40 protein-coding genes and 3 pseudogenes (1 of these 43 running past the window's edge) are annotated in these 45,049 nt (G+C 63.3%); 31 read left to right on the top strand and 12 right to left on the bottom strand.

What is annotated here, in order from left to right; translation table 11 throughout:
• Together CHB88_RS17255 and CHB88_RS17260 are read left to right on the top strand one after the other, a co-directional pair.
• A protein-coding gene (locus CHB88_RS17255) for a LysR family transcriptional regulator (protein ID WP_089400582.1) crosses the window boundary here: on the top strand, positions 1–175 show its final stretch. 737 nt of this gene lie to the left of the window's left edge; only the last 175 of its 912 coding nucleotides appear in the window; the start codon falls outside the window, past its left edge; it ends in the stop codon at positions 173–175.
• A 152-nt stretch (positions 176–327) separates the two neighbouring features.
• Positions 328–1,386, top strand: coding sequence for an isocitrate/isopropylmalate dehydrogenase family protein (locus CHB88_RS17260; RefSeq protein WP_089400583.1), 1,059 nt, complete (start codon positions 328–330; stop codon positions 1,384–1,386).
• Between the two features lie 3 nt (positions 1,387–1,389).
• Here the strand turns inward: CHB88_RS17260 and CHB88_RS17265 are convergent, their stop codons facing one another.
• On the bottom strand, positions 1,390–2,271 hold the full coding sequence (locus CHB88_RS17265; protein ID WP_089400584.1) for a LysR family transcriptional regulator: 882 nt from the start codon (positions 2,269–2,271) through the stop codon (positions 1,390–1,392).
• Between the two features lie 150 nt (positions 2,272–2,421).
• Between CHB88_RS17265 and CHB88_RS17270 the strand changes: the two genes are divergently transcribed.
• From CHB88_RS17270 to CHB88_RS17285, 4 genes and pseudogenes are all read left to right on the top strand, one after another.
• Complete coding sequence (locus CHB88_RS17270) at positions 2,422–3,144, top strand: ribonuclease activity regulator RraA (RefSeq protein WP_089400585.1); 723 nt, start codon at positions 2,422–2,424, stop codon at positions 3,142–3,144.
• Between the two features lie 52 nt (positions 3,145–3,196).
• Positions 3,197–4,408 (top strand): annotated as a pseudogene (locus CHB88_RS17275) (alpha-hydroxy acid oxidase); the annotation flags it as partial.
• A gap of 404 nt (positions 4,409–4,812) precedes the next feature.
• Positions 4,813–5,772 carry a TAXI family TRAP transporter solute-binding subunit gene (locus CHB88_RS17280; RefSeq protein ID WP_089400586.1) on the top strand — a complete coding sequence of 320 codons (960 nt, stop codon included), beginning with the start codon at positions 4,813–4,815 and terminating at the stop codon, positions 5,770–5,772.
• 92 nt (positions 5,773–5,864) lie between these two features.
• Entirely contained in the window at positions 5,865–7,925 is a 2,061-nt protein-coding gene (locus tag CHB88_RS17285) for a TRAP transporter permease (protein WP_089400587.1), read from the top strand.
• Positions 7,926–8,206: 281 nt separating this feature from the next.
• Here the strand turns inward: CHB88_RS17285 and CHB88_RS17290 are convergent, their stop codons facing one another.
• Entirely contained in the window at positions 8,207–8,407 is a 201-nt protein-coding gene (locus CHB88_RS17290) for a hypothetical protein (RefSeq protein ID WP_089400588.1), read from the bottom strand.
• Here CHB88_RS17290 and CHB88_RS26045 point away from each other — a divergent pair.
• Positions 8,393–8,488 (top strand): annotated as a pseudogene (locus CHB88_RS26045) (cation diffusion facilitator family transporter); the annotation flags it as partial. The gene CHB88_RS17290 and the pseudogene CHB88_RS26045 overlap by 15 nt on opposite strands.
• Positions 8,489–8,625: 137 nt before the next feature.
• On the opposite strand, the gene CHB88_RS17295 reads toward CHB88_RS26045, so the two are convergent.
• The gene (locus CHB88_RS17295) at positions 8,626–8,961 is read right to left on the bottom strand and encodes a four-helix bundle copper-binding protein (protein ID WP_089400589.1); all 336 of its coding nucleotides are present in this window, start codon (positions 8,959–8,961) and stop codon (positions 8,626–8,628) included.
• A gap of 353 nt (positions 8,962–9,314) precedes the next feature.
• Positions 9,315–10,862, bottom strand: a complete 1,548-nt coding sequence (locus CHB88_RS17300; RefSeq protein WP_089400590.1) for a UxaA family hydrolase — start codon at positions 10,860–10,862, stop codon at positions 9,315–9,317.
• Positions 10,863–11,023: 161 nt separating this feature from the next.
• Between CHB88_RS17300 and CHB88_RS17305 the strand changes: the two genes are divergently transcribed.
• Positions 11,024–11,941 carry a LysR family transcriptional regulator gene (locus tag CHB88_RS17305; RefSeq protein WP_245845035.1) on the top strand — a complete coding sequence of 306 codons (918 nt, stop codon included), beginning with the start codon at positions 11,024–11,026 and terminating at the stop codon, positions 11,939–11,941.
• A 238-nt stretch (positions 11,942–12,179) separates the two neighbouring features.
• Here CHB88_RS17305 and CHB88_RS17310 read toward each other — a convergent pair whose 3' ends face one another.
• Positions 12,180–14,066, bottom strand: coding sequence for an MORN repeat-containing protein (locus CHB88_RS17310; RefSeq protein WP_089400591.1), 1,887 nt, complete (start codon positions 14,064–14,066; stop codon positions 12,180–12,182).
• Positions 14,067–14,508: 442 nt separating this feature from the next.
• Positions 14,509–15,201 carry a GntR family transcriptional regulator gene (locus CHB88_RS17315; RefSeq protein WP_245845042.1) on the bottom strand — a complete coding sequence of 231 codons (693 nt, stop codon included), beginning with the start codon at positions 15,199–15,201 and terminating at the stop codon, positions 14,509–14,511.
• 172 nt (positions 15,202–15,373) lie between these two features.
• Here CHB88_RS17315 and CHB88_RS17320 point away from each other — a divergent pair, with 172 nt between their 5' ends.
• The 4 genes from CHB88_RS17320 (at position 15,374) to CHB88_RS17335 (ending at position 20,008) form a co-directional block, all read left to right on the top strand.
• Positions 15,374–17,128, top strand: a complete 1,755-nt coding sequence (locus CHB88_RS17320; protein ID WP_089400593.1) for an IlvD/Edd family dehydratase — start codon at positions 15,374–15,376, stop codon at positions 17,126–17,128.
• Between the two features lie 71 nt (positions 17,129–17,199).
• Entirely contained in the window at positions 17,200–18,150 is a 951-nt protein-coding gene (locus CHB88_RS17325; protein WP_089400594.1) for a dihydrodipicolinate synthase family protein, read from the top strand.
• The gene (locus tag CHB88_RS17330; protein WP_143131333.1) at positions 18,150–18,947 is read left to right on the top strand and encodes a 2-keto-4-pentenoate hydratase; all 798 of its coding nucleotides are present in this window, start codon (positions 18,150–18,152) and stop codon (positions 18,945–18,947) included. Before CHB88_RS17325 ends, CHB88_RS17330 begins: the two co-directional genes overlap by 1 nt.
• A 104-nt stretch (positions 18,948–19,051) precedes the next feature.
• Positions 19,052–20,008, top strand: a complete 957-nt coding sequence (locus tag CHB88_RS17335; RefSeq protein ID WP_245845036.1) for a Bug family tripartite tricarboxylate transporter substrate binding protein — start codon at positions 19,052–19,054, stop codon at positions 20,006–20,008.
• Between the two features lie 117 nt (positions 20,009–20,125).
• Here the strand turns inward: CHB88_RS17335 and CHB88_RS17340 are convergent, their stop codons facing one another.
• Positions 20,126–20,527 (bottom strand): VanZ family protein, encoded by a 402-nt coding sequence (locus CHB88_RS17340; protein WP_089400597.1) that lies wholly within the window; start codon positions 20,525–20,527, stop codon positions 20,126–20,128.
• Between the two features lie 94 nt (positions 20,528–20,621).
• On the bottom strand, positions 20,622–21,266 hold the full coding sequence (locus CHB88_RS17345) for a TetR/AcrR family transcriptional regulator (protein ID WP_089400598.1): 645 nt from the start codon (positions 21,264–21,266) through the stop codon (positions 20,622–20,624).
• Between the two features lie 149 nt (positions 21,267–21,415).
• Between CHB88_RS17345 and CHB88_RS17350 the strand changes: the two genes are divergently transcribed.
• The 5 genes from CHB88_RS17350 (at position 21,416) to CHB88_RS17370 (ending at position 24,272) form a co-directional block, all read left to right on the top strand.
• The gene (locus CHB88_RS17350) at positions 21,416–21,856 is read left to right on the top strand and encodes a VOC family protein (protein ID WP_089400599.1); all 441 of its coding nucleotides are present in this window, start codon (positions 21,416–21,418) and stop codon (positions 21,854–21,856) included.
• A gap of 31 nt (positions 21,857–21,887) precedes the next feature.
• Positions 21,888–22,442, top strand: a complete 555-nt coding sequence (locus tag CHB88_RS17355; RefSeq protein WP_089400600.1) for a dihydrofolate reductase family protein — start codon at positions 21,888–21,890, stop codon at positions 22,440–22,442.
• Positions 22,443–22,518: 76 nt separating this feature from the next.
• The gene (locus tag CHB88_RS17360) at positions 22,519–23,148 is read left to right on the top strand and encodes a dihydrofolate reductase family protein (RefSeq protein WP_089400601.1); all 630 of its coding nucleotides are present in this window, start codon (positions 22,519–22,521) and stop codon (positions 23,146–23,148) included.
• A 118-nt stretch (positions 23,149–23,266) separates the two neighbouring features.
• A complete protein-coding gene (locus CHB88_RS17365) occupies positions 23,267–23,668 on the top strand; it encodes a VOC family protein (protein ID WP_089400602.1) in 402 nt (133 codons plus the stop codon).
• 25 nt (positions 23,669–23,693) lie between these two features.
• On the top strand, positions 23,694–24,272 hold the full coding sequence (locus CHB88_RS17370) for a dihydrofolate reductase family protein (RefSeq protein WP_089400603.1): 579 nt from the start codon (positions 23,694–23,696) through the stop codon (positions 24,270–24,272).
• A 15-nt stretch (positions 24,273–24,287) separates the two neighbouring features.
• Here the strand turns inward: CHB88_RS17370 and CHB88_RS17375 are convergent, their stop codons facing one another.
• A complete protein-coding gene (locus tag CHB88_RS17375) occupies positions 24,288–24,752 on the bottom strand; it encodes a nuclear transport factor 2 family protein (RefSeq protein WP_176442529.1) in 465 nt (154 codons plus the stop codon).
• Between the two features lie 1,146 nt (positions 24,753–25,898).
• On the opposite strand from CHB88_RS17375, the gene CHB88_RS17380 reads away from it, so the two are divergent.
• The 3 genes from CHB88_RS17380 to CHB88_RS17390 all read left to right on the top strand — a co-directional run bounded on the left by CHB88_RS17380 (position 25,899) and on the right by CHB88_RS17390 (position 29,026).
• On the top strand, positions 25,899–27,422 hold the full coding sequence (locus CHB88_RS17380; protein ID WP_089400605.1) for a hypothetical protein: 1,524 nt from the start codon (positions 25,899–25,901) through the stop codon (positions 27,420–27,422).
• A gap of 30 nt (positions 27,423–27,452) precedes the next feature.
• Entirely contained in the window at positions 27,453–27,671 is a 219-nt protein-coding gene (locus CHB88_RS17385) for a hypothetical protein (RefSeq protein WP_089400606.1), read from the top strand.
• Positions 27,672–27,853: 182 nt separating this feature from the next.
• A complete protein-coding gene (locus CHB88_RS17390) occupies positions 27,854–29,026 on the top strand; it encodes a c-type cytochrome (protein ID WP_089400607.1) in 1,173 nt (390 codons plus the stop codon).
• An 88-nt stretch (positions 29,027–29,114) separates the two neighbouring features.
• On the opposite strand, the gene CHB88_RS17395 is transcribed toward CHB88_RS17390, so the two are convergent.
• Positions 29,115–29,477 carry a polysaccharide deacetylase family protein gene (locus CHB88_RS17395; protein ID WP_089400608.1) on the bottom strand — a complete coding sequence of 121 codons (363 nt, stop codon included), beginning with the start codon at positions 29,475–29,477 and terminating at the stop codon, positions 29,115–29,117.
• Positions 29,478–29,523: 46 nt separating this feature from the next.
• Between CHB88_RS17395 and CHB88_RS17400 the strand changes: the two genes are divergently transcribed.
• Together CHB88_RS17400 and CHB88_RS17405 are read left to right on the top strand one after the other, a co-directional pair.
• The gene (locus CHB88_RS17400) at positions 29,524–30,483 is read left to right on the top strand and encodes a Bug family tripartite tricarboxylate transporter substrate binding protein (protein WP_089400609.1); all 960 of its coding nucleotides are present in this window, start codon (positions 29,524–29,526) and stop codon (positions 30,481–30,483) included.
• Between the two features lie 5 nt (positions 30,484–30,488).
• Positions 30,489–31,577 (top strand): Ldh family oxidoreductase, encoded by a 1,089-nt coding sequence (locus tag CHB88_RS17405; protein ID WP_245845037.1) that lies wholly within the window; start codon positions 30,489–30,491, stop codon positions 31,575–31,577.
• A gap of 432 nt (positions 31,578–32,009) precedes the next feature.
• Here the strand turns inward: CHB88_RS17405 and CHB88_RS17410 are convergent, their stop codons facing one another.
• Positions 32,010–33,203 (bottom strand): GGDEF domain-containing protein, encoded by a 1,194-nt coding sequence (locus CHB88_RS17410; RefSeq protein ID WP_089400611.1) that lies wholly within the window; start codon positions 33,201–33,203, stop codon positions 32,010–32,012.
• Positions 33,204–33,629: 426 nt separating this feature from the next.
• On the opposite strand from CHB88_RS17410, the gene CHB88_RS17415 reads away from it, so the two are divergent.
• A complete protein-coding gene (locus tag CHB88_RS17415) occupies positions 33,630–35,708 on the top strand; it encodes a PAS domain-containing sensor histidine kinase (protein ID WP_176442530.1) in 2,079 nt (692 codons plus the stop codon).
• Between the two features lie 158 nt (positions 35,709–35,866).
• Here the strand turns inward: CHB88_RS17415 and CHB88_RS17420 are convergent, their stop codons facing one another.
• Positions 35,867–36,553, bottom strand: coding sequence for a TetR/AcrR family transcriptional regulator (locus tag CHB88_RS17420; protein ID WP_089400613.1), 687 nt, complete (start codon positions 36,551–36,553; stop codon positions 35,867–35,869).
• A 359-nt stretch (positions 36,554–36,912) separates the two neighbouring features.
• Between CHB88_RS17420 and CHB88_RS17425 the strand changes: the two genes are divergently transcribed.
• From CHB88_RS17425 to CHB88_RS25695, 8 genes and pseudogenes are all read left to right on the top strand, one after another.
• Positions 36,913–37,806: a VOC family protein gene (locus CHB88_RS17425; RefSeq protein WP_089400614.1), complete on the top strand. Its 894-nt coding sequence runs from the start codon at positions 36,913–36,915 to the stop codon at positions 37,804–37,806.
• 85 nt (positions 37,807–37,891) lie between these two features.
• Positions 37,892–38,353 (top strand): acyl-CoA thioesterase, encoded by a 462-nt coding sequence (locus CHB88_RS17430; protein ID WP_089400615.1) that lies wholly within the window; start codon positions 37,892–37,894, stop codon positions 38,351–38,353.
• 31 nt (positions 38,354–38,384) lie between these two features.
• A complete protein-coding gene (locus tag CHB88_RS17435) occupies positions 38,385–39,158 on the top strand; it encodes a maleate cis-trans isomerase family protein (protein WP_089400616.1) in 774 nt (257 codons plus the stop codon).
• Positions 39,159–39,342: 184 nt separating this feature from the next.
• A complete protein-coding gene (locus CHB88_RS17440; protein WP_245845040.1) occupies positions 39,343–40,593 on the top strand; it encodes an alpha/beta fold hydrolase in 1,251 nt (416 codons plus the stop codon).
• Positions 40,594–40,629: 36 nt separating this feature from the next.
• Complete coding sequence (locus tag CHB88_RS17445) at positions 40,630–42,315, top strand: AMP-binding protein (RefSeq protein ID WP_089400617.1); 1,686 nt, start codon at positions 40,630–40,632, stop codon at positions 42,313–42,315.
• 35 nt (positions 42,316–42,350) lie between these two features.
• On the top strand, positions 42,351–43,529 hold the full coding sequence (locus CHB88_RS17450) for an ABC transporter substrate-binding protein (protein ID WP_089400618.1): 1,179 nt from the start codon (positions 42,351–42,353) through the stop codon (positions 43,527–43,529).
• Between the two features lie 111 nt (positions 43,530–43,640).
• The gene (locus CHB88_RS17455) at positions 43,641–44,795 is read left to right on the top strand and encodes an FAD-dependent monooxygenase (protein WP_089400619.1); all 1,155 of its coding nucleotides are present in this window, start codon (positions 43,641–43,643) and stop codon (positions 44,793–44,795) included.
• A 140-nt stretch (positions 44,796–44,935) separates the two neighbouring features.
• Positions 44,936–45,049: pseudogene (locus CHB88_RS25695) on the top strand (branched-chain amino acid ABC transporter permease); the annotation flags it as partial.

A 45,049-nucleotide genomic window follows, 5' to 3' on the forward strand; every position in this document is an offset into this window, starting at 1 on the left:
GATGCCGATTGGCGAGCATCCCGCCTTGGCCAGCGTGCCGATCGCCGAGCCGGAGCTGACGCGCACGCTCGGTCTCATCCGCCGCCGGGCGCGGCCGCTGGCGCCCGCCGCACAGCATTTCTACGATCTGCTGCTGGAGTCGCTGCGCAATAATTCGCCGCTGGCCGCAGCGTAGCGGGTGGCGCGCGGCGCGCCGATCTATGCGTGCAGCGGATTAATCAGAAGATTCTTTGCATTTGTCTTGGCCTCGCCGCGCCCCGATAATCGGCTCCCGGATGGCGGTCCTCGTGCGGCCGCCGAACAGGCAAATCGGAGAATGGAACCCTCATGAAAATCGTCATTCTGCCGGGCGACGGCATCGGCCCGGAAACCATGGACGTCACCGTCGGCGTGCTGGCCGCCGTCGACAGGCGTTTCGGCCTCGGGCTGGAACTGCAGCATGACATCGCCGGCCTGGACAGCCTGAAGCGGCACGGCGCCACCGTCACCCCGGCCCTGCTGGAAAAGGTCAAGGCGGCCGACGGCCTGGTGCTCGGCCCGATGTCGACCTTCGAGATGAAGGACGAGTCCAGGGGCGAGATCAATCCGTCGAAGTTCTTCCGCAAGAGCCTGGACCTGTTCGCCAACATCCGTCCGTCGCGTACCTATGACGGCCTGCCCACCAAGGTCAATCCCTTCGACCTGATCGTGGTGCGCGAAAACACGGAAGGCTTCTACGCCGATCGGAACATGGAGCAGGGCAACGGCGAGCTGCTGGTGACGAAGGACGTGGTCATCTCCATGCGCCGCATCACCCGCGAATGCTGCCTGCGCATCGCCGAATCGGCCTTCGCGCTGGCGGCTACCCGCAAGAAGCATGTCTCCATCGTGCACAAGGCGAACGTGCTGAAGATCGGCGACGGCATGTTCATGGCATGCTGCCGCGAAATCGCCAGCCGTTATCCGGATGTCGTCGTGGACGACTACATCGTCGACGCGATGATGGCGCATGCGGTGCGCGCGCCGCAGAAATTCGATGTCATCGTCACCACCAACATGTTCGGCGACATCCTGTCCGACCTGACGGCGGAGCTGTCGGGCAGCCTCGGCATGGGCGCTTCGCTCAATGCCGGCACCGAGCATGCCATGGCGCAGGCATCGCACGGCAGCGCGCCCGACATCGCCGGCCGCAACGTCGCCAATCCCTTCTCGCTGGTGCTGTCGGCGGGCATGCTGCTGAACTGGTTCGGCCAGCGGCGGGGCGGCCGGAAGTTTGTCGACGCCTACGAGGCCATCGAACGCGGCGTGGCGGAGGCCATCGCTGCCGGGGAAGCCACGCGCGACGTCGGCGGCAGGCTCGGCACCCGGGAAACCGGCGCGGCGCTGATCGAGCGCCTTGCTCGATAGCAGTCAGGCGCTGCGCCGGTCGCCGCCGTTGCCGGTGGCGGCAAGCAAATCCTCGAACGCCCGGCCATAGGGCGATTGCGTCGGCCACAGCATTCCGATGCGCCGCTTCGGCGACTCCCCGCCGACGGCGATGCCGACCACGCCCGGCGGCAGCGGCGCTGCCCGTGACCAGTCGGGCACCAGCGACACCCCCAGTCCGCAGCCGACCAGGGCCACGATGCCGTCCAGCGCATCCAGCTCGAAGCGCTGCTTGGGCTGTATCCCGTGCTGCTGCAGGAACTGGTCCGCCGGCGAGCCGCCCCAGTTGCGGCGGTCGTAGCGGATCAGCGGCATCTCCGCCAGCAGCTGCAAGGGATCGCGGCCGGCAAGGCTGCGCGGCGCCAGCACGATCAGCGGTTCCTCCCGCAGGGTGCGCCAGGTCAGGGATTTCGGAATGGCGAAGGGCGGCGCCACCATCACCGCCGCATCCAGCTTGTCATGCAGTACCTGATGGTAGAGGTCGCGCGAGACGCCGACCTCGATATAGGCGTCGACGCCGGGATGGCGCTCCACCAGGGCCGACAGCATGGGCGGCAGCAAGCCGGTGGCCGCGGTGGAGATGGCGCCCAGCCGCAGGCCGCCCACCATCCCTTCACCCAGCGTGGCGGCATGCAGCTCGCGCACTTCCTGCTGGAACTGGCGGGCCCGGGCGAGCAGCCGGGCGCCGCTCTCGGTGAGGCGCACCGTGCGCCCCGAGCGCACGATCAGCCGGGTGGAAAAGTCCCGTTCCAGCACATGGATGCGCTGGGCCAGCGCGGTCGGCGTCAGGTTCAGGCGGCGCGACGCTTCCGCCATCGAGCCGCATTCGGCGATGGCGACGAAACTGTCGATGTAGCTGGTTTCCATGGCGGTCTCCGGGAATGAACTTTTTGTTCTGTTTGAAGCTACAAAAATAAAATTGTGCGGGTATTGCTTCAGCTTGACAATGAGACTTGTCCAATAATCAAGGCGGCTTTCCGATTCCGCTGAAGCCGTCCACTCCAGAGGAGACATGCGATGGGCGTCGAACCGATTCCAATGCAAGCCGAGGTCATCCAGGCGCTGGCCAACGTGACCACCGCCACCCTCACCACCGTGCTGCTCAAGAAAGGGCTGCGCAATGTCTGGATGCGCGGCGCCATGCCGCTCAAGCCGGGCCAGCCGCGCATCATCGGCCGCGCCTTCACCCTGCGCTTCGTGCCGGCGCGGGAAGACCTGGCGACGCCGGCCTCCTGGGGCGCGCCGATCTCCACCCGGGCGGCAATCGAAGCCATGCCCGAGGGCTGCATTGCGGTGGTCGATGCCATGGGCGTGGCCGATGCCGGCATCTTCGGCGACATCCTGTGCGCGCGCATGGAGAAGCGCGGCGTGGCGGCCCTGGTGACGGACGGCGTGGTGCGCGACGTGGCCGGCGTGCTCGGCACCGGCTTGCCGGTCTGGTGCCAGGGCGTGGCGGCGCCGCCCTCGGTGGCAGGCCTGACCTTCGTCGGCTGGCAGGAACCGATCGGCTGCGGCGGCGTGGCGGTGTTCCCGAATGATGTGGTGGTGATCGATACCGACGGCGCAGTGCTGATTCCCGCCGCCATGCTGGACGAGGTGGTCGCCATGGCGGTGGAGCAGGAAAGGCTGGAGGCCTGGATCATGGAACAGGTCAACGCCGGCCAGAAATTGCCGGGCCTGTATCCGCCGGACGCGGAGAACAAGGCGCGCTACGAAGCATGGGCACGCGATCGGCGCTGATGCCTGCGGGATACATGCGGAAAACCGGAAAGCGCAGGCGCAAGCCATGACGATGGACCCCGCCGAGACCCGCATCGACACCGCCGCCGGCGCGGCGGCGGCGAGCCCGCTTGCCGCGCCGCGCCGCCTGCGTCGCCTGCTGTCGCTGGACGACTTCGAACCTGCCGCCAGGCGCCACCTGCCGCGGCCGGTGTTCGGCTACATGGTGGCCGCCGCCGAAACTCGCCGCTCGCTGCATGCCAACCGCAGCGCCTTCGCCGATTACGAATTCCTGCCCCGGGTGCTGGTGGACGTCTCGGGCCGCACCCAGGAAACCAATCTGTTCGGCCAGCGCTACGCCTCGCCGTTCGGTCTGGCGCCGCTGGGGCTGAGTGCGCTGTCGACCTATCGCGGCGATCTCGTCATGGCGGCCGCGGCGGCGCGGGCGGGCGTGCCGATGATCATGAGCGGCTCCTCGCTGATCCCGATGGAGCAGGTGGCCGCCCAGGCGCCGGATGCGTGGTTTCAAGCCTATCTTCCGGGCGACGAGGCGGGCATCGAGGCCTTGATCGATCGGGTGATCCGGGCCGGCTTCCGCACCCTGGTGCTGACGGTGGATACGCAGGTGCCGCCGAATCCCGAGAACACCGCCCGCATGGGCTTCTCGGCGCCGCTGCGGCCGAGCGCGCGCCTGGCCTGGGATGGATTGATTCGTCCGCGCTGGTTGTTCGGCACCTTCCTGCGCACGCTGCTGCTGCACGGCCTGCCGCATTTCGAGAACAACTACGCCACCCGCGGCGCGCCCATCCTCTCCGGCTCGGTGCTGCGCGACTTTTCCGAGCGCGGCCATCTAAGCTGGCGGCATTTCGCGCAGGTAAGAAAGCAATGGCCGGGCAAGCTGGTGCTCAAGGGCGTCCTGCGCGTCGAGGATGCCTGCATTGCGCGGGACGCCGGCGCCGACGGCATCATCGTCTCCAACCATGGCGGCCGCCAGCTCGACGGCGCGATCGCGCCGCTGCGGATGCTGCCGGACATCGCCAATGCCTGTGCCGACCTGCCGGTGATGCTGGACGGCGGCGTCAGGCGCGGCACCGATGTGCTGAAGGCTTTGGCGCTGGGCGCGCGCATGGTGTTCGTCGGCCGGCCGTTCGGCTATGCCGCCGCGATCGGCGGCGAGGCGGGAGTGCGCCATGCGATCGGCCTGCTGGCGAAGGAGGTGTCGCGCGACATGGCGATGCTGGGCTTGCGCTCGCTGGAGGAAATCCGCGCGGCGGACATCCTGCGCCCGTGCCGGCCGGCAGGGCGGCGCGAAGGGATGACGGAGCATGAAGCGCATGATCCGGCATTGACGCAAGCCGCCGGCGCGGATTGATCGATGTCCTGTTTCATGCTTTCGTTCAATGTTGGGGTTGGATAGCGTATTATCATCCCACGCACAAAAAAGAAGTTGGAAGGAGACAAGTCAGACATGGTTACCACGACCGACCCTCGCCCCGGCTCGCGCGCGCATCCGCGCCGCGGCACGACGCGTCCCCCGGCTGCATCGACCGGACACGGCCCGGCCTGAACGCCGGCGCCGCCGCGCCTTCTTCCCGGCTTCACATCCCTCACGCTTCATTGGTTCGCAGCTTGGTTTGCCACGCATATGCAGCAAAGCAGTTCATCCGATTCATCACGAGAGGAGCAGACATGAAACGCCACTTAATACGCGCCTGGATCGCCATCATGGCGCTGGGCCTGTGCGCTGTCGCGGCAGCGCAGAACATTTCCATCGCCACCGGCGGCACCGGCGGGGTCTACTACCCGCTGGGCGGCGGCCTGGCGCAGGTGCTGTCGAAATACGTGCCCGGCATGCAGGCCACCGCCGAGGTCACCGGCGGCTCGGTGGACAACCTGAAGCTGGTCGGCACCGGCAAGCCCTATGTCGGCTTCTCCATGGCCGACGCGGCGCAGGATGCGATACGGGGCGAGGACAAGTTCAAGTCGGGCAAGGTGCCGGTACGCACCCTGGCGGTGCTGTATCCGAACCGCATGCATCTGGTGACGGTGGAAGGGCGCGGCATCAACAAGCTGGCCGATCTCAAGGGCAAGCACATTTCCACCGGATCGCCGGGCAGCGCCACCGAGGTGATGGCCTTCCGCATCCTGGAAGCGGCCGGCATGGACAAAGACAAGGACGTGAAGCGCGAGCGCCTGTCGGTGGCCGAGTCGGTGAACGCGATCAAGGACAACAAGATCGATGCCTTCTTCTGGGTCGGCGGCCTGCCGACGGCGGCGGTGACTGACCTGGCCAATACCCCGGGCACCAAGATCAAGATGATCGACCATGCCGAGACCGTGCCCGCCATGAACAAGAAGTACGGCAACCTGTATGTCGAGGACACCATCCCGAAGTCAGCCTACAAGGGCATGGACAGCGACAACAAGCAGGCGACGGTGATGAACATCCTGGTCGCCAACGCCAACATGGATGACAAGACCGCCTACAACATCGTCAAGGTCCTGTTCGAGAAGCGCGACGAGATCATCGCGGTGCACAAGGAAGCGGAAAACTTCAAGCTCGAGAACCAGAAGGCGGCCGCCACGCCGGTGCCCTTCCATCCGGGCGCGGCGAAGTATTTCGCCGAAAAAGGCGTGAAGATGAACTGATGTGCAGCCTCGCCGTTCCTGGTTGGGAGCGGCGGACTTGCAGCAGCCGGCGTGCGCCACCGCACGCCGTGGACAGGCTTGGAGAAAGCATCATGAGCGCAGCAAGCGGAGCGGGAACAGGAACGGGATCACCATCGGAAGCGCAGCCGGTCATCAGCGATGAGGCGATGCGCAAGGTGGAGCAGTACATCGAGGAAGAGGAGGGCGCGGCCAACCGCATGCGCGGATGGCTGGGCGGCTTCCTGACCCTGGTGGCGGTGGTGATGTCGCTGTTCCATCTCTACGCCGCCTACGCCATCGTGCCGACCCAGGTGCTGCGGGAGGTCCACGTCGCCTTCGTGCTGTTCCTTTCCTTCCTCATGTTCCCGATAGCGAAGCGCTTCCGCCACCGCATCATGTGGTGGGACTGGCTCGCGGCGGCCCTGTCGGTGGCCATCGTGGTGTACGCCGTCATGGGCGGCGACGACTTCACCGACCGTAACACCGTGCCCGAAACCTGGGACATCGTCTTCGGCACGGCGCTCGTGCTGCTGGTGCTAGAAGCCATGCGCCGCACCACCGGCTGGATCATGCCGGTGGTGACCCTCTGCTTCCTGCTCTATGCGCTGTTCGGCGCCTACCTGCCGCAGCCCTGGACCCACAAGGGTTACGAGATCGGCCGGCTGGTGGGGCAGATGTACATGACGCTGGAAGGCATCTTCGGCGTGGCGGTGGACGTGTCGTCGTCGCTGATCATCCTGTTCACCATCTTCGGCGCCTTCCTGCAGTTCTCCAACGCCGGCAAGTTCTACATCGATTTCTCGTTCTCCGCCATGGGCGGCAAGCCCACCGGCGCCGGGCGCACCGTGGTGCTGGCTTCCTTCCTGCTCGGCGGCCCGTCCGGTTCCGGCGTCGCCACCACCGTCACCCTCGGCTCGGTCGCCTGGCCGATGCTGGCCAAGGTCGGCTACGAGCGCAATGCCGCCGGCGGCCTGCTCGCCGCCGGCGGGCTCGGTGCCATCATCTCGCCGCCGGTGCTGGGCGCGGCCGCCTTCCTGATCGCCGAGTTCCTGAAGATTTCCTACCTCGACGTGCTGCTGATGGCCGCCATTCCGACGGTGCTGTTCTACCTGGCGCTGTTCCTGATGGTGGAAATCGACGCCCGCAAGTACGGCATGAAGGACGTCGCCTTCGACAAGGTGGACTCGGTCTGGAACCTGGCCCGCCGCTACTGGTTTCACTTCGTCTCGCTGATCTCGATCATCGTCTTCATGATGCTCGGCTATTCGCCCATCCTGTCGGTATTCTGGGCGACGATCGTCACCTTCCTGGTCAGCTTCCTGCGCGCCGACTCCACCCTCCTGCCGCGCGACCTGCTGCGCGGCGGCGGGTTCTGGCGCAAGCTGGCGCAATCCAAGCTGGTGAAGGCGCTCGAAGCCGGTTCCACCGGCATGCTGAACGTGGGCACCACCTGCGCCGGCGCCGGCCTCATCGTCGGCGTGGTCACGCTCACCGGCCTCGGCCTCAAGTTCAGCTCCATCGTGATCAACTACGCCGGCGGCTCGCTGCTGCTGACCACCATCTACACGGCGCTGGTGGTGTGGATCGTCGGCCTGGCGGTGCCGGTGACGGCCAGCTACATCATCTGCGCGGTGATCGCCGCGCCGGCCCTCACCAAGCTCGGCGTGCCGGACTTTGCCGCCCACATGTTCATCTTCTATTATGCGGTGCTGTCCGAAGTGTCGCCGCCGACGGCGCTGTCGCCCTTCGCCGCTTCCGCCATCACCGGCGGCGATCCCTACAAGACGACGATGCAGTGCTGGAAGTACACCGTGCCGGCCTTCCTGCTGCCGTTCATGTTCGTGCTCGACCCGAGCGGGCAGGGCCTGCTGCTGATGGGTTCCACCAAGGCGCTGGCCAATGCGAACTGGCTGTCGATCGCGGAAGTCACGGTCACCGCCGCCATCGGCATCGCCGCCATCGCCGCCGGCTTCCAAGGCTGGATGTGGCTGCGCACCACGCTGGTGGAGCGCATCATGCTGATCGTCGCCGGCTTCGCGCTGGTCTATCCCGGCGTCGTGGCCGATATCGTGGGATTCGGCCTGGTGATCGTGGCGGTGGCGATGCAGTTCCTGCGCGGACGCGGACTGCCGGCGCGCACCGGAGCGCGGTAAGGAAGAGCGGCGCTAAAGGCCAGGCAGCTGACGTTCCGTATCGAATTTGCTGCTCTCGAAATGACAGTCCTCCGGCACTGTCAGCCTTTGTCGGGGATGGCTCGTCCCCCAGTACAGCGGAAAAACTTCCATAGCGGTCTTGCCACTCGCCCGCCATGTGGACAATACCTGCCTTGCTTGGTGGGTCTGTTCAGGATTGGTGGAAATCGTCTGCCAGCGAACCATCCTGCCTTACTGGCGGATCCCTCCAATGTCGGCTACCGCCGGAAAAGCGGTCATTATTACGCCTGCAAACGAATCGGTTGTGGATCGATCCGGTCAGCAGCCTGGTGATCTCGCTTTTGGTGATCATCGGGAATTAGGCATTGCTGCGCGAATCGGCCAGGCTGGCGCTGCACGCGGTGCCGAACGGCATTGGCGCCGACCAGGTCGACGCCCATCTGGCTTCGGTCGACGGCGTGGCCGAAGTGCATGAACTGCATGTCTGGGGATTGAGCACTACCGACACTGCCTTGACCGCGCACTTGGTCTTTCCAGGTGGCTATCCGGATGACGATGCCCGAGTCGCCATCAGTGAGCAGTTACGCAAGCGACTCAACATCGGTCACTCCACCATTCAAATCAAAATGGAAAAGCCCGGGGCACGCCTGCGAACTGGCGCCGCCCGAGACGTTACAGCCAAGTCACACCAGGTGGCGCCTTACATCCGTTCGCAACTGTCGGCGCATTGGCGACATACCTGGGCACACTGCTTCATCTTGCCGTCGGGATCAGGGTGGCCCTCACATAGCGCCGCGCACGCACGACAAATTTCGGCGCACTCCTTGGCCAAATGAGCGGCATGGGGCGAGCGGCGCGCCATGAAATCGGCATGTAGTCCGCACATCTGCGCACAATCCAGCAACGCCACCAAGTGCTTGGCCTCACTATGCGGATGGCCGCCGTGCAGCACATGGGCAGCGGTTTCGGTACATACCCGGTGGCAATCCATGCAGTTGCTGATGCATTTCTGCATGTCATTGGTCATGGCGTCCATATTTCTCCTTGGTTGTCAGTCACCCAGACTATGTGACTTGGAGAGCACCGGTGTTGATAAGTTTTTATCGGCTAGGGCAAAATTTTTGCTGTCAAGCACCGCTCGTTCTGAAAGGAAAACGGGGCCGGACTCTCATCCAAAAGCAGGCTTTTTTCGCTATTGCTCAATTGTCGGCTTCTAGCGGAAAGCGGCCACCACCAACAATCGGCTAGAAAGAACGAGGTCGGCAAGCCGTAATGAAAACGCCCGCTTTCGCGGGCTTTTTCATGCCTGCATCCGACTCGACCGTCAACTCATTGAGGTACGGTTTAGCCCGAGCCGCAGCATGGGTTTGAATCGCCGATTGGTGCGGCTCAGCTCATGATGCCGATCTGCCAGGGCACGAACTCGTGGTCGCCCAGGCCGAGCTCCTCGCTCTTGCTGCGCGCGCCGGACGCGGTGCGCAGCATGAGGTCGAAGATGCGCCGGCCCATCTCTTCGATGGAGCTGGTGCCGTCCAGGATCTCGCCGCAGTTGATGTCCATGTCTTCCTCGAGGCGCTGGAACATCGGCGTGTTGGTCGCCAGCTTCACCGACGGCACCGGCTTGGCGCCGAACATGGAGCCGCGGCCGGTGGTGAAGGCGATCAGGTTGGCGCCGCCGGCGATCTGGCCGGTGGCCGATACCGGGTCGTAGCCCGGCGTATCCATGAAGACCATGCCCCTGGCCGTCACCGGCTCGGCGTAGCGATAGACTTCCATCAGCGGGCCGGTGCCGCCCTTCATCGAGGACCCGAGCGACTTCTCGAAGATGTTGGCCAGTCCGCCCACCTGGTTGCCGGGACTGACCTTGCCATTGATCTGCACGTCGCGCCCGACCGAGTATTGCTCCTTCCACCAGCGGATGCGCTCGACCAGCTTCTCGCCGACTTCGCGGCTGGCGGCGCGCCGGGTCAGGGTATGCTCGACGCCGTAGATTTCCGGTGTCTCCGAGAGAATCGCGGTGCCGCCGTGGCGCACCAGCAGATCCACCGCCGCGCCCAGCGCCGGATTGGCGGTGATCGACGAGAAGCCGTCGGAGCCGCCGCATTGCAGGCCGACGCAGAGATGGCTGGCCGGCACGGTGGTGCGCCGGACGGCATTGGCCTGCGGCAGCAGCTCTCGCACCGCATCGATGCCGGCTTGAATCGTCTTGCGGGTGCCGCCGGTTTCCTGCATCACGAAGGCGCGCAGCAGCGGCCCCTGTTCCAGCCCTTCGCTCGCCATCAAGCCCTTCAGCTGGTTGCGCTCGCAGCCGAGGCCGACGATCAGCACCGCCGCCAGGTTGGCATGGCGCGCATAGCCGGCGATGGTCCGCTGCAGCAGCGCCATCGGCTCGCCCGTCATCTCCATGCCGCAGCCGAGCGAATGGCTGAACGCCACCACGCCGTCCACGTTCGGATAATCGGCGAGGCGTTCCTCGGTAAACCAGTTGGCGATCTTCTGCACCGCCGTGGCGGAGCAGTTCACCGTGGACAGGATGCCGATGTAGTTGCGGGTGGCGACGCGGCCGTCCGGCCGCACGATGCCCTGGAACGTGGCGCGCTCCGCTTCCGGCAGGTAGTCCACCGGCCGGTATTCCGAGGCATGGGCATAGTCGCGGTCGAACTCGCGGAACTCCGTATTGTGGCTGTGCACCAGGTAGCCCGGCGCGATGTCGATGGCAGCGAAGCCGACCACCACGTTGTACTTGCGAATGGGCTCGCCGCGCCGGATGGGCGCCGCCGCGATCTTGTAGCCGGCCGGAATCTGGCTGCGGCAGACGAAATTCTCCTGCGGGACCTCGGTGCCGATGCCGATATCGGTACGGGCGACGACGACGTTGTCGCCGGGGTGCAGCCGGATCACGGGACCTAGGAAGCGCTTCTGCGAGGTTTCTATCATGCTGTCTCCAATTTCCAATTGCATTGAAAGGGCCGCGGCGGGGCAGTGCAAAGGGTCCTCCGTCGCCGCCCGGCCCCCGATGCGTCCATTATTCGATATTTGCACCCAAAAGAAAAATTGATCGTACTTATTGATCGATAAGGAAAGCAAATCGATAATTCGTGTTCCTTCACGCTGCTTTCATCATCGCCATGAACATCTCCACCAGACATCTGAAGGCGTTCCTCGCCCTTGCCGAAAGAAAGAGCTTCACCCGGGCGGCGGACGCTGTGCATCTGTCCCAGCCCGCATTCAGCATGCTCATTCAAAGCCTGGAGGAAAGCGTCGGCCTTCGGCTGTTCGACCGCGGGCCGCGCCATGTGGAGCTGACCGCCGAGGGAGAGGCTTTTGCCCAGGCGGCGGAGCGGCTGCTCGGCGACTTCGAGGGCTTGCTGGCGCAGATGAAGGACCTGGTCGCGTTGCAGAAGGGCAGGGTGGCGGTGGCCGCTTTGCCGTCGCTGTCGGCCAGCCTGCTGCCGCCGGTGATCGCCCGCTTCAGGCAGCGCCATCCCGGCGTCGAACTGGCGCTGCACGACGTGACCTCGGACGATTGTCTGGATCTGGTCAGGCGCGGGCGCTGCGACATCGCGCTCACTGCCATCGCGCAGTCGGACGAACTCGATATCGAGCCGGTGCTGGCCGATTCTTTCTACGTGGTCTGCCCGCGCCGACATCCGCTGGCGGCCAGGAAGCGCATCCGGCGCCAGGACCTGCTGGAGTACGGCTTCATCCAGCAGGACCGGGCCAGCAGCGTGCGCCAGCAGATCGACGCGGTCATGTTCCCGGCCAGGCTGAAGACGGTGATGGAAGTGTCCAACATGAACACGGCGGTCGGACTGGTCGGCGCCGAGGTCGGCATCGCCATCGTGCCGGCGGTGGCCTTGTTTCTCTTCAGGCAGCGCCACCTTGCCCGCATTCCCCTGGCCGATCCGGCCTTCACCCGCAGCATCGCCTTGGTGCGGCTGAAGGGCCGGCGCGATACGACGGCGGTGGCAGCCTTCGTGGCGCTGCTCAAGGAAGGCCTGCAGCAAGGGAGCTGACCGGCGAGCCTCAATCCTGGCGGGTTCGCGAAACACTGGCCACTTTCGCTGAGCAGCGGGCCGTCGCTGGTACAAGGCATTGCCAAATCCTGCCGCAGTCAAAGCCAACACCTCGGTGCATGTCGCGCTGTCCGTCGCGGCCGCCTGTCCGCGCTGATGCGGTGCTTGACCGACAAGGCCGGAACGCCGGCGCCGCGCGGGAACGCTCCGGCAGGGGCGGACCTGGCAACAGCGGCAGCTACTTCTTCTCGTCCGACGCCTGATTCAGCTGGCCTGCCTTGTCAGCGCTGGCGGTGACCGACACTTCGGCCTGGCTAGCCTGCATCGTCTCGCGCCGCTTCAGCACGCCCTGTTCGGTCTGGCGTCCTTCCGCGAACACACCTTCCCATACATCGCCGCTCGACCAGAAGAACCTGCCATCGCCATGATGCAGGTTGCGCTGCCATTGGCCTTCGTAGCGGTCGCCATTGGCCCAGGTGAACTGGCCGGTGCCATGCGGTAGCCCAGCATCGAAATCGCCTTCGTAGCGATTGCCGCCGGCGAAGCGCATGCGTCCCTTGCCATGCGGGACGCCTGCCGCCACCTCGCCTTCATAGGCGTCGCCATTGGCGAAGCTGAGGTTGCCGGCACCGTTCGGCATATCGTTCTGCCATAGGCCATCGTAAGATTGGCCGTTGGCCCACACCATGCGGCCGCGGCCGGCACGGACGCCCTGCACCAGCTCGCCTTCATACGCATCACCGTTAGCCCAGGACACCTTGCCGTTGCCGGACACCTTCCCGGTCAGCACGTCATGCTCGAAGGCGCCGTGATAGGTGGTGTCGCCGGCGCTGAGGGTCTTCACCGGGATGGCGCGGGCCAGCGCCAGCAGCTTCTGGCGCTCGCTGCGGAAGCGCTCGACCGCGACCGGATCCTTGGGGTCCAAGCCGGCCAGGACCATGTCAGCCTGTTCGCCGATGCCCTTGGCGGCGGCCAGTTCAGTCATCTGCTTCAGGCGTGCTTCGTCGAAGACGAAGGAGTTTTGCGTCAGGCTTGCCTGCGCCAGCTTGGCATGCAGGCTGAAGCTGGCCAGCGGATCGGCGTCCAGCTTGGTCATTCGCTCCAGCGCCCACTTGTCGGCCAGGTCGAAGCCAGTGCTGGCTATCCAGGAAACGCCACTCAGGGAATCGCGGAACACCGAGGCCGCCTTGATTGCATCCAGCGCCAATTCCTGCGCCTGCGCCTTGACCGCCTTCTGCACGGTTTCGATCAGGCTCTGCCGCATCCGGTCCGCCGCCTGTTCCGCCAATTTCTTGCCGGCCGCCTCGAGTGCCGCCTGGCTCGCTGCCCGCCCCGCAGTGGCGCCGGCCGCCGCTGCGGCCTGGTTGGCGGCGCTGCTCACCGCGCCTACGCCGCTGGCCAGGCTGGCTACGGTGAGCCCGGTCTTGAGCAGGCGGGATCCGTAGACATAGGTTTTCATGCGGGCGCCGGTCTCTTCCGACAAGCCTTGAGTCCACAAGGTAATCCACAATGCTTCGTCGGCATTCAGGTCCGCCGCGAACAGGCTCAGCGGATGCACCGATTTTTCCCAGTGGTAGTCCTGCAGCGTCTCTACCGCCTCCGGTTGGGCGATGGTGGTGTAGCCGCGGCAAACCTTCACCGGCTTCACGGTGATCGTCTTGCCGTCGGCCAGCTTCACCTCGAACGGCTTGCCGCGGTTGCGCAGCTGCTGGAGTTCGAGCGCCATCTTGGCGGTGTTGCGCCGGTTGTAGCCATCCAGCTCCTCGAGCTTGTCGCCAACGCTGAGGCCGGATTCGGGATCCGCCGCGATAACGCTCAGCCGTTCATCGACAGCCAGGCCGCGCGCCCAGGCGATGCGCTTCTCCTTCGGCAGGTCATAGGAAAAGGCGACGGCGAAGGGCAGGTCGTATTGGGTGTCGCAATCGGGATCCTTCAATGCTGCGCTGCGCACGATCGCCGGACGGATGGCTTGCTCGCCCTTGCCATAGATGCGGATGGCGGCGAGCAGGCGCTCGTCCACCGGGCTGCCGTCGTCCACCGTGTACACCGGCGCGGCGCAGCCTGCGAGCAGGGCTGCGCCGCCAATCAGGGCGCCAGCGCGTCGCCAATTCTTTTTCTGGCTCATATTGTTGCTTGTTCTTGTGAAGGAGCGTTGGGCCGGCGATCGGTCTTGCTGCACGACGTCGTTCGCCGGCTATGGAAGGCGTGTTTGGTCGTTCTGGATTCTTGAGGTATGCCTTGTGGATCGCACCCGTCTTCGTCGACAGCGCGGCAATGATTCGACTGGGCCAGCGGATTGTATCAATGCAACTTGAAGGCCTGCATCACCATTTCGGGGTAGGAGTTTGTCTGTCGTCGGAGCCGCTCAACTCCCATATTGAGGCAATTGGGCCGCGGGATGCGCAAGCACAGGTGCCAGTCGCGCTTCGCCTTCAAAAGCTGCGTAGGCGCCGGGTCGAAATCTTCATATACCGAGCTGCGCTTTTGGTGAGCGTCCGCTTCTGGCCGAAAGCCGCCCCACTCGAAGTGCTACGCAATGGCTTGGTTCAACAGTCAAGCCTGCGCATTCAAGCCGCTTCTTCCTTACCCCTTCCGAGGCGATTGAGGTTTGCCAAGTAAGTGTCGCGCGCCGGCCGCAGGTGCGCGGCGCAAATCTGGACCAGCGCCTTGCGGTCGCCCGTCCGCAGGGCCTCGATGATGCGCTCATGGTCCTGGCGGGCTGCTTCGATGCTCTGCGGCGACACCAGGGTGCTCAGGCGCACCGGATGGGTACGGCGCGCATATTCGGCGATGGCTTCTATCAGGGTCTCGTTGCCGGACAGGGCATAGAGCGCGGCATGGAAAGCGAGGTTGGCACGGAATACGGCGCGGGGATCGTTTGCCTTCACCGCGGCGGCATGGCTGCGCTGGATCGCGGCCAGCTGCTTCAGCTGGGCAGGCGTCGCCGGCAGCGGAATCAGCTTCATGCAATGCGTCTCGAGCAGCTCGCGCAAGGCGTACAGTTCCATCACTTCGCGCGCGGTGAGGGCGCGCACCTGGGCGCCGCTGTTCTTCCTGCGCTGCACCAGTCCCTGCTGCTCCATCTCGGCCAGCGCCTGCCGCACCACATGCCGCTTGACATGGAAGCGGGCCATGAGTTCGTCCTCGATCAGGCGCTCGCGCGGATGCAGCACGCCCAGCACGATTTCCTCCTCCAGCGTGGAAACGACTTCCTGCACGGCGGATGTCACGTCTTTCTCGGAAGGAGCGGCGGCGTTCAGGGGCTTCACGCTATCTTTCATGGCATCAGGCTCGACTGGCTTTGGCGGAAACATCCAGCCGTCCACGACGGCCCGGCTTGCGCAAACCCGGTACGCTGCTCCGGCTGCCTTGCCAATACGCCGGAACAGGTCTAGTATCGGATGAATTATTAATAATCATATTGAGGAAAAGATGGAGGAGTCAAGCAAGAAGGAGGGCGGCCAGCCTGCCGCAACCGGGCTGCGCAAAGGCCTCACCAATTACGGCGACAACGGCTTCTCGCTCTTCCTGCGCAAGGCATTCATCAAGGGCGCCGGCTATACCGACAATGCGCTCGACCGGCCGGTGATCGGCATCGCCAATACCGGCAGCGCCTACAATCCCTGCCATGGCAACATGCCGCAGCTGATCGAGGCGGTGAAGCGCGGCATCATGCTCGCCGGCGGCCTGCCGATGGACTTCCCCACCATCTCCATTCATGAAAGCTTCGCCGCGCCGACCTCGATGTACCTGCGCAATCTGATGTCCATCGACACCGAGGAAATGATCCGGGCGCAGCCGATGGACGCGGTGGTGCTGATCGGCGGCTGCGACAAGACCGTGCCGGCCCAGCTGATGGGCGCCGCCTCCGCCGGCATCCCGGCGATCCAGCTGGTGACCGGCTCCATGCTGACCGGCTCCCACCGCGCCGAGCGGGTCGGCGCCTGCACCGACTGCCGCCGTTTCTGGGCGCGCTATCGCGCCGAGGAGATCGATGGCGAGGAGATCGCCGATGTCAACAACCAACTGGTGGCCAGCGTCGGCACCTGCTCGGTGATGGGCACCGCCAGCACCATGGCATGCGTCACCGAGGCGCTCGGCATGATGGTGCCGGGCGGCGCTGCGCCGCCGGCCGTCACGTCGGACCGCATCCGCGTCGCCGAGCGCACCGGCGCCACCGCCGTCGCGCTTGCCAAGCAGCGGATCACGCCGGACCGGATCATGACCGAAAAAGCCTTCGAGAACGCGCTGCGCGTGCTGCTGGCCATCGGCGGCTCGACCAACGGCATCATCCACCTGACGGCGATGGCCGGACGGCTGGGGATAGACATCAGCCTCGATCGCCTCGATGCGCTCGGCCGTGAAACCCCGGTGCTGATGGATCTCAAGCCTTCCGGCCAGTACTACATGGAGGACCTGCACAAGGCGGGCGGCGTGCATGCGCTGCTGCGGCAACTCAAGCCGCTGCTGCACCTCGATACGCTCACCGTCACCGGCCGCACGCTCGGCGAAGAGCTGGAAGCGGCCGGACCGGGCTTCCCGCAAGAGGTGGTGCGGCCGCTGGCCGAGCCGATCTATCCGCAGGGCGGCATCGCCGTCCTGCGCGGCAACCTCGCGCCCGGCGGCGCCATCATCAAGCAATCAGCCGCCGATGCGCGGCTGATGGAGCACGAGGGCAGGGCGGTGGTGTTCGAAAACCTGGAAGACCTCGCCAACCGCATCGACGACGAGGCGCTCGACGTGGAGGCGGACGACATCCTGGTGCTGAAGAACATCGGACCCATCGGCGCCAGCATGCCGGAAGCGGGCTACATGCCGATTCCGAGAAAGCTGGCGCGCGCCGGCGTCAAGGACATGGTGCGCATCTCCGACGGCCGCATGAGCGGCACCGCTTCCGGCACCATCGTGCTTCACGTCACGCCGGAGTCGGCCATCGGCGGCCCGCTGGCCTATGTAAGGAGCGGCGACCGCATCCGCATCAGCGTGCAGCGGCGCGAAATCAGCCTGCTGGTATCCGACGCCGAACTGGCGGAGCGCGCCAAGGCCAATCCGGTGACGGCGCCAAAGGCCGAGCGCGGGTACCGCCAGCTATTCTTGAAAACCGTCACGCAGGCGGACAAGGGCGTGGATTTCGATTTCCTGAGGGCCCGGCCGGACGGCCGTCTGGACCCGAACGCAGCGGACTGACGCCGCACGTAAAGCGCGCGCTGCCGCAGTCAGAATGGAAGCGCGCCGGTTAACTCAACAAGGAGTGTTGCATGAAGACCCTGGATAGCTCGGCCAAGGGAGCTTACCTGATCGCCGTCACCCCGTTCGCCGACGATGGCTCCCTCGATCTCGCCAGCACCGACCGCATGGTCGATTTCTATCTGGAGAAGGGAGCGACCGGCCTCACCATCCTCGGCATCATGGGCGAGGCGCCCAAGCTCACGGCTGAAGAATCGCGCATCTTCGTCAGGCAGGTGCTGGCAAGAGTGAACGGCCGGGTGCCGGTCATCGTCGGCGCATCGGCGCCTGGCTTCGCGCCAATGCGCGAGCTGACCGAAAGCGTGATGGAACTCGGCGCGTCCGGCGTAATGGTGGCGCCGCCGTCGACGGTGCGCACCGACGACCAGATCGTGGCCTATTTCGACATGGTGAACGAGACCCTCGGGCCGGAGGTGCCCTGGTGCCTGCAGGACCATCCGGTGGCGACCGGCGTGCAGATGTCGGCCTCGGTCATTCTGCGGGTGCTGAAGAATTCGCCGACCTGCGTGATGCTCAAGCACGAGGACAATCCCGGCCTGGCCAAGCTGTCGGCCATCCGCGCCGCCGGCGAGCGAGGCGATGCGCCTCGCGTCTCCATCCTGACCGGCAACGGCGGCGGCCTGTTCCTGCCGGAAGAGTTGACCCGCGGCGCCGACGGCGCGATGACCGGCTTCGCGTATCCCGAGATGATGGTGGACGTGGTGAAGGCGCATGCGGCTGGCGACGTCGAGCGGGCGCATGACATTTTCGATGCCTATCTGCCGCTGGCGCGCTACGAACAGCAGCCGGGCGTCGGCCTGGCGGTGAGGAAGCACCTCATGCTCAAGCGCGGGGTGATTGCCTCCGAGGCGGTACGCAAGCCCGGGCCGAAGCTTTCAGCGGCGGATGTCGCCGACATCGAGCGCCTGGTGGCGAGGCAGACGCGCCGCCTGCAGGAAATCGGCCGCAGCGGAAAAGCATGATGTCCCCGGAACAGATTTCGGAAAGCTTTCGCCAGGCCCGGCGCGATGCCAGGCTGCTTGCCGCCTTTCCCGGGACGACGGTTCCCGCCAGCCTGGAAGCGGCTTATGCGATCCAGGAGATGGGCATCAAGGCGTGGCCAGACCAGGTCGGCGGCTGGAAGGTGGCCCTGATCCAGCCTGCCATGCGCGATCGCTTTCCGGCCGAGCGCTATGCCGGTCCGGTGTTTGCCGGCGCCATCTGGCAGACGGACGGCCAGCCGGTGGGGCTGCCCGTCATCGACGGCGGCTATGCGGCGATCGAGGCGGAGTTCGCACTGCGCGTCGGGACCGACATCCCGGCCGGCACCCGCTTCGACGGGCCGGAACAACTGCTGCCCTATATCAACGCCGTGCACGGCGCCATCGAACTGGCGGCGAGCCCGCTCGCCAGCCTGAGTGCGCTCGGGCCCGGCGCCACCATCAGCGACTTTGGCAACAACAGCGGCCTGGTGATCGGGCCTCGGCTCGACGAGACGCTATTTGGCGATCCCGAGCAGGCGACCTCGTCGGCCACGATCAATGGCGAGCTGGTCGGCAGCGGCAACGCCGCCAAGGTGCCCGGCGGACCGCTGGGTGCATTGCTGTTTTTAGTAAAACATCTGAACCAGCGCGGACGCCATCTGAAGGCGGGCTGCTGGATATCCACCGGCGCTTCGACCGGCATTCATCCGGTGCGGATCGGTGATCGGGTGCAGGTCGCGTTCGGCGAAGCGGGTTGCATCGAGGCGGTTGTCAAGGAGGCGGCTGCGATGCGTTGACCATCTCTGCCCGGAAGCTGCGGGCGCACAAAAAATCATCAACCACGGAGGAGACACCGATGAAGTTGAAGTCGATTGCCATTGTTGTGGGGCGAGGCGCATGCATGCTCGCGGCTGCCGCGGGATTGAACGCCGTTCTGGTCGGCGCTGCCCTGGCCGCCTGGCCGGACAAGCCCATCAAGTTGGTCGTGCCTTATCCGCCCGGCGGCGCCACCGACGTCATCGGCCGCGTGGTGGCAAAGAACCTCGGCACGGCGCTGAACCAGCAGGTGGTGGTGGAGAACCGCGGCGGCGCAGGCGGCAATATCGGTGCCGATGCGGTGGCCAAGGCGGCGCCGGACGGCTACACCCTGCTCATGGGCGCCGTCACCTCCCATTCCATCATGCAGACGCTGGAAAAGGGCAAGATCAGCTATAACCTGGAAAAGGATTTCGCGCCGGTGACCATGGTCGGCTCGGTACCGCTGGTATTCGTGGTCCATCCTTCGATCCCGGCGAAGAACCTGAAGGAACTGGTGGCCTTCGCCAAGGCCAAGCCGGGCTATCTCACCTATGCCTCTTCCGGCGCCGGCGCGCCGCAGCGCATGGGCGCCGAACTGTTCAAGCGGGTAGCCGGCGTCGACATCCTTCACGTGCCTTACAAGGGCAGCGGACCGGCGATGACCGACCTGGTCGGCGGGCAGGTGTTGATGATGGTGGAGACCGTGCCGGCCGCCCAGCAATTCATCAAGGCCGACAAGCTGCGGGCTCTGGCGGTCACGACGCCGCAGCGCATTTCCATGCTGCCGGACGTGCCGACCGCCGCGGAAGCCGGCCTGCCAGGCGTCGAGGTGAGTTCCCAGTTCGGATTGCTTGCGCCGGCCAGAACGCCGAAGGCCGTCATCGATCGCCTGAACACGGAAATGCTCAAGATACTGAACATGCCGGACGTGAAGGAACAGCTGCTCCAGCAGGGCGCCTATGCCATTCCGACCAAACCCGAGCAGGCGGCCGAGCGCATCAGCAAGGAAATCGCGACATGGGAAAAGGTGATCAACGAAGCAGGCATCACCGCCGACTAGTCAGGCGGACGTAATGCGGCTGCTGCATGAAAAGCCCGGCGTCTTGCGAGGCCGGGCGAGATTTCTGGACACGCTTTGGAACGATGGCACCATAACGCGCTACCGATGAGCGGCAGATCAACATGCGGGCTTTTTCCGCACTTTTGGCCAGTAGGTCCACAGGGCCGTGCAGGTGACCAAGCTCGCGGCGACATCGACCAGCCAATCCCATACGGACGCGCCGCGGTACGGAAAATAGCTCTGCACAAACTCATCCAGCGCGCCCATGGCGACCACGGTAAGAACGGTGACGGCCGCCCGCCTGGAGACCGCCCCTCGGGTACCGGTAAAGAGCAGGTAGCTGATCACAGAGTACGCGCTCAAGTGCAGCACAAAGCCGGATGCCACTTCCCCCACCTCCTTCCTGGCGCCTGGCAGGTTGCCGGCAATAAGAATCAGGACGAAGAGAAGATGGCTTGCCAGCACGCGCAGCGTGGCATATCTATCCTCCCATAGGAGCGCAATAAGGTGTCGATACATTGGAGGCAGGTGAACTTTCTGAGTCCATGCTAACAGAATTCAAGCAGGCCGAATGGGTTGCCGCTTTGGCATTTCCCCGAGCAATGACATTGGTTCACAAACCTTTTTCCACCATATCCACCACGCGCTTTCCGACGACCGATCGCTGCGCATCGGTCAGGCTGCGCAGCGGCCCGTCAGTGAAGAGCATGGCCAAGCCGTGCACGGCGGACCAGGCCAGATACTCCGCGCCCAGCCGCCGTTCGGGCGGCAGCACGCCGGCTTCGGCCATGCGGTCCAGGGCCGCGCCCAGCAGCTGGAAAGGGTTCAAGCCGCTGCGTCCGGCACGGGCCGGGTCGGATTCCGCCCCATCGTTCAAGGGCACTGAAAACGCCGTGCGGAACAAACCAGGCTCGGCGTGGGCAAAGCTCAGGTAACCGAGGCCGACGGCACGCAGGCAGCCGCGGGCATACGCGGCTGAACCCGGCTTCTCCCTCAAGGAATCCATTTCGTTTTCCATCGCGATTGCCAGTTTCGACAAGGCGTGTGCACGCACCGCCATCAGAAGTTCCTGCCGGCTGGCGAAATGGCGATAGGCGGCATTGGGCACGACGCCGGCACGCCGAGTCGCTTCGCGCAACACGATGGCATCCGGCCCGCCGGAGCGCGCCAGTTCGATGCCGGCCTCCAGCAACGCGCGCCGCAAATCGCCGTGCCGATAGGTGGTGCGCTCAGGCGGGTTAATCTTTTTCCTGGTCATGGCTTCTCTATGTGGACAGCGTCCATTATCCATGTTATTTTTTGTGGACGCTGTCCACAAGTTTAGGGCAGCAACGAATGTTCGCAATTCCGCGTGCTGCGGGCTTCCGTTCGAACGCCGCGGCTACCGTACATTTTTTAGGAGTCATCATGCCTTTGCTAAATGCATATATCGGATTCGACGGAAACTGTGCTGACGCCATGCGTTTTTACGAGCGCGTGCTCGGCGGCAGGATCGAGATGATGATGACCCATGGCGAGTCGCCGGTGCGTGATCAACTGCCCCCCGGGAATGAAGACCGTGTCATGCATGCGCGCCTGGTACTCGATCAGGGCGTATTGATGGCGGGCGACGCCATGGTGGGCTGCGGTTCGGCCTACCAAGGCATGAAAGGGTTCTCTCTGACACTTTCCTACGCAAATGCCGCCGACGCCAAACCGGTATTCGAAGCCCTGAGCGAAGGCGGCACGATAACCATGCCCTTGCAAAAGACCTTCTGGGCCGACTCCTTCGGCATGCTCACCGACCGATTCGGCACGCCATGGATCATCAATGGCGGATTGACCGACCCTGTCGCAGCAGGCCACTAAGTCCAGGCAGACCGCCGCAGAGGAAAACGTAATGCGACCTCTTCGATATTCCATCAACGTCACCTTGGACGGGTGCTGCGATCATCGTGCAATCATTCCCGACGAAGAGATGCACAGTCACCATGCCGCAAACCTTGCCCAGGCGGATGCGCTCCTCTTTGGCCGGGCGACCTACGAAATGATGGAGGCAGCGTGGCGGCCAGTCGCGGCGGGGGCGAGGCCCGATTGGATGGCGCCCTGGGTGGAACCCTTCGCCCGGACGATCGACGCGGCCAGGAAATACGTCGTCTCGAGCACGCTGCATCGCCCCGATTGGAACGCCAAGCTCGTGCGGGGGAATCTGGGCGAGGCCGTTCAGCGGCTGAAGCAGGAGTCGGGCAAGGGTCTGCTCGTAGGAGGATTGAAGCTTCCGATGGCCTTGGCTGAGCTTGGATTGATCGATGAATATGAGTTTGTGGTGCAGCCCAGGCTGGCGGGCCACGGGCCGACCTTGTTCGCGGGGCTATCGAAGTACGTCGACTTGAAGCTTGTGAGCCAAGTGGCGTTCCGCTCGGGGGCGGTGGCGATGCGGTATGAGCCCAAATAGTGGGCCCGGTCGCGTCCGGCAGGCTGCCTCATCAACCGCGCCTCAGGGCGACGCCCGAACACAGGAGAAGAGAATCATGAGCAAAGTATTCGTCAACATCGGACTCAGCCTCGACGGCTACATGGCGCCGGAAGGAATGACCATGGACAACCCCGAGGTCAAGAATTGGGGCGCCAAGTGGGGCGCGCTGATGGCCTGGCTTCTCAGGCAGCAGTATTTCCGGGAGAAGCTCAAGTTTGGCCCGGGGGGAGAGACCGGTCCGGTGAATGACATGGTTCGTCACACCATGGAGCGCACCGGCGCCAACATCATGGGCAAGCGAATGTTCGAGCAAGGCGAGGCCACATGGCCCGAGGAAGCGCCGTTTCACACCCCGGTATACGTGCTCACCCACGACAAGCGCGAGCCCTGGGTGCGTCCCGGCGGGACGACTTTCCACTTCATCAACGACGGACCGGAGCGAGCGCTGCAGCTGGCCAGGGAAGCGGCAGGCCATCGCGATATTCGCATTTCGGGCGGCGCGGACGTGATCCAGCAGTATTTGAACCTGGGTGTCGTCGACGAACTGGAAATTGCCTTGGCGCCCGTGTTGTTCGGCGGCGGGCGGCGTCTGTTCGAAAACCTGAGCGAGCCCGGACCGCAGTTTCGCATCGACCGGGTGCTCCACGGCCCAGCCGCGACCCATTTGCGCTATGTGCGCCAGTGAAGGCGGCACAACAACCGGTGGCAGAAGACGGACCGCTGCGGCCCGCTGCGGCCCATCACTGAAGGTGCGTCAGGCATCGATAGGGATTGGCAGGAACTGTCCCTGTTCGGAAAACCATATGAAAGTTACCGTCTCCATCGATGTTCCTTCTATTGAAGAGGGCTTGGCGTTTTTCAGCGCGGCCTTCGGGTTCGGTGAAACGGCGCGACCGCATCCAGGTTATGCCGTTCTTACCGCCGGCGAGACAACAATCGGCCTCCTGGCCAAGCCGGCCGGAACATCCCCCGCAAAAGACAGCGATGACGTGCGCAAGTATCAGCGCCACTGGACGCCGGTGCATATCGATTTCCGGGTTGCGGATTTCGAGGCAACGCTCAAAAAGGCGCTCGATGCCGGTGCAATATCCGAACAGGTTCACCGCGTGCCAGGCTATCCCCCGGTCGCTTTCTGCAGCGATCCATTCGGACACGGGTTTTGCATAGTCGGCCTCTCCACCCTGGATCAGAAATGCTGCAGCTGAAATCTTGCATGATACGGGGACGGCGATGAGGAAGCTCAAGATCATCGAGCACATCTCGCTGGATGGCGTGATCCAGTCGTCTGGCGAAGACGGCTTCCCTTATGTCGATTGGACCGCACCCTACCGGACCCCGGAGGGCCGGGACGAACTCCTCGCCGCTTACGGCGGGAGCTTCGATCTGCTGCTCGGCCGCCGCACCTACGATCTCTGGTCGGATTTCTGGCCAATGGCGCCGCGCAGTCCGATGGCGGACGGACTCAATGCGGCGAAAAAATATGTCGCCACCCATCGTCCGGAAAGTCTTGCATGGGGCCCGTTCGAGCACCTTGGGCCGGACATCGTCGAGAGCATTCGCCGCATCAAGTCGGAGGACGGTCCGAATCTGATCCTCTCAGGCAGTTCGACGCTGGCATCGGCCGTGCTCATCCACGGGCTGGCCGATGAAATTCTTCTGGCAGTCTATCCGGTCCTGTTGGGCACGGGGAAGCGCTTCTTCGCAGAGCGGACTCCGGCATGTGCTTTCGAGCTCGCCGGCACGAAAGCCATGCCGTCCGGCGTCATCCTCGTTACTTACCAGCCCGTCGGGCCCTTGAAGACCAGATAGGTCGAAGAAGCGGCTTCAATGCATCGAGGGCCGCCCCGTATCCGGCTTGGCCGATGGGCCACTGGCTATCCCTGCGGCTTGTTCCCCGAATGCGGTCGATTCAGCCAAGGTGTCTCCGTATTCGCGGAAGCCGATTACCCTGCCATTTTGGATCGTCCACAGATGGGCCCAGTCGGCATTCCATTCTGACCCGGTAGCCATTATCTCCCAGGCGTAGTGACCCAAGACAACGACTTTATCGTCTTGCGCGATATATTCTCTGGGCTCGAATTGCCGAGGCGTCTGTGCATCGCTCAGTTCCGTGAAGAAGGACGCCACCTCGTCACGACCGTGGCGCGTACCAGAAAAGGGGATATTGTCCACCGTCGGAATTTCCCAGACGATGTTCTCCGCAAGGCAACTCAACAGGTGATGAAGATCCCCTTTGAGGAAATCGTCATAGCACTGTTTTACCAAAGCGGTATTTGCCTGTTCGTTCATGACCATCTCCTTGATCTATTGAAGGATCGGACAATCAGTATGCTTCGGCCGCAGGCCGAAGCAATGGTGCCCGGACAACTTCTTGGCAGGCATAAGCGTCCCGCCGCCTGACTCGCTGGCCAGTTGAGGCGGGGCCCGCGCCGTCGACAGGTGCGCGAAGCCGCTTCCGGCACTGCCGCATAATCGTTTCCGTCACCTGCGGCACGCGGCTTCGTTAACCGCATCGAGACGTAGTGCTCGGAAAAGACCTAAGTGCGCCAGAAAATTAACGGTGCGCGCTTTCGCGGCATCGCGATGATTAATGATGCTGTCCGCGGCGGCTGGTCAGCGAGGCTGCTGACGCAATCGTCTGCTTGACGCTGGTTGTCGTCAGCTGCGGCGATTTGGACATGCGTGCCCGGGTACGTGCCACTGCTGCCATCGAGACGAATGGAGCGATCGGGCGGTTCCGCCGGTGATTCACAGCAGAAGCACGGAAATAAGCGAGTGACGCGAGGCACTTCGACATTATGGCCAGCATGTCGATGCCGACGGCAGGTGCATGCCTTGCAAAAGCCGTCACAGCGATTTACATCACAAGGTCGCTCCGCGCTTGAGTGGCCTCTCATAGCGCAGACCTTGGGCTCGAGCGACCCGGATAGCAAACCTGCCGCACCAAACGGATTTTTCCAAAGACCCTTGACTTCCAGTCTTGAGGTTCTACGATTCAGAAGTCGCGTTGACTTGCATGAGCGGGACGCGTCGGGTACGACGCCAGATCCTCCTTGCGAATTGTCGGGTGAGGGCGCTATCTTCCGCATGGGCGGAAAGACTATTGGCTAATGGGTGCCAATAGGCCTCGCGCAGCAAAGGTGCATCGTGTCTCCGCCTGGACTGCCCGGCATGGTTGGTTGATATCGTCAGCGCGTATGAATGCGCCCCGGGCGCTGGGCCACACCGCGTGCCGGTGAAATCCATATGACGGCTTGTTGTCGGGTGACGGCGTTTGCCCTGGCGAAGCCGGATCCGAAGGTGTGACTTAACCGCTCTGTGCCGTCAGCTCGCTCCGGGGCGGCTCATCGCCGCTGCGCATGAACGCTTGATGTTCCACACCAAGCCCTGCACGCCGATCAACGCAAGTGCCCGCATGACGGGCGGAGGTGAATCATGTGGCCGAGAAAAACGCGACTCATCAGTTCCGCCATCGTATACCTGGCTGCGGTGCTGGTCTTGTCATCGTGCGGCGGCGATACGCGCGATCGAACCGATCGGCTGCTTTCCAGCAAAGATTCAGTGCAGCCGGACCCGGCAGTACGGACGGCCGAACAGCCTGCCGACAGCGCCTCGGACACGGGCGGAACGCTTCTGCAAGCCGACGGCAACGACAGCGGCAAGGCGGTGACTTTCAGCGCGATGGGTGCGATCGACAAGACCAATCCCTTCTTCAAACCCTTCGGTAACGGACGCACCTGCGAGAGCTGCCATCAGCAAAACGACGGCTGGTCGATCACGCCCCGGCATCTGCGCGAACGTTTCGTGCAGACGGCGGGCAATGACCCGATCTTCGCATTGGTGGATGGCGCCAATTCACCGCTCGCCGATGTGTCGACGGCGGACGCGAAGCAGGCCGCCTACAGCCTGCTGCTCGCCAAGGGCTTGATACGGGTTGGCTTGGGCATTCCCGACGGCGCGGAATTCGAGCTGATCAGAACCGATGATCCCTACGGGTTCGCCAGCGCAAAGGAATTGTCTCTGTATCGCCGGCCGCTGCCGAGCACCAACCTGAGATTTCTGAGCACGGTGATGTGGGACGCGCGCGAGACCTCCAGTGATCCCAATTCGATCATCTGCATCGTGGGGACGGCCAATTGCTTTGCACCGCTCAATGTGAATCTGGCGCGCCAGTCGGACGGCGCCGTGCGCGGGCATGCCGAAGCGGTACTTGGCTTGACGGAAGATGAACAGCAGGCCATCGTCACATTCGAAATGTCGCTCTTCACGGCGCAGGTCTACGACAATGCAGCGCAGATGCTGACGTACGAAGGCGGGCGCGGCGGGCCGGCCAGGCTGGCGACGCAAGATTTTTATTTTGGGATCAATGATGTGCTGGCGGGCGACTATCGGACTCATCAACCGTTCGATCCGAATGTAATGACGCTATACCAAGCCTGGCGTGACATTCCCGAGGCACCGAAATCCGCCACCGGCGTTGCACGCGCCAGGCGCGCGATTGCTCGCGGCGAGCTACTGTTCAATACCAAGCCGATCGATATCGTCGGCGTGGGCGGGATCAATGACGACTTGAAGGTCCCCGTATTCAAGGGAACATGCACAACCTGCCACGATGCGCCCAACTCGGGTAATCACTCCACCCCGATGCCGCTCAATATCGGTCTGTCCGATGCATCCCGTCGTACGCCGGATATGCCGTTGTACGCGCTGAAACACAAATTCACGGGCGAAGTCATCGAAACGACGGATCCGGGCCGCGCTTTACTGACGGGATTATGGAAGGATGTCGGCCGATTCAAGGGCCCCGTTTTGAGAGGACTGGCAGCGCGGCCCCCTTACTTCCACAACGGCTCGGCGCAAGACCTGGAAGCGGTCGTGGATTTCTACGATACGCGCTTCAACATCGGCTTCACGGAAGAGGAGAGAGCCGATCTCGCTGCGTTCCTGAAGGCTCTTTGAAGTTCGCTCAAGCCGAGGCATGACGCAGCCATGGTCGCGCCCGCCGGCCTCAAGCTCCGCCTGATGCAGCCGTTCCATCACTTGCTTGGGCGCCGTCATCTTGAATTCTTCTGCGTGCCGCTGGCCGCTCATCAGCCTTCCTTTCGCCAAACCGCAGGGCTCGGAAACCTCCTTGGCAGGGGAGGCGATTCAGACTTCCGGCATCCGCTCATCGAATCCGGCCTCCTGGCCCTTGGCATCCATCGCTGAAACGACACCATCGCCGTAGGGCGATGGCGGTGCCGTTCGAGATTCGGGACACTCGAAACGCGTGTTCGCAAGCGCCGCTGACGGAGATCAAGATTGCAAAATGCCAGTGTGAAAGTATTGCAGGAATTCAAATAGCGCTGGTGCGCTGGCTGTCGCTGCCCAACGCTCGCAGGGAGTAATCGATGAAATTGCGATATTGTGTTCCGATCCTGCTGTTCACGGTTTCAGTCGCCGTCCAGGCCCAGGCGCCCGCCTGCGCGACCGGAGAAAAATCGCGCCAGACTTGGCAGATGCTGGACTACATCGCCGTCGACTACGGCAGCGCGGTTGCCAACGCCAAGGTGATCGACGCGGACGAGTATGCTGAAATGCGCGAATTCTCCGCCGCGATCGAGCGAGAAATCGGCTCCCTGTCCAGCAAGCCGGAAAAGGCCGCATTGCTGCAGCGGGCCACCGCTCTGACAGCGCTTATCGAGCGCAAGGCGGGGAGTTCGGAGGTGGCCCAGCAGGCGCGTCACGTCGCCGAGCAGTTGCTGGCTGCTTATCCGTTTCCGATCGCGCCGGCTCAGGCGCCCAAGCTGGCGCAAGGAGAGAAGCTCTATCAGGCGCAGTGTGCGGCCTGTCATGGCGTACAGGGAAAAGGCGATGGGAAGCTGGCCGCAGGCTTGAAGCCGATGCCCACCGATTTCACCCAGCGCGATCGCGCGGGCCAGCGCAGCCCGCTGGCATTGCATCAGGCGATTACGAGCGGCATTGCGGGCACCGCCATGCAAGGCTATGCCAGCCTGTCGGATGAGGATAGGTGGGCGCTGGCTTTCTACGTTTCCACGCTGGCGTATTCGGCACAGGAAAAGGTGGCCGGCAAGGCGCAATGGGAAGCGGCGCCGGCGCTGCAAGCCAAGGTGCCTGGCCTCGGCGCGCTGGCACAATTAAGCGAAGCCGGATTGCGGCAATCCGGCGTGGCGCAAGCCGGTCCGGTGGTCGCCTACCTGCGCAGCCAACCCGAACTGGTCAGCCGGTCACCCGCCGCCAGCATCGCCTTCTCCAAAAGCCGCATCAAGGAAAGTCTTGCCGCTGCGCGCCTGCGGGCCACGCCGGAAGCCATCAGACTGGCGTTGGCCGCCTATCTGGACGGCTTCGAAGCCGTGGAGCCGGCACTGAGAAAACGCGATGAAAAACTCACCGCGCTGATCGAAAAGACCATGTCCGAGTACCGCGCGACGGTGACGGAAGAGCATGTGCCCAACGCGATCCGCATTGAGGCTCGCCTGCAAGAATTGTTGGACCAGGCACAGCAAACGCTTGCCGCCGCGCCGCGCAAGTCGCTTTGGAATGTGTTGTGGCGGTCCGACTGACTAGCCGATCCTCTCGATGAGGCTGCCATCAAAGCCGCTGCGGCAAAAAGCTGGCAGGCCTGCTCTCCCAATTGCCGAAAGAAGAGCGTTACGAGGCGGCGATGAGTGCGCTCTGCAAAAAGGCGGTTAAATGCGCAGCAGCCCGGTCGGCCCGAACCACTCCGGTCCAGGGCAGTCTTCCTCTTTCGCTTTTCGCAAAGTGCAAGTTCGACCGGAGGACCAGGCATCCAGCCGGCAAGGTTGCGAACGAGCGAATCGATGGCAGGGTGGCGCCGATTTCACTGCCTTTCGCAAACCAGATGCCGGGCTTGGCAGCCATGGTCGCCAGCGCCTCGGCGAGATAACGGGCCCGGAACGGATGCCCCATGATGAATGGATGCAGGGGAATCGCCATGACCGTCGGACGTTGCGCGCCTTCCTGGTAGAGCGCATCGAATTGGTCCTTCAGCACGGCGCCGCGGGTGCGTGTGTCACACTAAAACAATCAAGGAGACAATATGAACACACTGGCGGGGAAGCTTGCCGCATTCGGGGCCGCGGTCCTGTTTGGGGCGGCCGCGCATGCGGCCGACTATCCGAATCGAAGCATCAAGATCATCGTTCCATTCGCACCCGGCGGCGGTTCCGACGTCATCACACGCATGCTGGGGGAAAGAATGTCGGCCGACCTGGGGGTGCCCGTCATCGTGGACAACAAGCCGGGAGCCGCCAGCATCATCGGCACCGACGCGCTGGCGAAGTCCGCGCCGGACGGCTACACCCTGCTGTTGACCAACAGCGCCATCACCAGCAACCCATGGTTGTACAAGCTGCCTTTCGATACGCAGAAGCTCACGCCGGTGACCATGATTGCCAGCGCGCCGCAGCTTTTGGCGGCGCATCCGTCGGCGCCGTTCAGGACGCTCAAGGAATTGATCGCGTTTGCCAAGGCAAATCCGGAGAAGGTATCGGTCGGCACGGCTGGCGCCGGCCAGCTATCGCATCTCGCGGCTGAATTGCTGCAGCGGGCCAGCGGCACCAAGATGACGACGGTGCATTACAAGGGAAGCGGCAACGCATTGAACGACCTGCTGGGCGGCCAGATCATGATGTCGTTCGGTACCGCGCCCGGCTTCATTCCGCATATCAAGACCGGTCGAGTGGTCCCGATCGCCGTTTCCAGCGCCGAGCGGATCAAGGCCTTGCCGGACGTGCCCACCGTGGGCGAAACCTTGCCTGGCTATGATCTGACGAACTGGTTTGGCATCTTCGCGCCGCCGGAGACACCGAAGCCCATCGTGGACAAGATCTACCAATCGATTTCCCGGGCCCTGTCCAATTCCGCCGTCAACACCCGCCTGTCGGATGAGGGATTCGATGCCAAAGGCGTCCCGCCGGAGAAGTTCGCTGCATTGTTCCGCGCGGAGATCGCCTACTGGCAGAAATTCATCAAAGAGAACAACATCAAGGTCGATTAGGAAACATGGTCATGAGTGATTTGGATACTGCGGCGGCGCCGCAAGGCGAGCGCGTTTCCCCTGAAAAATTGAAGGACTTCGTCACGGCGGTCTATCAGAGCGCCGGCGTGCTGGAAGCGGAAGCGCGCTTTACCGCCGACACGCTGGTCCAGGCCGACCTGTGGGGGCATCAGTCGCACGGCGTGTTGCGGGTCGGTTGGTACTATGCGCGTTTGCAATCCGGAGCGATGAAGCCCGTCACCAAGCCGGAAACCGTGGTGGACGCGGGTGCGATTGCCGTGCTGGACGGTCACGATGGAATCGGGCAGGTCATCGCGCGGCACGCCACCGAGGAGGCCGTCAGGCGGGCCAAGCAGCACGGCGTGGGCGCGGTCGCCGTGCGCAACTCGAACCATTTCGGCACCTGCATGTACTTCACCCGCATGGGATCGGAGCAAGGATGCATCATGCTGCTGACCACCAATGGCGGCCCGAACATGGCGCCCTGGGGCGGCAGGAAAAAAATGATCGGCACCAATCCCTGGTCGGTGTCGGCGCCGGCCGGGCGCTTCCCGCCCATGGTGATGGACGTCGCGAATTCCGGCGTCGCGCGCGGCAAGATCTTTCTGGCCCAGCAGCGTCGCGAATCGATACCCGACTCATGGGCCATTGATGCCGAAGGACAGCCAACGACGGATCCGCGCGCGGCGCTGGAGGGGTTCATCCTGCCGATGGCGGGCCACAAGGGTTACGCCATCGGCGTCATCGTTGACATGCTGTCAGGCGTGCTCACCGGGAGCGCCTTCCTTGACGATGTCCACGGACCCTACGACCCGGTGAACCGCAGCGGCGCAGGCCACTTCTTCGTCGCATTCAATGTGGAGGCCTTCCAGCCCAAGGCGCAGTTCGACCGGCGCATGGAAAACTATATCGAGCGTCTCAAGGCGGTGCCCACGGCCGCGGGGTTCGAGGAAGTCTTCTATCCAGGCGAAATCGAGGTGCGCAACGAAGCCAGGCATCGGGAGCAAGGATTGTTTCTTCCCGAGGATACGCTCGCAGATCTGGAGCGGGTCGCGCAGCGGGCGGGAATTCGCGGGTACTCGCTCACAGAGTGAATGACGGGGCCTTGCAAGGGCGGGCGACACTGCAGGAAGCGCAGCGCATCCAGTGACTTTTCAATGGCGTGCAGCGCCGGGGCGGTGGGCCGCTTCAACGCGAAGACCATCGCCTCCATCTCGTCCTCTCGTCCGGCATGACCAGTGCCGCATAAAGTGCCGGCCCGCCTGGCAATTTCCAACGCATCGATTTCTTCGATTTTGCTAACGAGTCGCCGGCAGCGAAAAGGGAAAGTCTGGTTGCGCTGAAATCCTCGGCAGACCGGATTGCGCGGCGGCCGGCGCACGATGCCTCACCAGGTAGAGACGTAGCTTTCCTTGGCCCTGGCTCGGCGACGGTTGTCGGACTTGATGGAGCAGCGTTTCCGGCAAGTTGCCCATGCCATTCCAATCCACTCGAGCAGCTTCACCACGCCGTTTGAGTAAAGCAGCCTATTTGACTCTTTTCAGGCGATTGCTTCCCATCGAACCCAGGTCTGGCGCAATCCGCAGCTGGTCTCGCCCGCCGTCTTTTGCTTCGTACAGCGCTTTATCCGCTTGGCCCATCATCTGGGTCCAGGTCTGGAACGGTTGCGCGCCGGTGTGTATGGCGAAGCCAATGCTGGCGGTGACACGCGTCTGGCTGGGGAAGCGATGGTTCCTGATGGCCTCGAGCAGGCGCTTTCCGAATGCCTCTGCGCCTTCATGGTCGATGCCGGGCAAAACCATGCAGAACTCTTCGCCGCCGTACCGGCCCACCAGATCGGTACCGCGGCAGGCTTCCTTCAACACCCGGGCCATTTCGACGAGCACCGAATCCCCGTTTTCATGCCCGAGGCTGTCATTGATTTTCTTGAAATGGTCAATGTCGAGGTAGGCAACCGCCAGCGGCTGGCCGGTACGCCCCGCCAGCTCGAGTTCCCGCTCGCCTCCGGCAACCAGTGCCCGCCTGTTGAGCAGTTCCGTCAGTTCGTCGTGCGTGGCGAGGTGATGCTTGATGTGCACCAGCTTTTCGAAGTACAGCATCAAGAGTCCGGATGAAAACAGAAGCAATCCGATGAGGGGGGCGAAATACACGACGATGACGCCCAGCCCGGAGGTCTTTGCCGGACTGACCACAAATTCTTGGAGACCGAATGCCACACCGGTCAAGCGAGCCGCCATGGCAGCGACGAGCAAGGCCAGTGCGCCCAGCGTCAGCGTCCGGCCAAAGGAGACGCTGCCGTACCGCTGGCGCCAGATCGCCATCAGGCATAGCAGATAAATCCAGCCCGCGGTCGCGCTGAACAACGCGTTTCGGTAGATTATCGACGCGCCGTTGAACAGGACGAGTGCATAGGCGATGACGAAGGCCGCCAGGATGGACCAGCCAAAGCGACTTCTTGGCGACCCATAAAAGGCCTGGATTCCCCACCACTGCGTCACCATGCCCGCCACGAAAGCGCTGTTTCCCAGCGTGAGAAGCAGGTAATTGGAAGCGCCCCCGTTCAGCAAGACGAAGAGGATGCCGATGCCAGTCAAGACGCCGGACGTTGCCCAGTATTTGGTGCAGCGTTCGTCACGCGTGGCGTAGAAGGCCCCCGTCATGGTAACTGCCACGCAAAGCTGCACGAGTACCAGCGAGAAGGCCGCAGTCTTAGCATCCATTTCAGCTTATCCGATACGGCAGAACACGCGCCTAGTGTACAGAAGTTTCTTTTGGGAAAACAGGTGGCGCAGTGTTGCCATGCAAGTCCTGGTGAGTGGTAACCCGTTGAGCCATTTTTGTCGTGCCATCGAAACTTGCTAAAAAAGCCAGCCCACTTGGACGCGAAAATCGAGGGACGGCCTTGCCGGGCGGCGGGATGTCCTGACTAATGTTCAAAATGACTGAGGTGTGATTGCTGATACGCCTTCGGGTACTTCCAGTGCGGGCAAGTCTCCGCTTCATCTCTCCTCGGCCATTCGAATCAATTCAGTAGTGCATAGATGGCAATCTGCTATGGGCATGAGCCAATATGCCAAAATCTGTGCGGGTATTCTGTAGAATTCTGCTGGCTGGAACTTCCCCTCTTCGTCGGAGCAATCCCCCTCGTGCATCATTCAAAAGCATTCAAGACTGAGGTAGCACTTGCTGCATTAGCACCGGGTGTCGACTTGCCGCAGTTGGCGGCCAGGTTCGGTGTCTCTGTCCATCAGGTCGAGCAGTGGCGCGAGACGGCTCTCCAGGCAATCTCCACGAATTTTGCCGACCCGCTGCACCTGGAGGGTTTGGCCGAGCGGTACGACCCGAGCGAGCTGCTTGGCACCATCGCCGAGAATCTGACCCGGGGATTGGCGATGATGGACGACAAGGGCTATTGCATCTATGCGAATCCCGCGCTTCTGCAGATGACCGGCTATTCGGCCATGGAAATCCGATCGCAGCCCTTGCATGACTTGATACACCATCATTATCCCGATGGTCGCCCTTTCCCGATGCAGGAATGTCCGATCGATCGCGCCTTGCCGGAAAACTTCGACGTCCGGGCGCATTCGGACCTGTTTTTCCGTAAGGATGGCACGACGTTTCCGGTTCTCTGTGCCGCCAGCCCGGTCTTCAAGAATGGAAAGCCGATTGCCACATTCATCGAAATCGACGATGTCAGCAAAGCGCAGGAAGCAAGCGAAGCCCTGAGACGCAGTGAAGAACTGTTTCGCACGCTGGCCGACAACATGCAGCATTTCGCATGGATGGCCGATCCGTGCGGGCAGCGCTACTGGTTCAATAACAGGTGGTTCGAGTACACCGGCATGACATTGGAAGAAGCCAAGGGATGGGGCTGGGAAAAAACGCATCACCCCGACTATCTCGACGTGGCGACCAGCCTGTACCGGGACTTCATGGCCAAAGGGGAACCCTGGGAGACGACCTTTCCCCTGAAAAGCCAGCATGGCGCGTATCGCTGGTTCCTGGCGCGGGTGGTCCCGATCTACGACGAGTCGGGCAACGTCGTACGCTGGTTCGGCACCAATACCGATATCACGGAATTGAAGGACGCCCAAAAGGACCTGGAGCGCGCGGCCAAGGAAAAGGACCGCTATCTCTCCCTGCTGGCCCATGAACTGCGCAATCCGCTCGCGCCCATCCGCGCCGGCCTCGATCTACTGAACCTCCTCGGCAAGGAGGATCCCAAGCTGCAGCGCGCCACCGCGGTCATGGGCCGCCAGGTCGCGCACATGACCCACCTCATCGACGATCTGCTGGACGTGGCGCGCATTGCAAGCGGCCGGGTAGCGCTTCGCAAAGAGCGCTGCGACGTCGCCGAGGTGGTCGTGCAGACGGCGGAGGATTATCGCGACGACCTTGAAGCAGGAGGGATATCGCTCGAGCTGAGCGTGCCGCCGGAGCCGGTCTGGATAGAGGCCGACCGCACCCGGATCGCCCAGATAATGGGCAACCTCCTGCACAACGCGGGCAAATTCACGAAGCCCCAGGACCAGATACGGGTTCGCCTGAGCGTCGACCACCGCCCGGACGGAGACCGCGTCATTGTCACGGTTGAAGACACGGGCTCCGGCATCGAAGCCGATCTCCTGCCAAACTTGTTCAACCCTTTCGTGCAAGCGCAGCAGGGCCTTGACCGCAGCAAGGGCGGACTCGGGCTAGGGCTGCCGCTTGCGAAGGGGCTGGCGGAGCTGCATGGCGGACGCCTGATCCCGTACAGTGCCGGTCCCGGCATGGGCGCCACGTTCACGCTCGAGATTCCCTATGCGCCCAGCATCGGCGCTGAAGCAAAAGGTCGCCTGAGCCGCGGCGTCTTGCGGCCGCTGAAGATCGTCGTCATCGATGACAACAAGGACTTTGTGAACATGCTGGAGGTCGCCCTTTCGGCAAAGGGACATCAAGTGCGGACCGCCATGACGGGGGAAGCCGGACTCGAGGCCGTGCGGACCCTGGAGCCCGATGCCGTGCTCTGCGACATCGGCTTGCCGGGCGACGTCAACGGTTACGGCGTGGTGAGAAGCCTGCGAGCGAACCCGGCGTACGCTTCGCTTCCTATCGTCGCCATCACCGGTTACAACCAGGACCGGGACCGGGAGCTTTCTGAAAAAGCCGGTTTCGACCGGCATCTCGGCAAACCTGTCAGCCTTGAAGAACTGGAAGCGATCCTGCAGGAATTGTGCGGCTAAGCGAGGGGAAGCCCTCCGGTTTCGGATCACTCCTTCCCGGACCGGCGTTCATCGCCGGTGGCTTCATGCGGCGCCCGGCACGCATGACCGCCGTTCACGCCGCAAGGTAAACCCCGGATGCTTGGACATCTATGGCGATCCGAGGCGAAATGCTCGCCTCATTTCCGTATGCTGATGGCTTCCTTCAAATGGCGGAGGTTTTCCTCGATCAGGCGCAGCGATTCTTCCACCCCTGCCTTGCGGTCTTTCCTCACGTCCCCGCGTTCCAATGCATGCAAGCTGAAGTCCGCCAGGATCTCCGCGATCTCTTCCGCCGATTTGGCGCCTCCGGATTTGAACCACCACGCGGTCCAATTGCACATGCCGATGATGGCGAAGGCGGCCACTTTCGCATCGACCATCCGAAAACGGCCGCGCTCGATGCCATGCTCGATGACCTCGGTGAATTTCTGCAGCAGGATGCGGCGTGCCGCTTCGGCAGTCTTGCGCTGTGTTTCGGGCAGGGATATTTCTGCTTGATCGACTACCCGGAACTGGACAGGGTGAAACAGGATGAGCTTCGCGTGTTGATGCACCAGTTCACGCAACGCTTCTTCCGGTTCCTTTCCTTTCTCGACCACTTGCGAGGCAAGCTGTTTGGCGACGATGGTCAGCCCTTCCGTCAAGCTGACCAGTATCTCTTCCTTGTTCTTGAAGTAGTAGTAGAGCGCCGAGCGTGCGATGCCTAATTCCTGGGCGATGTCCTGCATCGAAGTGCCTTCGTATCCGCGCTTGATGAACAGATTCGAAGCCGCCTCGAGAATGGCTTGCGGAACGACGTTGATCTTTGCAGACGGTCTTGCCATGCCATGTATGGGTCGATTGAAAGGGCCATCTTAACATTCGTGTCGAAATTTCGACGGAATTTGCCGATGTCGCGAGCGCCTTCCTTGTCCAGCCTTCCGGTCGTACCGCTTTCACCTCGAAAATTAACGCCATGCAAGGGGCAAAATTTTTTTACAATGATTTGACACATGCGTCAGATTTTTGTCTATGATGTAAAAAAGGCGGCGACACAGAAGGGTTTGCGGGCTTCACGGCCAGGGAGCGGCCCCCTTCCCATGGGCTCGGCCTGGGGACGCTGGGCGCATGGCTGTTTCGCCTAGCGGTTGGGCCAGCGCGTCGGCAAGCGTTGTCAACATCAACTATTTCTTTGGAGACTAACGTGAACAGTAATGCCATCGGTACGGCACCGAGACTGAAGGGTGTGGATCACACCGCGCGTCCGACCTGGAAGCTGAAAGAAACGGTCGAGTTTTACCGCGACAAGCTCGGTCTGCCGCTCATCCATACGATCTCGGCCCGCGGCTGGGGTCCGGAGACCCATCCCGATTTCCTGCATTTCTTCTTTGACAGCGGCAACGGCAGCACCATCGCTTTCTTCTACTATCTGGGAAGCAAAGAGCCGGACCATTTGACGGGCAAGCCCGGGCAGCCGCCGGTGCCATCCGATCATGTATTCGACGCCACGCACACGTCCTGGCTGGTCGACACGAAAGAAGAGCTCCTGGCATGGAAGGCGCGGCTTGAATCCAACGGCGTCGACGTGTCGACGACGACCGCACATGAAGTCATCGAGTCGATCTACTTCCGCGACCCCAACGGCTACTTCATCGAAATCACGCGCAAGCTGCGGCCCGTCGAGGCGCTCGATGGCAGGGATGCGGCGCTCACCCTGGAAGCGGCGATCCGATTGGAAGAAGAAGCGAAAGCACGGGGCGCATCGGTCCAGCTGATCGATTCGGTCTGGAACAAGAAGGCAAGCCTGCTTGATGCCGAAACGGGACGGACCATGGCTTCGAGCGGCGCCGCGGTCCGCATCTACGTCCTCAACGTACCGGAATTCGCGGCGATAGTGGATGCGGCGCGCCGGCAGGCGCATTGCACCGTTACCCAGGCAGGCAAGGACTACCTGGTGATAGAAGCCCGGGAACCGGTGGAATTCGGGCGCAAGGCGCTGAACCTGAAACCGGCGGTCTGGTACGGGCTGTTCACCGGCGGACTGCGCGGCAAGATCGAACGGTTCGACAGGGACATCGTGCGCATCGTGCCGGCGTGACATGCCGTCCATCCCCCGCATCGGCGCATCCGGCCGGTGAAGGCCTGTCCGGCACGCCTTTCCAACATCCATCCTGCGAGTAACCATGGCGACCACAGAATCCGTTATCAATACCGCGCCGTTCACCGTTCGCCGCCGCGTCAAATGGGGCGAATGCGATCCCGCCGGCGTGGTGTACACCGCCCAGTTCGCCGATTACGTCATATCAGCGGCGGAGCTGTTTTACGAGTATCTCTTTTCCATGCCGCCGCAGCGGGCGAAAGACCGGTTCGGCTTCGGAACGCCGACGCGGGCGCTGAACATCGATTTCCGGTCGTCGCTCTGGCCGGACGATGAATTCGACATGACGGTGGCCGTCAAGGAGATCCGCACCCGAACGTACGTGTTGCAAGTCGACGCAGTCAAGGATGGCCAGACGCCGGTGTTTTCCGCGCTGCTGACGGTCATCAGCATCGCCAGGGGAGAGCGGCGCGCGATCGAGATTCCCGATGTGCTGCGCCACAGGCTCCAGGCCGAAATCGAAAAAGCGCAGTTGGAAAAAGCGTAGGCAACCATTCATTCCACAGGACAGCCAAGCCATGCAAGCCAGAACCTACCGAATCGGGCAAATCGTGCCCAGCTCGAACACCACCATGGAAACCGAGATTCCATCGATGCTGCGTGCGCGCGAAGCGGATTTCGCCGACCGCTTCACCTTTCATTCCAGCCGCATGCGCATGCATCGCGTCACCAAGGAGGAATTGGCGGCGATGAATGTCGAAGGCCTGCGCTGCGCGGCCGAACTGGCGGATGCGCGGGTGGATGTGATGAGCACCGCCTGCCTGGTCGCCATCATGGCGATGGGGCATGGCTATCACCGCACCGTGGAAAAGGAACTCACCGAAGTCGCCCGGGCCAATCATTGCCATGCGCCGGTCATGACTTCCGCCGGGGCGCTGGTCGACGGGCTGAAGCTTTTGGGCGCCAGGAAGGTATCGCTGTTGGCGCCCTATATGCGCAGCCTGACGGACCTGGTCGTCAGCTATGTGGAAAGCGAGGGGATCGAGGTCGTGGACGCCGTTTCCTTCGAGATTCCCGACAACCTGGAGGTCGGACGGCGCGACCCGGCGCTGCTGCTGGAGGACGTCAAGCGGCTCAATACCGCGAACGCGGATGTCGTCGTGCTCTCGGCTTGCGTGCAGATGCAATCGCTGGCCTCGATCCAGGCGGCGGAAGACCGCCTCGGCATCCCGGTCACGTCGACGGCAGTATGCACGACGCGCCGCATGCTTGACGCGCTGGGGCTGGAGCCCGTCGTGCCCAACGCCGGGGCGCTGCTCTCGGGACGCCATGTCGGGGCGCAATACGCATGAGCATGCCGCTGCCCCCGGGCCGGTACCGGTCACCCGCAATGCCTGGCGCAATCACCCTTGGAGGACGACACGATGACCAAGCAGATGGCAATGAAAGTGAACGCCGTGAGGCGGGCGGCGGCGCTCGCCCCGGCCTCGATCAACCCGCCCGTCGCGGCTCGCTTGCCGGCGAAAGGATCCGACAATGACTGACGCACGCAAAATCAAGCGCCCCTCCCTGGGAATTGACTGGTATCCGCAGTCCCCTCCGGCCGGGACGGAGACCACGGCGATCACCCTGAGGACGGCCGATGGCGCCGCCGTGCAGGGCACGCTCTACCGCAGGGGCGAGCCGCGCAGCGTCGCCTGCCTGATGCATCCCCGGGAATATTTCGGCGCCCACTACCTGGTCCCGAAGCTGCTTGAATGCGGGATGGCGGTCTGGACGCAAGGCGCCCGTTCGATAGGCAACGACCTGCGCCTGGAGCATGAGCAGGCCGTCATCGATGCGGCGGCGGGGATAGCGTATCTGCGCGAGCGCGGCTTCGAGAAGATCGTGTTGATCGGCAATTCGGGCGGCTCGGGCGTCTACAGCTATTACATCCAGCAATCGTCGCTGGCGCCCGAACTGCGGCTGGCAAAGTCCGCGGTCGGCAAACCGACCGGGTTCGACAGCGTGAGCATGCCGGCGGTGGATGGCATGGTCTATCTCGCGCCGCATCCCGGCCAAGGCCGCCTGCTCATGGGATGCATCGACCCATCGTTAAGCGACGAGGACGATGCGCTGTCGGTGGATCCTTCGCTCGACCCATTCAACCCGGACAACGGTTATGTCGCGGAGCCCGGCAAGTCGCGCTACGCGAGCGACTTCATCGACCGCTATCGCAACGCGCAGCGCGCACGCGTGGAAAGGCTGGACCGGATGGCACGCGAACTGATCGAGCGTCGCCAGTCGGCACGGCGCCAGATCAAAGACGGCGCGACGGAACGCGCGCTGCGCCTGCAGGCGGCGCATACACCGATCATCACGGTCTGGCGCACCGATGCGGACCTGCGCTGCCTTGACCTCAGCCTCGACCCATCGGACCGCGCCCCGGGCTCCATCTGGGGCAACGACATGCTGGTGTCGAACTACGGCGCCGTGGGATTCGGCCGCCTATGCTCGCCCGAATCCTGGCTATCCACCTGGTCCGGCGTGTCGTCGATGGCGGCGCTGGAAAAGACCGCGCCGTCCTTGACGGTGCCGGCGCTGCTGGTGGAATACACCGGGGACCAGACCACTTTCCCGCGGCAGATACGGGAAATCTTTTCTTGGATCGGCGCAGGCGACAAGCAGCATGTGCGCGTGCGCGGCGACCATCATGGCCGCGCGCTGACCAGTGACGAAGAGCCTGGCAGACTCGTGGCCGCACGGGAAATCGCCAATTGGCTGGCGAGCCGCGGATACGTGTCGTAAGTCCGCGCCAAAGCCAGAAATCGAGGAGACAAAGTGATGAATGGACCGTTGAACCGAATTGAAGGGGTCGAGTATGGCGATCCCGGACGGGCGCAGCAGTATCTCGACAGCGGCGCATGGATGAAGATCACCGTCGGCGAGGCGCTGCGGCAGACCGCGCGGCGCCTGCCCGCCAAGCCCGCGCTGGTTACCGATACGCGCACCGTCACCTTCGAGGAGCTTGACAGCCTGACCGATCGGCTGGCGGCCGCGCTGCTCGACATCGGGCTGCAGCCGTCGGACCGGGCGATTTTCCAGATGGGGAACAACATCGAGACGGCGCTGGCCGTGATCGCCTGTTTCAAGGCGGGCATCGTGCCGGTGTGCGCGATCCCGCAATACCGCGAAATCGAGATCGGCCAGCTGGCCCGCCTGAGCCAGGCGCGCGGCTACTTCGTCCAGTCGGACCCGGCAGGCAGCTTCGACATGGTCCGGTTCGCGCAGGAGATGACGGCGGCGCTGCCGGGAATCGAGCACCTGGTTTTTTCCGGCTCCCGCGCGCCGGCCGACTGCCTGACAGTGGCGTCGCTCATCGAGACCCGGGATGCGGCGTCGGCCCGCGCGCGCTTGGCCGAAGTTCGCATCGGCCCGGAAGATGTATTGAGCTTCCAGTTGTCCGGCGGGACCACCGGCGTGCCCAAGATCATCCCGCGCTTCCATGGTGAATACCTGGCCCATGCCCTCTTTGCCGCGCGCAATTATGAAATGGACGAGCACAGCGTCTTCCTGTGGTCGCTGCCGCTGATGCACAACGCGGGCCAGTTGTATGCGCTCATGCCCACGCTCGCGCTGGGTCGCACCACGATCCTCATGTCCGCGGTGGATATCGCGCGCATGCTTACCCTGGTGGAGGCGCACGCCGTCACGCACATCTCGTCCATTGGCCCCATCGCGCCGCAAGTCATCGCCTATCCGGACCTGCACAAGCACGATCTCTCCAGCCTCAAGCTGTTCTTCACGATGACCAGGGCCGATGCGCTGGAACAGAAAATCGGCGTGCCTTGCAGCAACCTGTATGGCATCACCGAGGGCCTCCTGCTGGGGACCGGTCCGTCGGCGCCGGTGCAAGCCCGCCATGGCACGAACGGCGCCTCGGGCTGCGTCCTGGATGAAGTCCGCGTGCTCGAGCCGGAATCGGAGAAGGCGGTGGCCGACGGACAAATGGGCGAACTCTGCTTCCGGGGGCCGTCTTCCCTGCGCGGCTACTTCAATGCCCCGGAGGCCAACCGCACGGCGTTCACCTCCGACGGCTTCTTCCGGACCGGGGATATCGTCTCCGCGCACCGGATCGACGGCAAGACCTATTACCGCTTCGAAGGCAGGCTGCGGGACAACGTCAACCGCGGCGGGGAGAAGATCGGCTGCGAAGAGGTGGAGCAGTTCGTCAGCAAGCATCCGGCCATCCTGGACGCCAAGCTGATCGCCATGCCGGACGCGGTCTACGGGGAGAAGGGCTGCGTCTTCGTGATCGTGCGCCCCGGCGCCGCCGATCCGACGGTGGGCGAGCTGGCGGCGTTCCTTGTGGCCCAGGGCCTGGCGAAGTTCAAATGCCCGGAAAGGATCGAGGTTGTCGATGCATTCCCGGTCACGCGCGTCGGCAAGGTCGACAAGCCGGCGATGAAAAAGATGATTGCGGAAAAGCTGGCCAGCGAAGGCGCCGTGAAACCGGAACTCGCTTCTTGATCGTTATTACGCGTTCAACACCTAAGGAGACAACGATGAAATCATCGAACAACAAGCGGTGGAAATTCGCCATTCTCGGGCTGGCGCTTGCGGCGGCCCTACCCGCATCGGCGCAGATGAAGATCGGACATATCGGCTCGATGAGCGGCCCGCTGGGCGCCCTCGGACTCGACCAGTACGACGGATTCATGCTGAAGGTGGAGCAGGGCGGCGGCATGCTCGGCGGGCAAAAGGTCGAGGTCACGCGCGTGGATGACCAGGGCAAGCCGGATGTCGGGCTGCAGGTGGCCAAGGAGCTGCTTGAGCGCGGCAAGGTCAGCGTGGTGGTCGGGATCACCGCGTCGAATGTCATCAACGCGGTTTTTCCCTACGTCGTCAAGGAGGAGGTGCCGCTGGTCGGCACCAATGGCGGACCTTCCCCGTTCGCCGGAGAGAAGTGCTCGCCGTGGTTCGTGTCGACCGCGTTCCAGAACGACGGTCCCCATGAAGCGGCAGGCCAGGAAGCGCAAAACCGGGGCTTCAAGAAAGTGGTCGTCATCACGCCGAACTACCAGGCCGGCAAGGACGCGGTCGCTGGCTTCAAGCGATTCTACAAAGGGCAGCTCGCCGACGAAGTTTACCCGGCGCTTGGACAGAGCGACTTTGCGGCGGAGATCACGCAGTTGGCAGCGGCCGCCCCGGATGCGGTCTATGCCTTCCTGCCGGGAGCGATGGGCATCAATTTCATCAAGCAATATTCGCAGGCCGGCTTGATGAAGAAATATCCGCTGCTGTCCTCGTTTACGGTCGACGACATCACCATCCCGGCCATCCGCGACGCCGCGGTGGACTCGCTGGTCAGCTCGCACTGGACCTCGGGCGCGACCAATCCCGAATCGCAGAAGTTCGTCAAGGAATTCGAAGCCAAGTACAAGCGCAAGCCATCCAATTACGCGGTGCAAGGCTATGACGCGGCCGCGCTGATCGACCAGGCGCTGAAGTCGTCGCCGGCGGCCGCCAAGGACAAGAAGGAGCTGATGAAGGCCATGCGGGCGGCGAAGCTGGCCTCTCCCCGCGGCGAGCTGACATTCGAGCGGAACGGATTCCCGATCCAGGATTACGGCATCTGGAAGGTGGTCGGGAAAGGGGCGGGCAACGTGGGACTGGAGCTGCAGAACGTCGCGCTGAAATCGCACCGCGATGCATATGTGGCGAAATGCGTACCCAAGCAATGATTTGAATCGGCGCGCATGCCGCGCCGGATCGCCCACCGCGCGGAAGGTCGCAGCCCGCCGGTGGCAACGTGATCCGGGGCGGCGAAGGTCGGTTCGAAACTGGAGAGAGAAATGGGACTGAATATCAAAGTCGTCGGCGCCGGGCCGGCGGGGCTGTATTTTGCCTACCTGATGAAAAAATCGTTTCCCGATTACCGGGTGCGGGTCGTCGAGCAAAACCCCGCCGACGCCACCTATGGATTCGGCGTGGTGTTCTCGGGCCGCGCGCTCAGTTTCCTGGGGCAGGGGGACGCTGCCGTCATCGAGCGCCTGAAGGCGAACATGGAGTCCTGGAGCGACCAGCACATTACCCACAAGGGACAGCGGGTCGTCATCGACGGCAATTCCTTTTCCGCGATCGCCCGCCTGACCATGCTGAAGGAACTGCAGGCAATCTGCCGCGAGGCCGGCGTAGAACTGTCGTTCGGGCAGCGGGTCGAGCCGGACGGGCTGGAAGCCGACTGCGATGTCCTGGTGGCAGCGGACGGAGCCAATTCCGCCTTGCGCGACCGCTACGCAGACGAATTCGGGACGCAGACGGTCGAGTTGAAGAACTATTTCGCCTGGTATGGGGTGGAAACCCCGTACGACGCGCATACCCTGACCTTCATCGGCAATGAAGGCGGCACCTACTGCGGCCACCACTATCGTTACACGCCGCGCATGAGCACCATGGTCGCGGAGGTGGATGCGAAGACCTGGAGCACGTCGGGCATGGCGGACATGTCGGACGAGGAGCGCAAGATGCATTTCGAACAGACTTTCCGGGACACCTTGAATGGAAAGCCGCTGATCAGCAACCGCTCGATGTGGCGGCGCTGGCGCCTGGTCAAGAACGGCAACTGGCGCCACAAGAACATCGTGCTGATCGGAGACGCGCAACGCACCGCCCATCCGTCTATCGGCTCCGGCACCCGTCTCGCCATGGAGGATGCGATCGTGCTGTGGCGGGCATTCACCGACAAAGGCACCGATGTCGAGGCGGCGTTCGGGCAATATGAGTCGGAGCGCCGGCCGGTGCGGGACAAGCTCAATGCCGCCGCGGAAAAAAGCATTGCCTGGTACGAGGATATCGCTGAAAAAATGGCGCTCTCGCCTTATGAACTGGCGCTCGATTACATGCTCAGGACCGGCCTCATGACGCCGGACCGCCTGGCGCGGGAGTCGCCCCGGTTCATGGCCAAGCTGGCGGAGGAGGGAACGATTCCGGCGGATACGCACGGGTAATCCACGTTCCCTGCCGTCATGTGCCAGGCGCGCCCGCGCCATTCGCCGCGGAAGCCGCACGGTAGGACGCGGCGCGCACTGGCCGCCGAGCCTTATTGCGGACGGCAGGCACACAAAACAATCTCATCAAGGAGACAGGCATGACCCTGGGTCTCATCGTTCCGCAGCTGCTGAACGGCCTGCAGTACGGCGTGCTGCTGTTTCTGCTGGCCGCCGGGTTGACGCTGGTGTTCGGCATCATGAGCTTCATCAAC

Origin of the sequence: Noviherbaspirillum humi (assembly GCF_900188095.1) — a bacterium.
GTDB lineage: Bacteria > Pseudomonadota > Gammaproteobacteria > Burkholderiales > Burkholderiaceae_D > Noviherbaspirillum > Noviherbaspirillum humi.

Excerpts from the sequence above, each read along its gene's own strand:
- CHB88_RS17260 (WP_089400583.1), top strand. The coding sequence starts at position 328 with ATGAAAATCGTCATTCTGCCGGGCGACGGCATCGGCCCGGAAACCATG.
- CHB88_RS17265 (WP_089400584.1), bottom strand. The coding sequence starts at position 2,271 with ATGGAAACCAGCTACATCGACAGTTTCGTCGCCATCGCCGAATGCGGC.
- CHB88_RS17270 (WP_089400585.1), top strand. The coding sequence starts at position 2,422 with ATGGGCGTCGAACCGATTCCAATGCAAGCCGAGGTCATCCAGGCGCTG.
- CHB88_RS17280 (WP_089400586.1), top strand. The coding sequence starts at position 4,813 with ATGAAACGCCACTTAATACGCGCCTGGATCGCCATCATGGCGCTGGGC.
- CHB88_RS17285 (WP_089400587.1), top strand. The coding sequence starts at position 5,865 with ATGAGCGCAGCAAGCGGAGCGGGAACAGGAACGGGATCACCATCGGAA.
- CHB88_RS17290 (WP_089400588.1), bottom strand. The coding sequence starts at position 8,407 with ATGCAGTTCATGCACTTCGGCCACGCCGTCGACCGAAGCCAGATGGGC.
- CHB88_RS17295 (WP_089400589.1), bottom strand. The coding sequence starts at position 8,961 with ATGGACGCCATGACCAATGACATGCAGAAATGCATCAGCAACTGCATG.
- CHB88_RS17300 (WP_089400590.1), bottom strand. The coding sequence starts at position 10,862 with ATGATAGAAACCTCGCAGAAGCGCTTCCTAGGTCCCGTGATCCGGCTG.
- CHB88_RS17310 (WP_089400591.1), bottom strand. The coding sequence starts at position 14,066 with ATGAGCCAGAAAAAGAATTGGCGACGCGCTGGCGCCCTGATTGGCGGC.
- CHB88_RS17320 (WP_089400593.1), top strand. The coding sequence starts at position 15,374 with ATGGAGGAGTCAAGCAAGAAGGAGGGCGGCCAGCCTGCCGCAACCGGG.
- CHB88_RS17325 (WP_089400594.1), top strand. The coding sequence starts at position 17,200 with ATGAAGACCCTGGATAGCTCGGCCAAGGGAGCTTACCTGATCGCCGTC.
- CHB88_RS17330 (WP_143131333.1), top strand. The coding sequence starts at position 18,150 with ATGTCCCCGGAACAGATTTCGGAAAGCTTTCGCCAGGCCCGGCGCGAT.
- CHB88_RS17335 (WP_245845036.1), top strand. The coding sequence starts at position 19,052 with ATGCTCGCGGCTGCCGCGGGATTGAACGCCGTTCTGGTCGGCGCTGCC.
- CHB88_RS17340 (WP_089400597.1), bottom strand. The coding sequence starts at position 20,527 with ATGTATCGACACCTTATTGCGCTCCTATGGGAGGATAGATATGCCACG.
- CHB88_RS17345 (WP_089400598.1), bottom strand. The coding sequence starts at position 21,266 with ATGACCAGGAAAAAGATTAACCCGCCTGAGCGCACCACCTATCGGCAC.
- CHB88_RS17350 (WP_089400599.1), top strand. The coding sequence starts at position 21,416 with ATGCCTTTGCTAAATGCATATATCGGATTCGACGGAAACTGTGCTGAC.
- CHB88_RS17355 (WP_089400600.1), top strand. The coding sequence starts at position 21,888 with ATGCGACCTCTTCGATATTCCATCAACGTCACCTTGGACGGGTGCTGC.
- CHB88_RS17360 (WP_089400601.1), top strand. The coding sequence starts at position 22,519 with ATGAGCAAAGTATTCGTCAACATCGGACTCAGCCTCGACGGCTACATG.
- CHB88_RS17365 (WP_089400602.1), top strand. The coding sequence starts at position 23,267 with ATGAAAGTTACCGTCTCCATCGATGTTCCTTCTATTGAAGAGGGCTTG.
- CHB88_RS17370 (WP_089400603.1), top strand. The coding sequence starts at position 23,694 with ATGAGGAAGCTCAAGATCATCGAGCACATCTCGCTGGATGGCGTGATC.
- CHB88_RS17375 (WP_176442529.1), bottom strand. The coding sequence starts at position 24,752 with ATGAACGAACAGGCAAATACCGCTTTGGTAAAACAGTGCTATGACGAT.
- CHB88_RS17380 (WP_089400605.1), top strand. The coding sequence starts at position 25,899 with ATGTGGCCGAGAAAAACGCGACTCATCAGTTCCGCCATCGTATACCTG.
- CHB88_RS17385 (WP_089400606.1), top strand. The coding sequence starts at position 27,453 with ATGGTCGCGCCCGCCGGCCTCAAGCTCCGCCTGATGCAGCCGTTCCAT.
- CHB88_RS17390 (WP_089400607.1), top strand. The coding sequence starts at position 27,854 with ATGAAATTGCGATATTGTGTTCCGATCCTGCTGTTCACGGTTTCAGTC.
- CHB88_RS17400 (WP_089400609.1), top strand. The coding sequence starts at position 29,524 with ATGAACACACTGGCGGGGAAGCTTGCCGCATTCGGGGCCGCGGTCCTG.
- CHB88_RS17405 (WP_245845037.1), top strand. The coding sequence starts at position 30,489 with ATGGTCATGAGTGATTTGGATACTGCGGCGGCGCCGCAAGGCGAGCGC.
- CHB88_RS17410 (WP_089400611.1), bottom strand. The coding sequence starts at position 33,203 with ATGGATGCTAAGACTGCGGCCTTCTCGCTGGTACTCGTGCAGCTTTGC.
- CHB88_RS17420 (WP_089400613.1), bottom strand. The coding sequence starts at position 36,553 with ATGGCAAGACCGTCTGCAAAGATCAACGTCGTTCCGCAAGCCATTCTC.
- CHB88_RS17430 (WP_089400615.1), top strand. The coding sequence starts at position 37,892 with ATGGCGACCACAGAATCCGTTATCAATACCGCGCCGTTCACCGTTCGC.
- CHB88_RS17435 (WP_089400616.1), top strand. The coding sequence starts at position 38,385 with ATGCAAGCCAGAACCTACCGAATCGGGCAAATCGTGCCCAGCTCGAAC.
- CHB88_RS17440 (WP_245845040.1), top strand. The coding sequence starts at position 39,343 with ATGACTGACGCACGCAAAATCAAGCGCCCCTCCCTGGGAATTGACTGG.
- CHB88_RS17445 (WP_089400617.1), top strand. The coding sequence starts at position 40,630 with ATGAATGGACCGTTGAACCGAATTGAAGGGGTCGAGTATGGCGATCCC.
- CHB88_RS17450 (WP_089400618.1), top strand. The coding sequence starts at position 42,351 with ATGAAATCATCGAACAACAAGCGGTGGAAATTCGCCATTCTCGGGCTG.
- CHB88_RS17455 (WP_089400619.1), top strand. The coding sequence starts at position 43,641 with ATGGGACTGAATATCAAAGTCGTCGGCGCCGGGCCGGCGGGGCTGTAT.